Source organism: Acinetobacter sp. HZNU-JH01, from assembly GCF_037996845.1.
GTDB lineage: Bacteria > Pseudomonadota > Gammaproteobacteria > Pseudomonadales > Moraxellaceae > Acinetobacter > Acinetobacter haemolyticus.
In genome coordinates, this window is sequence record NZ_JBBMZX010000001.1 from 2652886 (window position 1) to 2710556 (window position 57671).

The 57671-nt window shown below is 39.3% G+C and carries 54 protein-coding genes, 1 tRNA gene and 1 pseudogene (2 of these 56 only partly in view); 28 read left to right on the top strand and 28 right to left on the bottom strand.

The window, feature by feature from the left end:
- Window positions 1-178 carry the end of a PIN domain-containing protein gene (locus AAC851_RS12615; protein ID WP_075314945.1) on the top strand. The gene continues 230 nt to the left of window position 1, outside the view, so only the last 178 of its 408 coding nucleotides appear in the window; its start codon lies off the left edge, out of view; its stop codon occupies window positions 176-178.
- A 158-nt stretch (window positions 179-336) separates the two neighbouring features.
- On the opposite strand, the gene AAC851_RS12620 is transcribed toward AAC851_RS12615, so the two are convergent.
- Both AAC851_RS12620 and AAC851_RS12625 read right to left on the bottom strand, forming a co-directional pair.
- A complete protein-coding gene (locus tag AAC851_RS12620) occupies window positions 337-1149 on the bottom strand; it encodes an NYN domain-containing protein (protein ID WP_005322607.1) in 813 nt (270 codons plus the stop codon).
- A gap of 70 nt (window positions 1150-1219) precedes the next feature.
- Window positions 1220-1690 carry a hypothetical protein gene (locus tag AAC851_RS12625; RefSeq protein ID WP_340600921.1) on the bottom strand — a complete coding sequence of 157 codons (471 nt, stop codon included), beginning with the start codon at window positions 1688-1690 and terminating at the stop codon, window positions 1220-1222.
- A 747-nt stretch (window positions 1691-2437) separates the two neighbouring features.
- Here AAC851_RS12625 and AAC851_RS12630 point away from each other — a divergent pair.
- On the top strand, window positions 2438-2956 hold the full coding sequence (locus AAC851_RS12630) for a hypothetical protein (protein ID WP_340600922.1): 519 nt from the start codon (window positions 2438-2440) through the stop codon (window positions 2954-2956).
- Between the two features lie 9 nt (window positions 2957-2965).
- Complete coding sequence (locus AAC851_RS12635; RefSeq protein WP_340600923.1) at window positions 2966-3334, top strand: hypothetical protein; 369 nt, start codon at window positions 2966-2968, stop codon at window positions 3332-3334.
- Window positions 3335-3379: 45 nt separating this feature from the next.
- On the opposite strand, the gene gatB is transcribed toward AAC851_RS12635, so the two are convergent.
- Genes gatB through gatC form a run of 3 tightly spaced genes read right to left on the bottom strand, consistent with a single transcriptional unit; the run spans window position 3380 to window position 6698 of the window.
- Window positions 3380-4849, bottom strand: a complete 1470-nt coding sequence (gatB, locus tag AAC851_RS12640; protein WP_099949067.1) for an Asp-tRNA(Asn)/Glu-tRNA(Gln) amidotransferase subunit GatB — start codon at window positions 4847-4849, stop codon at window positions 3380-3382.
- On the bottom strand, window positions 4849-6327 hold the full coding sequence (gene gatA / locus AAC851_RS12645) for an Asp-tRNA(Asn)/Glu-tRNA(Gln) amidotransferase subunit GatA (protein WP_075314951.1): 1479 nt from the start codon (window positions 6325-6327) through the stop codon (window positions 4849-4851). The genes gatB and gatA overlap by 1 nt, the downstream gene beginning before the upstream one ends.
- A 53-nt stretch (window positions 6328-6380) precedes the next feature.
- A complete protein-coding gene (gatC, locus tag AAC851_RS12650) occupies window positions 6381-6698 on the bottom strand; it encodes an Asp-tRNA(Asn)/Glu-tRNA(Gln) amidotransferase subunit GatC (RefSeq protein WP_005083137.1) in 318 nt (105 codons plus the stop codon).
- Window positions 6699-6831: 133 nt separating this feature from the next.
- Between gatC and AAC851_RS12655 the strand changes: the two genes are divergently transcribed.
- From AAC851_RS12655 to AAC851_RS12680, 6 genes are all read left to right on the top strand, one after another.
- Entirely contained in the window at window positions 6832-7872 is a 1041-nt protein-coding gene (locus AAC851_RS12655; RefSeq protein ID WP_004640560.1) for a rod shape-determining protein, read from the top strand.
- A gap of 17 nt (window positions 7873-7889) precedes the next feature.
- Window positions 7890-8747 (top strand): rod shape-determining protein MreC, encoded by an 858-nt coding sequence (gene mreC, locus AAC851_RS12660; RefSeq protein WP_005083136.1) that lies wholly within the window; start codon window positions 7890-7892, stop codon window positions 8745-8747.
- Window positions 8734-9228: a rod shape-determining protein MreD gene (gene mreD / locus AAC851_RS12665; protein WP_004640557.1), complete on the top strand. Its 495-nt coding sequence runs from the start codon at window positions 8734-8736 to the stop codon at window positions 9226-9228. Before mreC ends, mreD begins: the two co-directional genes overlap by 14 nt.
- Window positions 9216-9776 carry a Maf-like protein gene (locus tag AAC851_RS12670; protein WP_340600924.1) on the top strand — a complete coding sequence of 187 codons (561 nt, stop codon included), beginning with the start codon at window positions 9216-9218 and terminating at the stop codon, window positions 9774-9776. The genes mreD and AAC851_RS12670 overlap by 13 nt, the downstream gene beginning before the upstream one ends.
- A gap of 54 nt (window positions 9777-9830) precedes the next feature.
- On the top strand, window positions 9831-11285 hold the full coding sequence (gene rng, locus AAC851_RS12675) for a ribonuclease G (protein ID WP_004640553.1): 1455 nt from the start codon (window positions 9831-9833) through the stop codon (window positions 11283-11285).
- A 134-nt stretch (window positions 11286-11419) separates the two neighbouring features.
- Window positions 11420-11593 (top strand): PA1571 family protein, encoded by a 174-nt coding sequence (locus AAC851_RS12680; RefSeq protein WP_004640552.1) that lies wholly within the window; start codon window positions 11420-11422, stop codon window positions 11591-11593.
- A gap of 29 nt (window positions 11594-11622) precedes the next feature.
- Here AAC851_RS12680 and AAC851_RS12685 read toward each other — a convergent pair whose 3' ends face one another.
- Window positions 11623-13011: a WS/DGAT/MGAT family O-acyltransferase gene (locus tag AAC851_RS12685; RefSeq protein WP_005083130.1), complete on the bottom strand. Its 1389-nt coding sequence runs from the start codon at window positions 13009-13011 to the stop codon at window positions 11623-11625.
- Between the two features lie 496 nt (window positions 13012-13507).
- Window positions 13508-14239, bottom strand: coding sequence for a phosphoadenylyl-sulfate reductase (locus AAC851_RS12690; RefSeq protein WP_340600925.1), 732 nt, complete (start codon window positions 14237-14239; stop codon window positions 13508-13510).
- Window positions 14240-14411: 172 nt separating this feature from the next.
- Between AAC851_RS12690 and thrH the strand changes: the two genes are divergently transcribed.
- The gene (gene thrH, locus AAC851_RS12695; RefSeq protein ID WP_153568495.1) at window positions 14412-15029 is read left to right on the top strand and encodes a bifunctional phosphoserine phosphatase/homoserine phosphotransferase ThrH; all 618 of its coding nucleotides are present in this window, start codon (window positions 14412-14414) and stop codon (window positions 15027-15029) included.
- Window positions 15030-15104: 75 nt separating this feature from the next.
- On the opposite strand, the pseudogene AAC851_RS12700 reads toward thrH, so the two are convergent.
- The 3 genes and pseudogenes from AAC851_RS12700 to AAC851_RS12710 form a co-directional block, all read right to left on the bottom strand.
- A pseudogene (locus tag AAC851_RS12700) lies at window positions 15105-16324 on the bottom strand (OmpP1/FadL family transporter).
- A gap of 310 nt (window positions 16325-16634) precedes the next feature.
- Complete coding sequence (locus AAC851_RS12705; RefSeq protein WP_340600926.1) at window positions 16635-17939, bottom strand: OmpP1/FadL family transporter; 1305 nt, start codon at window positions 17937-17939, stop codon at window positions 16635-16637.
- Window positions 17940-18522: 583 nt separating this feature from the next.
- The gene (locus AAC851_RS12710; protein ID WP_340600927.1) at window positions 18523-19983 is read right to left on the bottom strand and encodes a coniferyl aldehyde dehydrogenase; all 1461 of its coding nucleotides are present in this window, start codon (window positions 19981-19983) and stop codon (window positions 18523-18525) included.
- Between the two features lie 147 nt (window positions 19984-20130).
- Between AAC851_RS12710 and AAC851_RS12715 the strand changes: the two genes are divergently transcribed.
- Both AAC851_RS12715 and AAC851_RS12720 read left to right on the top strand, forming a co-directional pair.
- Window positions 20131-20682 (top strand): phosphatase PAP2 family protein, encoded by a 552-nt coding sequence (locus AAC851_RS12715; RefSeq protein WP_005089334.1) that lies wholly within the window; start codon window positions 20131-20133, stop codon window positions 20680-20682.
- A gap of 180 nt (window positions 20683-20862) precedes the next feature.
- Complete coding sequence (locus AAC851_RS12720; protein ID WP_005089335.1) at window positions 20863-21549, top strand: GntR family transcriptional regulator; 687 nt, start codon at window positions 20863-20865, stop codon at window positions 21547-21549.
- 42 nt (window positions 21550-21591) lie between these two features.
- Here AAC851_RS12720 and AAC851_RS12725 read toward each other — a convergent pair whose 3' ends face one another.
- Both AAC851_RS12725 and AAC851_RS12730 read right to left on the bottom strand, forming a co-directional pair.
- The gene (locus AAC851_RS12725; protein ID WP_005089336.1) at window positions 21592-22536 is read right to left on the bottom strand and encodes a PDR/VanB family oxidoreductase; all 945 of its coding nucleotides are present in this window, start codon (window positions 22534-22536) and stop codon (window positions 21592-21594) included.
- A gap of 12 nt (window positions 22537-22548) precedes the next feature.
- Complete coding sequence (locus AAC851_RS12730; protein ID WP_008941630.1) at window positions 22549-23625, bottom strand: aromatic ring-hydroxylating dioxygenase subunit alpha; 1077 nt, start codon at window positions 23623-23625, stop codon at window positions 22549-22551.
- Window positions 23626-24001: 376 nt separating this feature from the next.
- Here AAC851_RS12730 and AAC851_RS12735 point away from each other — a divergent pair, with 376 nt between their 5' ends.
- On the top strand, window positions 24002-25351 hold the full coding sequence (locus tag AAC851_RS12735; RefSeq protein ID WP_340600928.1) for an MFS transporter: 1350 nt from the start codon (window positions 24002-24004) through the stop codon (window positions 25349-25351).
- Window positions 25352-25383: 32 nt separating this feature from the next.
- Window positions 25384-26664: an OprD family outer membrane porin gene (locus AAC851_RS12740; protein ID WP_208464365.1), complete on the top strand. Its 1281-nt coding sequence runs from the start codon at window positions 25384-25386 to the stop codon at window positions 26662-26664.
- A 1-nt stretch (window position 26665) separates the two neighbouring features.
- On the opposite strand, the gene AAC851_RS12745 is transcribed toward AAC851_RS12740, so the two are convergent.
- Window positions 26666-26741: transfer RNA gene (locus tag AAC851_RS12745), tRNA-Arg, on the bottom strand.
- Window positions 26742-26811: 70 nt separating this feature from the next.
- Window positions 26812-28170, bottom strand: coding sequence for an amino acid permease (locus AAC851_RS12750; protein WP_005083094.1), 1359 nt, complete (start codon window positions 28168-28170; stop codon window positions 26812-26814).
- A 368-nt stretch (window positions 28171-28538) separates the two neighbouring features.
- Here AAC851_RS12750 and prpF point away from each other — a divergent pair, with 368 nt between their 5' ends.
- Window positions 28539-29726, top strand: a complete 1188-nt coding sequence (gene prpF, locus AAC851_RS12755) for a 2-methylaconitate cis-trans isomerase PrpF (protein WP_100833941.1) — start codon at window positions 28539-28541, stop codon at window positions 29724-29726.
- A 113-nt stretch (window positions 29727-29839) separates the two neighbouring features.
- Window positions 29840-30751: a polyprenyl synthetase family protein gene (locus AAC851_RS12760; protein WP_008941625.1), complete on the top strand. Its 912-nt coding sequence runs from the start codon at window positions 29840-29842 to the stop codon at window positions 30749-30751.
- Between the two features lie 53 nt (window positions 30752-30804).
- Here AAC851_RS12760 and AAC851_RS12765 read toward each other — a convergent pair whose 3' ends face one another.
- From AAC851_RS12765 to AAC851_RS12780, 4 genes are all read right to left on the bottom strand, one after another.
- Window positions 30805-31656, bottom strand: a complete 852-nt coding sequence (locus AAC851_RS12765) for an SPFH domain-containing protein (protein WP_004640495.1) — start codon at window positions 31654-31656, stop codon at window positions 30805-30807.
- An 18-nt stretch (window positions 31657-31674) separates the two neighbouring features.
- Window positions 31675-32136, bottom strand: a complete 462-nt coding sequence (locus tag AAC851_RS12770) for an NfeD family protein (RefSeq protein WP_008941624.1) — start codon at window positions 32134-32136, stop codon at window positions 31675-31677.
- Between the two features lie 131 nt (window positions 32137-32267).
- On the bottom strand, window positions 32268-33185 hold the full coding sequence (locus AAC851_RS12775; protein ID WP_125502650.1) for a patatin-like phospholipase family protein: 918 nt from the start codon (window positions 33183-33185) through the stop codon (window positions 32268-32270).
- A gap of 62 nt (window positions 33186-33247) precedes the next feature.
- Entirely contained in the window at window positions 33248-33874 is a 627-nt protein-coding gene (locus AAC851_RS12780) for a lysophospholipid acyltransferase family protein (protein ID WP_004640488.1), read from the bottom strand.
- A 145-nt stretch (window positions 33875-34019) separates the two neighbouring features.
- Between AAC851_RS12780 and AAC851_RS12785 the strand changes: the two genes are divergently transcribed.
- The 5 genes from AAC851_RS12785 (at window position 34020) to AAC851_RS12805 (ending at window position 40701) form a co-directional block, all read left to right on the top strand.
- Window positions 34020-35279, top strand: coding sequence for an MFS transporter (locus AAC851_RS12785; protein ID WP_125502648.1), 1260 nt, complete (start codon window positions 34020-34022; stop codon window positions 35277-35279).
- Between the two features lie 313 nt (window positions 35280-35592).
- On the top strand, window positions 35593-36723 hold the full coding sequence (locus AAC851_RS12790) for a porin (RefSeq protein WP_004963704.1): 1131 nt from the start codon (window positions 35593-35595) through the stop codon (window positions 36721-36723).
- A gap of 304 nt (window positions 36724-37027) precedes the next feature.
- On the top strand, window positions 37028-38668 hold the full coding sequence (locus AAC851_RS12795) for a phosphoethanolamine transferase (protein WP_004963699.1): 1641 nt from the start codon (window positions 37028-37030) through the stop codon (window positions 38666-38668).
- A gap of 14 nt (window positions 38669-38682) precedes the next feature.
- Window positions 38683-39360 carry a DNA-binding response regulator PmrA gene (locus tag AAC851_RS12800; protein WP_004963696.1) on the top strand — a complete coding sequence of 226 codons (678 nt, stop codon included), beginning with the start codon at window positions 38683-38685 and terminating at the stop codon, window positions 39358-39360.
- A gap of 6 nt (window positions 39361-39366) precedes the next feature.
- The gene (locus AAC851_RS12805; protein WP_004908485.1) at window positions 39367-40701 is read left to right on the top strand and encodes a sensor histidine kinase; all 1335 of its coding nucleotides are present in this window, start codon (window positions 39367-39369) and stop codon (window positions 40699-40701) included.
- Window positions 40702-40712: 11 nt separating this feature from the next.
- Here the strand turns inward: AAC851_RS12805 and AAC851_RS12810 are convergent, their stop codons facing one another.
- The 3 genes from AAC851_RS12810 to AAC851_RS12820 all read right to left on the bottom strand — a co-directional run bounded on the left by AAC851_RS12810 (window position 40713) and on the right by AAC851_RS12820 (window position 43585).
- Window positions 40713-41519: a hypothetical protein gene (locus AAC851_RS12810; protein ID WP_004908482.1), complete on the bottom strand. Its 807-nt coding sequence runs from the start codon at window positions 41517-41519 to the stop codon at window positions 40713-40715.
- A 46-nt stretch (window positions 41520-41565) separates the two neighbouring features.
- On the bottom strand, window positions 41566-42282 hold the full coding sequence (locus tag AAC851_RS12815; RefSeq protein WP_004963692.1) for a phosphatase PAP2 family protein: 717 nt from the start codon (window positions 42280-42282) through the stop codon (window positions 41566-41568).
- A 115-nt stretch (window positions 42283-42397) separates the two neighbouring features.
- The gene (locus AAC851_RS12820; protein WP_004908475.1) at window positions 42398-43585 is read right to left on the bottom strand and encodes an ammonium transporter; all 1188 of its coding nucleotides are present in this window, start codon (window positions 43583-43585) and stop codon (window positions 42398-42400) included.
- A gap of 421 nt (window positions 43586-44006) precedes the next feature.
- Here AAC851_RS12820 and AAC851_RS12825 point away from each other — a divergent pair, with 421 nt between their 5' ends.
- From AAC851_RS12825 to AAC851_RS12835, 3 genes are all read left to right on the top strand, one after another.
- Window positions 44007-44708: a cache domain-containing protein gene (locus AAC851_RS12825; RefSeq protein ID WP_004963689.1), complete on the top strand. Its 702-nt coding sequence runs from the start codon at window positions 44007-44009 to the stop codon at window positions 44706-44708.
- A 72-nt stretch (window positions 44709-44780) separates the two neighbouring features.
- The gene (locus AAC851_RS12830) at window positions 44781-45686 is read left to right on the top strand and encodes a GGDEF domain-containing protein (RefSeq protein WP_004963686.1); all 906 of its coding nucleotides are present in this window, start codon (window positions 44781-44783) and stop codon (window positions 45684-45686) included.
- A 74-nt stretch (window positions 45687-45760) separates the two neighbouring features.
- Window positions 45761-46801, top strand: a complete 1041-nt coding sequence (locus AAC851_RS12835; RefSeq protein WP_004963683.1) for a hypothetical protein — start codon at window positions 45761-45763, stop codon at window positions 46799-46801.
- Between the two features lie 104 nt (window positions 46802-46905).
- Here AAC851_RS12835 and AAC851_RS12840 read toward each other — a convergent pair whose 3' ends face one another.
- Genes AAC851_RS12840 through AAC851_RS12850 form a run of 3 tightly spaced genes read right to left on the bottom strand, consistent with a single transcriptional unit; the run spans window position 46906 to window position 51847 of the window.
- On the bottom strand, window positions 46906-47562 hold the full coding sequence (locus AAC851_RS12840; RefSeq protein ID WP_004963679.1) for an HNH endonuclease: 657 nt from the start codon (window positions 47560-47562) through the stop codon (window positions 46906-46908).
- A gap of 1 nt (window position 47563) precedes the next feature.
- The gene (locus AAC851_RS12845) at window positions 47564-48889 is read right to left on the bottom strand and encodes an ATP-binding protein (RefSeq protein ID WP_004963677.1); all 1326 of its coding nucleotides are present in this window, start codon (window positions 48887-48889) and stop codon (window positions 47564-47566) included.
- A gap of 57 nt (window positions 48890-48946) precedes the next feature.
- Window positions 48947-51847, bottom strand: a complete 2901-nt coding sequence (locus tag AAC851_RS12850; protein WP_340600929.1) for a valine--tRNA ligase — start codon at window positions 51845-51847, stop codon at window positions 48947-48949.
- Window positions 51848-52051: 204 nt separating this feature from the next.
- On the opposite strand from AAC851_RS12850, the gene AAC851_RS12855 reads away from it, so the two are divergent.
- From AAC851_RS12855 to AAC851_RS12870, 4 genes are all read left to right on the top strand, one after another.
- On the top strand, window positions 52052-52732 hold the full coding sequence (locus tag AAC851_RS12855) for a hypothetical protein (protein WP_340600930.1): 681 nt from the start codon (window positions 52052-52054) through the stop codon (window positions 52730-52732).
- Window positions 52733-52847: 115 nt separating this feature from the next.
- On the top strand, window positions 52848-53510 hold the full coding sequence (locus AAC851_RS12860; protein WP_340600931.1) for a hypothetical protein: 663 nt from the start codon (window positions 52848-52850) through the stop codon (window positions 53508-53510).
- Window positions 53511-53522: 12 nt separating this feature from the next.
- Window positions 53523-54329, top strand: coding sequence for an SDR family NAD(P)-dependent oxidoreductase (locus AAC851_RS12865; RefSeq protein WP_340600932.1), 807 nt, complete (start codon window positions 53523-53525; stop codon window positions 54327-54329).
- Between the two features lie 19 nt (window positions 54330-54348).
- Window positions 54349-54684, top strand: a complete 336-nt coding sequence (locus AAC851_RS12870; RefSeq protein WP_017394989.1) for a hypothetical protein — start codon at window positions 54349-54351, stop codon at window positions 54682-54684.
- Between the two features lie 68 nt (window positions 54685-54752).
- Here AAC851_RS12870 and AAC851_RS12875 read toward each other — a convergent pair whose 3' ends face one another.
- The 4 genes from AAC851_RS12875 to adeJ form a co-directional block, all read right to left on the bottom strand.
- A complete protein-coding gene (locus AAC851_RS12875) occupies window positions 54753-55193 on the bottom strand; it encodes a YbjQ family protein (RefSeq protein ID WP_005089404.1) in 441 nt (146 codons plus the stop codon).
- A gap of 9 nt (window positions 55194-55202) precedes the next feature.
- Complete coding sequence (locus AAC851_RS12880; RefSeq protein WP_005083051.1) at window positions 55203-55553, bottom strand: YbjQ family protein; 351 nt, start codon at window positions 55551-55553, stop codon at window positions 55203-55205.
- Window positions 55554-55670: 117 nt separating this feature from the next.
- Window positions 55671-57128 (bottom strand): multidrug efflux RND transporter AdeIJK outer membrane channel subunit AdeK, encoded by a 1458-nt coding sequence (gene adeK, locus AAC851_RS12885; protein WP_004640437.1) that lies wholly within the window; start codon window positions 57126-57128, stop codon window positions 55671-55673.
- Window positions 57128-57671, bottom strand: partial view of a multidrug efflux RND transporter permease subunit AdeJ gene (adeJ, locus tag AAC851_RS12890; protein ID WP_075314993.1) — the final stretch only. It continues 2633 nt past the right edge of the window; the window shows 544 of its 3177 coding nt (coding positions 2634-3177); its start codon lies beyond the right edge, outside the window — the gene reads right to left on this strand; its stop codon occupies window positions 57128-57130. The genes adeK and adeJ overlap by 1 nt, the downstream gene beginning before the upstream one ends.

Consider the following 57671-nt stretch of genomic DNA (forward strand, 5'->3'; position numbering starts at 1 on the left):
TCCTGTGGATCATGTGGGTATTAGCAAAGCTTTAGATTCTAAATTTACAGATTTTGAAGATGCGATTCAGCATTTTGCCGCACTCAGTTTTGGCTGTACGATGATTGTTACTCGAAATATTCAAGACTATAAGTTTGCTGAGTTGAATGTGGTTTTGCCGAGTGGTTTTGTGGGTTGATTTAAATAAATTGGTCACGACTTTTTTGACACCTGATATTTGGAATAAGTTGGGTGTGTTAAGAGGGCAGTGATGTTTTAGGCCTTCCATTCTAAGAATAGAAGGCCATACAATAAATTAGTTATATTAGACTTAGCATTTTATTAATATTGGATAATTTAATCTTTTAATTTTATATATATTTGTCTGTGTCCATTTTCTAATAGACGCTCATCATACTTGAAAATATCGGTATGGCTTTTGATTAAGTCTACAACTTTTTTGAAACCATAATTTCTTGGGTCGAAGTCATTTTGTAATAACTTCCATTGAGACGTGAAAGACGAAGCGGGTATCCATTCAGCATCATGATTATCGAAAATTTGCTTAATTGTTGATAATGGTAGTTTATGACTAATATTGCTGATTATTGGAGTGCTTTCTGTTTTTTTTGTTTCTTTTTGAGGTGTTTTGATATTTGTTTGCTGTTTAGTTGGCAACGGTTGAATGATTTCAGTATCATTTTCATTGCTTAAATTTTCAACATATGTGAAATGTGAGCAAGCATTTTTAAATGCTTCAGGCGTTTGCATTTTACCAAAGCCATAAACGGTTGCTCCTTGTTCTTTAATACGAATAGCTAAAGCAGTGAAATCACTATCACTTGAAATTAGGGCAAAACCATCAAATCGATTCGTATAAAGCAGATCCATTGCATCAATAATCATAAAACCATCAGTAGCATTTTTCCCTGTGGTATAAGCAAATTGTTGCATTGGCTTGATGGCTAAATCATTAATAGCTTGTTTCCAGTTACCATTTTGACTAACAAAATTTCCATAAATTCGCTTTACTGTTGCTTCCCCATATTTTGTAAGTTCATCTAGAATATTTTTAATATCTTTTGCTGAGGCATTATCTGCATCGATTAAAACAGCCAGCTTGGATGTTCTTTCTTCTGTGATGTTAAAAACTGTTTTAGTTTGAGCCATGATTTTTATAGTCCCTAATATGTAAAATCACTATTTTGATTTTACATATAATTTTGATTTATTATAACCTTTAATCTAATTTACAAGCCTTGCCTTCGTATTCGTAGCGATTAACCTTGTAGGCTTGACCAGTCCAGCGTAAAACTTCAAAACAGAAACCAGGCCCACCATTCTCAATATCAGGCCAGCCATCTGTTCCTTTCGTTTTTAAAAATTCAGGCATACCTGCTTCTTTTAAAATGGTTTTCCATTGACCGTTTTTCTGTTGGGCCACAATATAATAACCAACCCCTGTATTGCCATAACACATGGTGCCGTAATCTGAAACAACAGCATCCTTTAAGCCGTCACCGTTTAAATCAGCATAAGCTGTAATTTCACCGACTGAACAATCACTTTTCCAGCCTTTTTTACTTTTTGTAAAACCTGCCGCTTTAAAGATTTGGCTAGCTTCTTTTGTTGGAACTTTGGGTTTGGTTTCCGCGAAGGCACTTGTACTTAGGAGTGTAAGCGTAACTAACGTAATAATAGATTTTTTCATTGTTATCCTAAAGTTTTAAGGTCGTTATGAATGAAGTAATAAAATTTTGTGGAGATTTTAGCGGATTTTGGAGAATTAGATAGGCGAGGGATGACGAAACATTACAATAAATTAGGATAAAATTTCTCAATTTTTTGATGGGTCGCATCACCACGAAATAAGTAGCCTTCCAGTTGAATATAACTATAAATTTCCCGTGCTAGTTGTTCATACCAGCCAATATTGAAAGCGTATAGTTTAGGGTGACTATAGTTCAAATGGTTGTGAATCCAGTAAGCAACTTGTTGTTAATTAGTCTGGTCTTTCTCATAAAGTTCTAAAAATGATGGAATGACGATGCACGCTGTTGTACCAAAACTTTTTGCATCAGAATAGTCGCATATGTGACTAGCAAAGTTTTTATTGTTACTTACTATAGTTTATTCTTTTCATTGCAAAGTTGGTTTACGCTGGGTGAGCGATAAGCAGAATGAATGGCAATGTCAGGATGACTATAATGTTGGGAGTACCATACTAATTCGCGATTTCATTATAAGGAAGTCACGAATAAAGAAAGACTTTAGACGGTTAGATGCGGCCTATATCTCTGAGTTTGGTGGTTATATTTTTCATGTTGAAAGTTTTTGAATAAATTAAAAATATTGAATGTTTGGCACTCATATACTAAATATCTGTTATTTTTGAAAATAATTGTTTTTTTTGTCTGCTGATGTATCATTAGTTTAAAACTATTAAGTTGGAAAAGGGATGGCTGTTACTGATTTAGAAACTATACTAGAGGTTTTAAATTATCCATTCTATAAGAAGTGGGATTTTTGGTTAAGTATAATAGTAGGTATGGGAGGCGTTGTTTTTTCTGTCCTTGCGTTTATAGAGGCAAAAGCTGCAAAGAAAGCTGCTTCTTCACTAGCTGAGATGGTTAAAATACAGACAGTGGTTATTGAGTTGACTGAAGTAACACAGAGGTTGGATAGATTGGATTATTCTTTGACTTTTTCGCAAGCACGAGATTTATTGAGTGAGGTCAGTAGACGTTGTTTTAGATTAATTGCTCCTTTTCAGGAGGAAACAGATATTAAGGATTATTGTACGGCTTTAAAAGATTCCTTAACATTAGCAAAGACTGAATTGAATCAATTAACACCATCAGGTGAAGATGAAACTCCAAATGCAATCTATTTCGGCATGCAAAGTTATTTAGGTGATATTACTAATAATATTGCGCAGATTTTGGGTTTATTGGAAAAAAGAAGCCTTAAACAGTAGAGTGCGAAAATGGAAACTAATTCACTAGTAAATTATTTAAACGAGATTGCTAATAGATCAGCTGAAGGTCAAATTCATTGGATTCAACCTAATCCATCAACTTATCAATGGAATTCGGAGGATACGGGTTTAGTAGTTACATTACAAAGAGCAGGTCTTAGTAAAAACTCAATCTCATTGCTTGGATTAGAAGATAATAAAGCTTCAATTAGTTATCTTTTTCAGGTATTAGAGAAAGATAAAAAGCAGATTGTGGTGTCAATTTCGTCAAAAGAAAGACCTGAGTTTTTTGATGTACTTAATCAAATATATTTCAATGTTAAGCGAGGGATGGATAAAAGATCTTCTGATGTTTTGGAAAAGTTATTAAGATTCTAAAAAAACCCGCTCTAAAGCGGGTTTCCTTTTATAGATTAGTTTAAATCAACCAATCAATTTCTTCATCAATTCATTGACTTGCGCAGGGTTGGCTTTACCTTTTGCAGCTTTCATGACTTGACCCACGAGACCGTTAAAGGCTTTTTCCTTACCAGACTTGTACTCTTCAACCATTTTCTCATTGGCTGCAAGCACTTCTTTGATAATCGCTTCAATCGCACCTGTATCGGTTTCTTGCTTTAAGCCTTTTTCAGCAATAATGTCATCCGCAGATTTTCCTTCTGCTTCCCACATAAAGCCAAACACTTGCTTCGCGATTTTGCCGTTAATGGTGTTATCGACAATACGTGCGATCATGCCACCCAATTGCTCAGCAGAAACTGGAGAGTCTGCTAAATCTAGGCCTGCTTTGTTTAAAGCACCTGAGAATTCACCCATCACCCAGTTTGCTGAAACTTTACCTTGCTTCGCACCGCCAGCAGCAGCTACAACAGCCTCGTAGAAGTCCGCCATTTCGCGTGACAGCGTCAATACATGTGCATCGTATTCAGTCACACCGAAGTCAGCAATAAAGCGCTCACGACGTGCAGCAGGCAATTCTGGCAGGGCCGCGCGTGCTGCTTCGATTTGCTCATTTGAAATGATCACTGGTAACAAGTCAGGATCAGGGAAGTAGCGATAGTCGTTCGCTTCTTCTTTTGAACGCATTGAGCGAGTTTCCATCTTATTTGGATCGAACAAACGAGTTTCTTGATCAATCTCGCCGCCGTATTCCAAGATTTCCATTTGACGCTCAATTTCAACATTGATCGCTTGTTCAATGAAACGGAATGAGTTGAGGTTTTTCAACTCGCAGCGTGTGCCGAAAGGTTGACCTGGACGACGTAAAGACACGTTACAGTCAGCACGGAAAGAGCCTTCAGCCATGTTCCCGTCAGAGATACCTAACCAACGCACTAGGGTGTGAATGGCTTTGATATAAGCAACTGCTTCTTCAACCGAACGCATGTCAGGTTCAGACACGATTTCAAGTAACGGTGTACCTGCACGGTTTAAGTCAATCCCTGACATCCCTTCGAATTGGTCATGAATTGATTTACCTGCATCTTCTTCAAGATGGGCACGCGTTACGCCAATACGCTTCACAGTGCCATCTTCGAGTTGGATGTCGATATGACCCAAGCCCACAATCGGATTGTCCATCTGGCTGATCTGATAGCCTTTTGGCGAATCTGGGTAGAAATAGTTCTTACGTGCAAATACAGATGCTTGATCGATATAGGCATCGATACCCAAACCAAAGCGAATGGCTAAGTCAACCACTTCAGCATTCAATACAGGTAATACACCTGGCATCGCCAAATCAACAAGGCTGGCTTGTGTATTTGGGTCTTGACCAAATTCAGTTGATGAACCCGAGAAGATTTTAGATTTGGTTGCAAGCTGAGTGTGGATCTCTATCCCGATAACGACTTCCCAACCGTCAATTAACTTTAACTTTTGAGCTTCAGCCATTATGCATTCTCCTCAGCAATTGCCGCACGTTTGGTATGCCAGTCTGTGTTTTGTTGATATTGATGCACAATCGAAAGCAATTGTGATTCTGACCAGTAGTTACCAATCAACTGTAAACCAACAGGTAGGCTGTCTTTATCAAAACCGACAGGTGCATTGATGGCTGGTAGACCCGCCAAGTTCACAGCAAGGGTATAGATATCGCCTAAATACATTTCAGTTGGGCTGAGGTTCGCACCAATTTTATATGCAGTTGTTGGAGCAGCAGGAGCAGCAATCACATCTACATTTTCAAATGCTTTTAAGAAGTCTTGTTGAATTAAACGACGTACTTTTTGTGCTTTCACATAGTAAGCATCGTAATAACCCGCAGAAAGCGCATAAGTACCAATGAGAATACGACGTTGAACTTCTGGACCAAAACCTTCTGAGCGAGAGCGTTTGTAAAGATCCATCAAATCAGCTGGGTTTTCACAGCGGTAGCCGTAACGAACGCCATCATAACGTGACAAGTTAGAAGATGCTTCAGCTGGTGCGATCAAATAGTAAGTTGGAACGTAAGCTTCAGTCATGTTGAGATCAATCTCAACCAAAGTCGCGCCCATTTCTTCAAGTTTTTTCAATGACTCTTCAACACGTGCTTTTACGTCTGCATCTAAACCAGCAACATTGAAGTATTGTTTTGGAATACCAATACGTAAACCTTTCACCGCTGTGCCGTTCAGGTTAGCCACGTAATCATCCACTTCTTTGTCTACTGAAGTTGAGTCTTTGGCATCATGACCTGCAATCACATTCATGAGGTAGGCACAGTCTTCTGCTGAACGTGCCATTGGACCGCCTTGATCCAATGATGAGGCATAGGCAATCATACCGAAGCGCGATACACGACCATAAGTCGGTTTTAAGCCCGTTAAGCCACAGAATGAAGCTGGTTGGCGAATTGAACCACCTGTGTCTGTACCTGTTGCAATTGGCGCAAGATCAGCCGCTACAGCTGCCGCAGAGCCACCTGATGAACCACCAGGGACATGATCTAAGGCCCACGGGTTGCCGGTTGCACCAAAGTAAGAGCTTTCAGAGGTTGAACCCATGGCGAATTCATCCATATTTACTTTACCTAAAGTCACAAGACCTGCGGCTTTAGCCTTGGCAACCACGGTTGCATCATAAGGTGAAATGAAATTGTCCAGCATTTTTGAACCAGCTGTGGTTTTAATGCCTTGGGTGCAAAAAATATCTTTATGCGCAAGTGGAATACCTGCCAACGCATGCGCATTGCCTGATTTGATTGCTGCATCAGCCGCATCCGCTTCTACTAAGGCTTGCTCTGCGGTCACCGTCACATAACTTTTTACTTTTGCGTCAATTTTGGCGATACGTTTTAAATAATGTTCAGTCAATTCACGTGATGAAAATTGGGCTTGTTTTAAACCTTCAGAAAGTTCACGAATTGATAAGCGATGTAAATCTGTCATATGAAAAATTTCTTTACATTCTAAATATAAAATAAAAGTTAATTGAATAAAAATTATTCAATTACACGAGGTACAAGGTATAAACCAGCTTCGGTTGCAGGTGCGATCGCTTGATATTCATCACGGTGATTGCTTTCCGTGACTGCATCTGTGCGTAATGGTTGTGGGTTATCAAATGGGCTTTTCAAAGGCTCAACATCATCGGTATTAATGCCTTTCAAGCTTTCCATCATGCCCAGAATTTTATTTAAACTTTGAGCATATTCAGCAGATTGCGTGTCGTTTAGCGATAAGCGTGCCAAATTTGCAATTTGCGATACAGTTTGCGCATTTAGATCCGCCGTCTGTGGAGCATCGGATGATGTAGACATAACTTTACCTAATTCAGTATCAAAAAATTTCAAAATATCGTGCGTTATAATAAGCGATTGACTTGTTCAAATCATCACATTTAGTTAAAGTTGCCACCTTGTATTCACACAAAGTTTAATTGAGAACGCCCCCGTGATTCTAAAACGACTAATTGGCTTGTTTTCGCCGGATTTAGCCATTGATTTAGGTACTGCTAATACGCTTATTTATGCACCAGGCCGTGGCATTATTTTAAATGAACCAACTGTTGTGGCAATTCGCCATAGTGGTTCACAAAAAATTGTTGCCAATGTTGGACTTGATGCTAAACAGATGTTAGGTCGTACCCCAGCGAATATTTCAGCGATTCGTCCGATGAAAGACGGTGTGATTGCTGATTTTGAAGTAACTGAAACCATGTTGCATCAGTTTATTGGCAAAGTACATGAAAAGCGTTTATTTCCACCTGCACCACGTGTTGTCGTTTGTGTACCGTGTAAATCTACTTTGGTAGAACGCCGTGCAATTCGTGAAGCTGTATTCAACGCAGGTGCTCGTGATGTCCGCTTGATTGAAGAGCCGATGGCGGCAGCAATCGGTGCGGGTATGCCTGTAGAGCAAGCATGTGGTTCGATGGTGGTGGATGTGGGTGGTGGTACCACTGAAATCGCAATCATTTCATTACAAGGTTGTGTTTACGCTGATTCATTACGTATCGGTGGTGATGTTTTTGATGAGCAAATCATCAACTATGTACGTAAAGCGCATGGTTGTGTGATTGGTGAAACCACGGCTGAAGTGATTAAAAAAGAAGTTGGAATGGCGGTTGCTGATGGTAAAACATTAGAAATCGAAGTTCGTGGTCGTAATTTAGCTGAGGGTGTTCCTCGTGCGATTACGGTAACTTCTGATGAAATCACGCAAGCGATTGCTGATCCATTACAAAGCATTGTCAGTGCGGTGAAATCTGCACTTGAACAAACTCCGCCAGAATTGTCTTCTGATATCGCTGAGCGTGGTATTGTGTTGACGGGTGGTGGGGCATTATTGCGTAACTTAGATAAGATGCTTGCGCAAGAGACTGGGTTACCAGTTGTGGTTGCTGAAGATCCGTTGACTTGTGTCACTCGTGGCGCTGGAAAAGTATTAGAGTTCTTTGACAATCCAAATCACGACATGCTTTTTGTTGGCTAAACCATAAGGACTAGGCGGTGCAACCGAATCTTTTTTCAAGACAACCGCCATCTTTTCGCTCATTTGTTATTGCAGTGATCACATGTTTGGTAGTGCTATTTTTTGATTGGCGCATGCCACATGTGATTAAACCAGCAAGGGATGTCTTGTACGCCGCGTATAACCCAATTTATGCATTGGCGAGTTATCCAGTACTGTCGCGAGAATGGCTGAATCAACAAACCAAATCTGAAGCTCAATTGCGTCGTGAAAATACTGCGATGCAAGCAGAGCTATTGCAAGCACGTGTTCGACTCCAAAAATTATCTGAACTTTCTGCTGAAAATAACCGTCTAAGAGGTTTATTAGATACGCCATTGATTATTGATGGACGTATGCAGATTGCTGAAGTGATTGGAACGGATGCGGATCCATTACGTCATATCATTATTATCAACCGTGGTTCTGCCGATCAGCTTAAAATTGGACAAACAGTTTTGGATGATCAGGGCATCATGGGACAGATCATCAATGTCTATCCACATAGTGCGCGTGTGATGTTGTTATCTGACAAAGAGCATTCTCTATCTGTACGCTTAGAGCGGACAGGTATGCGTGCGATTGTGTCGGGTACTGGTGATTTAGGTCAGTTAAAAATGGACTACGTGGCGACCAGTGCAAACATCAAAGTTGGGGATAAGGTGTTCAGTTCTGGTTTAGGTGAGCATTTCCCTGCAGGTTACTTAGTCGGGACAGTATCGAAAGTCAGTCGTCATAATTCTGGTGAATTTGCTGAAATTGATGTAGTGCCAGCGGCTCAACTGGCAAGTGGTCATCATGTCGTGGTTCTGTTCTCAGAGTCATTGGCAAAGGAGCAGCCTTATGCCAATCGCTAAGTTAAGTTATAGCAAATCCAATAAAGATCCTTTGTTGATGATCATCATCTCGATTGTGATTGCATCGGTGTTGATGGTCTATCCGTTGGCGTATGAGTTGTCAGGATGGCGACCTGCGGTGATGTTGATGGTGATGTTGTTCTGGATTCTTTATCAACCTGTTTGGTGTGGGATCTGGTTTGCCTTCGGTATGGGGATTTTTGCTGATTTACTTTTAGATGCGCCACTGGGGTTAAACGCATTAAGTTTTGTGCTAATTTGTTTTGCGACGCGCTATTTCATACGTGAACGACGAATTTTAACTTTTGGTAATTCGTGGGTGATTGCAAGTATTGCCATAGTGATGCATATCACTTTTTTATGGATGTGTCAGACCATAACAGGTATGCATTTTTCTCTAGCTCGACATTGGCAACCGTTGATTACGGGTGTTTTAGCTTGGCCGATCCTTTATTATTGTTTACATAAATGGCGCATATAATTCTCGCATCCAGCTCGCCGCGTAGGCAGGAGCTTTTATCGCAACTGGGTTTGGACTTTGAAGTTTTTAGTCCAGACATTGATGAGACCGTAAGGGATGCTGAAACGGTTGTGCATTATGTGGAACGGTTGGCAAGAGAAAAAGCGCGTGCTGTTTTAGCTCAATTTCCTGCTGCAATTGTAATCGCAGCAGATACCAGTTTAAGTTTTGCTGGAAAGATTTTGGGTAAGCCAGAATCCAAGCAACATGCTTTTGAAATGTGGTCACAGCTTTCTGGTCAGTGGCATGATGTATTTTCTGGCGTCTGTGTTGCCAGTCGTATTCAAATATGCAGTACAGTAGTGCAGATACAAGTCGAGTTGCAAACGCTTAGCCACGCTGAAATGGAAAAGTATTGGGCAACAGGTGAACCGATTGGCAAAGCAGGTGGATATGCCATTCAAGGAATTGCTGCACAATATATTCCACAAATAAGGGGCAGTTATAGTAATGTGGTGGGGCTGCCTTTGTATGAAACAGTACAGTTATTAGAAAGCGTTAAAGCATAAATTCTGCATTAACGCTGTCGGCATAAGAATTTTTATAAAAGTTTTGAGTTGGTTATGGCAGAAGAGTTGCTGATTAACGTGACACCGATGGAGTGTCGGGTTGCGTTGATTGAAAATGGTACGGTCAATGAACTATTTGTTGAGCGTACGGCAAAACGTGGTTTAGTGGGTAATATTTATAAAGGCAAGGTTGTCCGTGTACTACCAGGCATGCAAGCTGCTTTTGTTGATATTGGATTATCTCGAACAGCATTCTTGCATATCAATGATATGGTCTGGCCTCGTTCACAACCGACACCTAATGTTTTTGAGTTGTTGCATCCTGGGCAAATGCTGACCGTGCAAGTGATGAAAGACATGCTCGGAACGAAGGGGGCTCGACTCAGTACAGATCTTTCGATCCCATCGCGTTATCTTGTGCTGATGCCTTATGGGAATCATATAGGGGTATCTCAGCGCATTGAGGCGGAAGAAGAGCGTGATCGTTTACGTGGGATTATTGAGCATATTCAAGCTGAACATAACCTACCTGGAAGTGTGATTGTACGCACTGCTGCGGAAGGGGTGGATGAAGCGGCGATTGCACAAGACATGAATTACCTGAGTAAACTGTGGGAATTCATTCAACGCAAGCAAAAAGAAGTTTCAACACCTGAGCTAATTTTTGAAGAGCTTCCTTTACCTCAACGTATTGTGCGGGATTTAGCCAGCGATGAAACCGCTAAAATCTATGTGGATTCGCGCGAAATTCATGGCAAGTTGAATGACTTCGTCAAGGAGTTTGTGCCGACCATTCAAAATCGTTTGCTGCATTATCCAGGTGAAAAACCACTTTTTGATTTATACAATGTCGAAGAAGATATTCAGAAAGCTTTACAAACGCGTGTAGCACTTAAATCGGGTGGCTATCTGATGCTTGATCAGACAGAAGCGATGACCACCATTGATGTTAATACCGGTTCCTATGTCGGTGGGCGAAGCCTAGAAGACACAGTTTTTAAAACCAATATGGAAGCGACCCAAGTCATTAGCAGACAACTCCGTTTGCGAAACTTGGGCGGTATCATCATCATTGATTTTATTGATATGCAAGAAGCTGGGCATCGGGAAGAAGTGATGCGTCAGTTTGAAAAAATGCTTGAACGCGATCATGCCAAAACCAAAATTACTCAAGTTTCAGAACTGGGTTTGGTTGAAATGACTCGTAAGCGAACTCGTGAATCTTTGGAACATCTACTTTGTGAATCATGTCCAACTTGTCAAGGACGCGGCTATGTGAAGACAGCAGAGACAGTATGTTACGAGATATTTCGCGAGATCATGCGATATGCGCGTGCATTTGATTCCAAGGGTGGCTTTACTGTCGTTGCGCATCCAGCAGTGATTGATCGGCTTTTAACAGCAGAAGCCCCAGCCGTCGCGGATTTGGAGCATTTTGTGAACCGTGTCATAAAATTCCAAGTGGAAAATTTATATACGCAAGAGCAATACGATATCATTTTAAGCTAAAGTTGTAACAAGATTTCGCTTAATCCTTGTTACAACTGAAATTTTACTTTCGATCATGAATTTTAAATACTAGAACCATAAGATTAGCCATAGGCATTTTTCAATGTCTTAGCAAATATAATGAGGTATATAAAATGAATGTAAGTAAAAGATTAGTGAGTCACGGTTTTAAGCATGTTTTAGACAGCAATCCTGTGAACACTTGTTATATGGTCGATAGCCAAGGTAAAGAAGTTCCGATTACTACGGCAATGATTCGTTCAGCCTGTCATCAATTGCTACAACGTTGTCGCGCAATTAAAAAGTAAGGGGCCATTGAAAGCCCCTTAATTTTTCTCTACGAATTTACAATCTTCTCTTGCGGTAACTCTTGAATCTTTTGTTCAAAACGTTGAATTTCTTCTTCTAGATGTGTCAGTAAGTTTTGCATTTTGGGTAGTGCATTTCGACATGCGATCAAACCAACTTCTAATTTATCCAAATAACTGGTTAAGGTTATATTGAGTGCCTGACCATCCATCACGATTGATGCAGGATATAGTGCATCGAGTTTTGCCCCATTCCAATACAACGGTTCACGTGGACCAGGTACGTTAGAAATTACAAGGTTAAAGGCTTGACGCTTAGGTAACATTCCTGAAGCGATGTTTAATCCTGCTGGACCATAAACCACGGCACTATAGTTTAGAATCTCATTTGCGGTCATACGACTAAAGCGTTGTTTGGAGTTTTGCACACTGCGACGAATAATCTCCAAACGTTCGATTGGATCTTCGATATGAGTGGCAAGATTGGCCAAAATCATCGTAATACGGTTACTTACATCTGAGTCATCGGTACGTAGTGATGCTGGCACCATAGCGATTAAAGGCTTTTTCGGTAAGCTATTATGACTGATCAAATATTCGCGTAAAGCACCAGCACATACAGCCAAAACAACGTCGTTTAAGGTCACGCCAAGTGTTTTGGCAATGGTGCGGAAACGATCTAATTCAAATGACTGTGCTGCAAAACGACGGGCAGAGCTAACACGTTGGTTTAAGATCGACGGCGGTGCTTGGAAGGTCGAAACGTAGTCTGGGTTTTTCCCCATCTCTTTAAAAATAGTTTGAGAGAGTTCTTGCATCACTTTAGGAGCAACTTCGCACTGGGATTTAATCGTATCCCACACACCTTTGATTTTGCTAACACTTGGTGGTTTCGGAGCTTTTAAACGTTTAGCGCGCTTGCCTTCTACACACCAGAGCGGAACGACATGTTTTTCATTTGGATCTTTTGAAAGCGATTTTTCGATTAGGCGCATACCTGCAACGCCATCTACCATCGCATGATGGATTTTGAAATACATGGCAAAACGGTTGCCTTCAATTCCTTCGATAATGTCACAGGTCCATAATGGTTTAGCACGGTCAATAAGAGAACTATGTTGCTGTGAAATATACACTAGTAATTCACGAATACGTCCAGGATTGGGTAACGCAATATGACGGAAATGATGGTCTAAATCGAATTCATTGTCTTCACCCCAAAATAAACCATTTAACTGATTGTTGAAGGGGGGTACTGGAATGCTTTTTGATTGACGAATTTCTTCAACCAGATCATGAACAAAGGTTGGAGACGCATTTTCAGGTAGTTCAAATAAAAACAGCCCACCTACATGCATGGGTTGCTGTCTTTTTTCTAATGAAAGAAAAATGAAGTCGATCGGGTGTAAAGGGCGCATAGCAGATATAGCCTCTCATCGCATTTTTTATAAGATACTCTTGGAGCTCTTATTAGTATTATTGAACCGTAGAGATCAGTATATACGCTTTCGTCTGGTTAAAATATGACTTTGTACACAGCAGTCAGAAAAAATAAAACCACTGACAAATCAGTGGAATGAGGGTCTATGGGTATTTCAACGATACCTTGCGTTATTGGCTAAAACGACATAAACAAGGCATGAAGCGTAGGTAATGGTGGTCTCCCTTGCCAAGCTTTATAACGCAGTTTAGGGAAGTTTTAACCATAACCTGAGCAAGAGCAAAGCACTGCTTTGATCTCAGCGCAAGGCAAAGCTCGAGGACAGGAGTATTTTTTGCCGTTCCTTCGTTATGTCTTGTTTATTTAGAATGACTAAATTTCACAAGACATGCCTTGCAACGTCTAAAAAATATTCTCTGTCGCAAGCATCTATGAAAAACACATAGACCCTTCTATACCAAAATTGTTACAGCTTATTTTTTTAGATTTCCAGCATGCAAACCACACTCTTTGTGAGTTGCTTCTTCCCACCACCAACGACCTTCACGTTCATGCTGATTAGGTAAAACAGGGCGTGTGCAAGGTTCACAACCAATTGAGATAAAACCACGCTCATGCAATGGATTATATGGAATTTCCATCATACGGATATAACTCCATACATCGGCACTACTCCAATTGGCAAGTGGGTTGTACTTGATCAGTTGTTTACCTTCCCCTGAAAAGCCAACATCGGCCTGAACCACTGGAACATCACTGCGTGTTGGGCTTTGATCTTTTCGTTGACCCGTAATCCAACCATCTAAAGTCGCCAATTTTTTACGAAGAGGTTGAACTTTACGAATTCCACAGCATTCTTGATGACCATCTTCAAAAAAGCTAAATAACCCTTTTTCATTGACGAATTGTTGAACTGCAGCAGACTCAGGAAAACAGATTTCGATATTAATATTGTAATGCTTACGGACTGTTTCAATAAATTGATAGGTTTCAGCGTGTAGTCGCCCCGTATCTAAGCTAAAAACACGAAATGGCTTACCCAGACGAGAAGCAATATCAATTAAAACAACGTCTTCTGCGCCTGAAAATGAAATAGCAATTTCACCTTGTTGGCTTAAGGCAAGTTCTAGAATTTCTCGTGGCGATTTATCTGCATATTCAGCAGCGAGCGCATCTACAAGGTCAATAGTTGGAATAACAGTCATGGGTGTTCCTGGCGATAGGCTTGGGCACAATTGTAAATCATTCTAAGCAAAGCAGTTTACTTGCTCTCAACTTTAATCTTGTAGAATAAAGCTGATTTATTCAACAACAGCGCAAAAATTGAAAATGTTAGTGGTATGATACAGCAATTTTTAACCAACATTGGAAGCATTCATGGAAATCGTATGCCTAGATCTTGAAGGCGTTTTAGTTCCAGAAATCTGGATTAATTTTGCAAAAAAAACAGGGATTAAAGAACTCGAGGCAACGACTCGTGATATTCCAGACTATGATGTACTAATGACACAGCGTCTAAATATCTTAAAACAACATGGTTTGGGTTTAAATGATATTCAAGCGGTGATTGCGGATATGGGGCCTTTTGAAGGGGCGAAGGAATTTGTTGATTGGGTACGCACACACTTTCAATTGATTATTCTGTCAGATACATTCTATGAGTTTGCACATCCATTGATGAAGCAGTTAGGCTGGCCGACAATTTTCTGTCATAAGCTTGAGACAGATGAAAATGGCATGATTACGGCTTATAAATTACGTCAACCTGATCAAAAGCGTCAAGCGGTTAAAGCTTTGCATGGTTTGAACTTCCGTGTGATTGCGGCAGGTGATTCTTATAATGATACGACGATGTTGGGAGAAGCGGATCATGGATTCTTGTTTGATGCACCAGATAATGTAATCGCTGAGTTTCCTCAATTTCCACCTTTGCATGGCTATGAGGCTTTAAAACAAGCCATTCGTTCAGTATCGCAACGTAATATTCCAGAATAACTAATCCTCCCCAGCCCTCCTTTAGAAAAGGAGGGAGTTTTCCCTCTTTATTAAAGAGGGGTAAGGGGAGATTTCTTAGAATTTATAACCAATCTTTAAACCGTAAGCGATAGCATCATTATTTTTAAACTCTGCAATATAAGCAGGCGTTTCAAATTGTGATCCTGATTGTGCTTTGGCATCACCTAACCAAAAATATTTTACCCCACCAGCAATAAAGTAGTTGGGAGCAGGGCTATATTGGATACCTAAACCAACATTCCAATATCCTTCTGTTGGTCCTAATGTGGTCACAGGGTTACCTGCACCTGAGTCCCAACCAATCGATACATTACCTGCCCAATGATCATTCACTTTACGACCTACACCAGCAGTAATTGAGTATTGATCTTCTGTATAGGCTACTAGATCAAAACCATCTTTTTACCTGTTGCTGCAACAATTGGTGGTAATACAGTAGCGGCACCGAATTTGTAAGGACGAATCGCAAAATCTTTCCAATTCACCCAACGTAGGTTGGCGAATGCAACTGTATTTTCCATAATGCCTGTCTGGAAATCAAAGTTCACTGATTGAGGTGTGGTGATTTCAGTTGTGCCTTCAGAATTATTAATTTTATTTAAAATAGCATCAAAACCAGCATTGCCCGTCATTCCCGCAATACCATGGTTTTCATAAGCATTCATCTCATGCTTGATTTTAGCGCGGTAAGTGATCGAGGCTTTGAGAGCAATTTCGGGGATTTGATATGCTGCACCTGCTAACCAGCCTACCGCCTCATCCTTACCTGTTTTAAAATCATAGCCACTATAAGCGCTATAACTCGTTCCACGTAATAGGACTGTACTGTCTAGTGTTTGGTAAACTGCACCAGCATAAAGATTCCAGTTTTGGTTAGGTTGAAAACCAAATAATAAATTTAAATTTTCAGTATCAACAGTAACTGATGTACCACCTTTGAATGGTAGGGGGCGACTTTCAATGAAATTACTTTTTCCTTTATATTCTGCATCAGCACCATAGGGTTGATCATAAATTAGTCCGACTGAGAGTTGTTCAGTTGCTTGTACTTTAATTGCAGCAGAAGGGAAATAATAATCTTCTGCCATATCGTTAACTTTCAATTGATTAGATTGAACTTTGGGATCTAAAATTGAAATACCTGCTTCTGCATAATTACCCAGTTGTAAAAATGCAGCAATAGACTGACCAGAACGGTCTAAACCAGCAGCAAGCGCAGGTGTAAGTGGGAGAGTACTAAGTAAAATAGCCGAATAAATTCTATTGAGCTTCATGGTCGTTCCCTGATGCTTTATGTAACAAAAAGTGCAGGAAAAGTAACACATTTGAAAAAAGAGTAAATGCTCAACTTCGCAGAATAAATGAACTGAATAAGTTATAAATAGCAGTTGATTAGAGTAAAAGAACTATTTTTAGGTCTTAAGTAAATGAATTTTATTAAATAATTTTTTTAGGGTGATGTTTGGGTAAATATGAGTTTAATTGCTTTAAGTTTGAACATTTGGTTAACACTTGTATAAAAACGAGTGGGTTTTAAGTGCAAAAAAGCCACCCCGAAGAGTGGCTCCTTTGAAAACTAAGGGATTAGAAGCGGTAACCAATTTTTAAGCCGTATGCCCATGCATCGTTGTCTTCAAATTCTGCAACTTGAGCATTTTGAGCATTGCCAGGAACAGAATATGAACCAGAATGTGCTGTAGCATCACCCAACATAAAGTATTTCACGCCACCTGCAATAAAGTAGTTTGGAGCAGGGCTAAATTGTAAACCTAAGCCTACGTTCCAGTAGCCTTCAGTAGGGCCAAATGTTGATACAGGGTTACCTGCACCTGTGTCGTAACCTACAGATACATTACCAGCCCATTGTTCACTGAATTTACGACCTACACCTACTGTTGCAGAAATTTGATCATCAGAATAGTCGAGTAAGTTAAAGCCTTTCGTGTAAGCACCACCAGTTAATGCTGTTGATGCAGCTTCTGCGCCTTTACCGAACGCGTATGGACGGATTGAAAAATCTTTCCAATTAACCCAGCGTACATTTGCGAATGCTACGGTATTAGCCATGATACCTGTTTGTAAATCTAAATTAATAGATTGAGGTGTGGTAATCTCAGTTTCGCCAAGACCATTGTTCATATTGATTACTGTACCTGGATTTGTTCCCAATGCAGCAATAGAGCTTTCGTCAACAGTTAACTTATGTTTAATTTCTGAGCGATATGTTACAGATGCTTTTAAAGCAATTTCTGGAATTTGGTATGCAAAACCTGCTAACCAACCAACTGCTGAGTCTTCACCAATATTTGCGTTGTAACCACCAAAATTATTTGTTCCACTGTAAGCGTAACCACGTAATTGGACATTACCTTTTACTGTTTGATAGACTCCACCACCATAGAAGTTCCAATTTTCAGTAGGTTGAAAACCTAGAATAACGCTAATATTTTGTGTATTTACTTCTGCTGATGTTGATTCATTTCCGTCATGGAATAAACCTGCGCCACCTAAAGCTGCTGAACCTGTGTCGCCAGTTGAATAAGTAACATCAGCGCCAAATGGTTGGTCGTAAATTAAACCAAAAGAAAAATTATCGTTTAATTGTAATTTTAGTGCTGCAGACGGGAAGTAGTAGTCACCTGCCATATCATCAACGCTGGTATTTTGTAGGCCTACTGCTGCTGGTGGAACTGCTGCTGAAGGCGTATAACCATTTTTTACTTTGCCAGAAACATTCGGATCTAAAACAGAAATACCTGCTTCAAAGTAGTTACCCGGTTGTAAGAATGCAGCCATAGATTGACCAGAACGATCCATACCTGCAGCAAAAGCACCTGTCATTGGTACAGTTGCTAAAATCATTGCTGTGCTAAGGTGTTTTAATTTCATTTTAAATCTTTCCTTGAACTTTTAAGATTCTTAAGTTTAGAAGCTATGAAATGACGACAAAAAGTCATTTATATTTGATTGGCTATAACTTCATGTAACAAAAATACCATAATTAAAATAAGAGTAAATGTTCTAAATGAACTAGTTAGTACGATTGATTGGATGAAATTGAACAAAAAAAATGCTATAAATATTTATATACATATGTGTTTTTATTGGTAAAATAATGAAATATATAAAATATTTATGAAAAATGACTCTTGCAAATTCTATAAAAAAAATTTTTTTTAGGTCAAAGATTTTTTGTAAAAAATACGATCTTATTTGCAGTATTGGTTAAAAATGCATATTTTTACGATCAAATAAATATTCATATAAATTTTACAAAAAATTTACGCATTTTAGTTGTTCTGACATAGAGAGTTTACGCCTTCAATTTCCATACTACTGCTGACTTATTTTTAAATGGCATGTGCTATGTGGGAATTTATTTTGTTCTTCACTCTAAGTTATTTTTAGGAGTATTTTAAAAATAGTAGATAGCAAGAAAGAGAGCACTAGGCTCTCTTTGATGTTACTCAGTTTATTTGAGATTTGGATCACCTTTTTTCAAAAAGAAATGTAAAGCTAGCTTCTGTATCCATGTTCCATACGGTGGATAGAATAACTGGGTTGGGAAAAATCGATGTCGAATAAAGACTGTTTTTGCATGTGAAAGTTCTCGGAAACCCTCTATACCATGATATGTTCCCATACCTGAGTTTCCAATACCGCCAAAGGGTGCATCATGGTTCACGACATGCCATCCCCAATCATTGATTGTGACGCCACCTGAATGCGTTTGTTTTAAGATATGATCGCGTTCATTGGCATCATGGGTAAAGCAATAAAGTGCTAATGGGCGTTCACCTGTTTTGATATATGTAATCGCATCATCTATTGCATCATATGCAACTACTGGGAGAACTGGGCCAAATAACTCTTCTTTTAAAATCCGCATATCTGGTGTGCAATTTAGAACAATATGTACAGGCATACGACGTCCATCTTGGTCTGGAACATAGTTGCCGCATGTAATGATCTCAGCACCTTTTGCTTTAGCATCTTCAAGTATTTCGAGTAATCGTTTTAAATGCCGATCATTGACGATAGACGTGTAATTGGTATTTTTTGAAATATTATCGCCATACATCGATGAAAAATATGATTTACATTCTTCCACAAAGGCATTTATTTTTTCCTTCGGTACTAATGCATAATCAGGTGCAACACAAATTTGGCCACAATTGGTTGCTTTACCATGTAAGATTCGCATTGCTGCATCAGCCAAAGGATAGTGACGACTCACCAAAGCCGGTGATTTACCACCAAGTTCTAAGGTAACTGGAGTTAAGTTTTCTGCTGCCGCACGCATCACCACGCGGCCAATCGCTGGTGATCCAGTGAAAACAATATGATTGAACGGAAGGGTTGTAAATAATGAAGGGTCTGTGATTTCTTCACCAAAAATAGCAACTTCGTCTTCAGAGAAAACCTCAGCAATCATGCGTTTCATGACCGCATTTGTTGCAGGAGTAATTTCTGGCAGTTTAATCATGACGCGATTGCCTGCTGCAATCGCTGCGATTAATGGCCCTAACGCCAAATAAACGGGGAAATTCCAAGGCACAACAACGCCAACAACTCCTTTGGGTTGGTATTGCACACGTAAATGGTTAGATAAAAATAGTAATTCTGTACTGCGTTTGCTTGGGCGCATCCATTTACGTAAATGCCGAATTGCATGTTCCGCTTCGAGTACTGAACCGAGTAAATCTAATAGTTTTGATTCATCGATAGAGCGAGAGCTAAAGTCAGCATTGATTGCAGCAGCAATTACATCTTGATAGCGAATAATTTGCTTTTTGAGGTTGAATAACTTACTGCGCCGTGTGTCTAAATCTGGGTAGGGTTGAGCAGCAAAAGCAGCAGATTGTTGAGCGAAAATAGCTTGCATTTGCTCGTGAGCAGGTGACTCAGATTGTTGTGAATGCGCTTGATTCATATTTTACCTTCTATGTTTTTATCTTTGATTTCAAGGAGTCTTAGTAATCTATATCTATCAAAGTATGTCAGTCAGTGCTGGATTCATAATTCTTTCATCAATTTTATATACATTGCGATCAAATAAGTGATCAAAGATTGATGAGAGATGATTTTGAACGATATAAATATTCATTTATTTCATAGTATCAATGCTTTTGCTTTAAAATATCCAGTCTTAGATCAAATTGTGATCTTTTTGGCAAATGATTTAAACACAGTCTTTATTAGTTTTCTTGTGTTTTTGTTATTACTGCAATGGAAGGCACACCATTTAATATTTGCAAAAACTCTGTTTATCGTACTTATATCATTATTATGTGATTTAGTTGATTATTTTTATCATTCACCGCGGCCATTTCAACTCGGTTTAGGACATAAACTGATTGGTCATGGTTCAACTTCTTCTTTTCCTAGCCAACATACATTAACGATTGTGATTATTGGGTGCTCGTACTTATTGGCAGGTTTTAAATTGATTGGTGGTATAGGGTTAGTGTTTAGTCTGATCGTGGGATTATCACGTATTTTTGTGGGTGTTCATTTTCCTTTCGATATCATTGGAGCCTTTCTAATCGGTTTAATGTTGGTATTATTTGTGAATTACAGCCTAAGAATATTAACGTTGAGATTACGCAAGGCGATACCTTTGCTAAATTGAAGCTAAAAAAGACGGAGCAAATGCTCCGTTTTTTATGGTTTATTTTGCAGATTAGTTGTCAAATTTATATATTCAAGTTCTCGAACGTTAGAAATTCCAGAGGAAAATAATATTTTCATTTTATAGATGAAGTTGTTAGCATCAAAGATCGGTTTAGATTTAGATAGTGTGTGATTAAGCATGTCTTCAGGGCAACAGGTTTTAATTAAACTCAGAAAAATGATCATTGCAGGGGAAATTGAAGGGGGAAGTCGAATTGCTGAGATTCCAACTGCGGAGTTGCTAGGTGTCTCTAGGCAGCCGATTCGAATGGCATTTCGTTTACTTGAGCAGGAAGGTCTGTTAATAAAAAATCCAACTCGCGGGTATACGGTACGAGAGATTTCGGGAAAACTGATTCATGATGCTCTTGAGGTCCGTGGTGTGCTTGAAGGATTAGCGGCAAAAACAATAGCAGAGCAAGGATTAACTGATCAACAAAAACTCACCTTGCAAGAATGCATTCAAGAAATAGAACAGCTCTTTAATGAGCATACTGAATTTGGTGATGCCGAATTAGAGCGCTATCACCATTTTAACGTAATTTTTCACGATACGATTATTCAAGGAGCGCAGAATATAGCGCTATTACAGGCTTTGGCAAAAAATAATCAACTGCCAATGGCATCAGCGCAAGCGATTACTTTCGATCAAACAAAGGCGTTATCTGAATATCGTCGATTGCATTATGCACATCTCCAACATTGTTCAATTTATGACGCGTTATTACATCGCCAAGCCGGACGAGCTGAAACTCTTATGCGCGAACATAGTAGTGTGGTGATATTAGGCGAAACCTTAACTGGTATTCTTAGTGATGAAACTTAATGAGTTCCTTTTGACGCAGAGTTGAAAAGGAACTCGAAAATGCTACAGTTCAATGACGAGTTTTTTCGACTTTGCACGAGAACAACACGGCGTAAACTGGTTATTAAGCGCATGTTCTTCATCGGTCATAAATACATCACGATGGTCTGGTGTTCCTTCGATTACACGAGTAATACAAGTCCCACAAATGCCTTGCTCACAGGAAATTGGCACATCAAAACCATGTTCAATCAAAGCTTGGGTGGCAGTCTGGTGGGCTAACACCTTGATTTGACGGTCTGTACCTTTAACTTCAATGGTAAAGGCTTCATTATTTGAAGTATCTGCGAGTTGTGCAACAAAATGCTCTTGGTGTAACTGTTCAGTTTGCCATCCAGCCTGTACTGCAGAATTGGTCACAAACTCCATAAACCCTGTAGGGCCACAGACATATAGATGTTTGTCGGGAGCATTCCGCTGGAGTACCTGTGACATATCGCAACCAGTGCTAGGCTGATCTTGAATATGAAAATGAATGTTTGAACCAAAATGTTCAGTTAAATTACCGTAGAAGGCAATCATGTCATGGCTACGGACGAAGTAATGTAACTCGAATGGAATTCGTGCGGATTTAAGCCGATATGCCATGGATAAAATAGGCGTAATTCCAATGCCGCCTGCAAATAAAATGGCTTGTTTCGTTTCAGGGTGAATTTTAAATAAATTGCGAGGTTCGCCAATTTGTAGAAGATCACCTTCATGGTATTCGGTATGGATACAGCGCGACCCGCCTCGCGAATTGGCGTCATGTAGTACACCTATGACATAACGATGTCGTTCACTGCTGTTATTTGAAATTGAGTATTGGCGAGTTAGACCATTTTTAAGATGCACGTCAATATGTGCACCTGCTTCAAAAGTAGGGAGCGTTGTACCATTCGCTGACACCAGTTCAAATGCACGAATTGAGGGCGTGAGTTGATGGATTTTCTGAATGATTACGTCCATGTTCATCTTCCTTTAAATCACATGAATATTTGGAAACTTCTGTTTAGATATTTCTGGAGGCGTTGTATTTTCTTCAGTAAGTAGACGCTCAATGACTCGACGTGACTGAACTCCACCTGCATCGATGTTAAGCATCAATAACTTTCGGTGAGGATTGCTTAAAATATTTTGTTGTTGCTGTTCCAACATTTCTAAATCTTCAGTGAAAATTTTGCCTTGACCTTCACGAATTTGATCGGTGAGTTCAACATTCTCTGGCTGGAAATTACGGGCCATTCCCCAGAAATACCAATGCGAGGTTTCTGTTTCTGGTGTAATGAAATCTACGACGATAGAGGACACTTTTTTATCTTTTGGTGCGTCATAGCCACCGTATCCCGCATGAGCGACACCGACTTCAATGTGTACGTTGCTTGGAGCATAGAAATGACAGCGCTGCCAACGATCTACAGGTATGTCATCGGCCAAATTGTTGCCACGAAGTGCCATTTGCCAGAAAGGTGGCGCAATAACATTTTCCATATAACGCTCAGTAATGACCTGATCGCCATCCACCTTAGTTACAGGTAGGGCTTCATCAATTTCTTTTTGACCAATACTGCTTGAGTGGACATAGGTTTCATGGGTTAAATCCATAAGGTTGTCGATCATCAGGCGATAATCACATTGGATATGAAATAAGCCGCCACCATAGCTCCACTCGGGATGTTCAGCCCATTCTAGTGTTGGAAGTTTTGATTCATCTGCTAACGCTTTTTCACCTGGCCAGACCCAAATGAATCCATATTTTTCGATGACTGCGTAGGCTTTGTTGCATGGAAAACCATGGGTACGTTGTGCTGGCATAGATACCGTTTTTCCGTCACATCCCATCACTAAACCATGGTAACCACATACGAGGTTTCCATCTTCAACATAACCTAATGACAGGGGGGCGCCACGATGTGGGCAGAAATCTTCCACGGCAGCGACCTGATTTTCTTTGCCACGATAAAAAACGATCTTTTCACCACAAATTGTGCGACCAAGAGGCTTATCTTGAATTTCTTCTGGACGGCATGCGACATACCAAGCATTTTTAATAAACATGTGTGACGTCTCCTTATCACCTATTGGATCCAATTTATGATTTTGATAAATTCATGTCAAGCATTTGGCATGTTTGTTTTCTGAAAGAGCCATTTTTCTCTTTCTATTAAATGTGTATATTATTGAAAATAAATCTAATTTTAAATTTTAAAAAATATTAATTCGAATGAGATTTATTTTTTAATAAAACCATTGATTTTTTGGATCCATTTATTCAGTATAAAAAAAGCAGGATGCTTAGCAAAACGTATCGACAGCATACGGTTTGTGAAATCAAACAATGTTAATAAATTTTTGGATAGGGATATGCATGATCAGCCATCGCACGCTTTTGCGTTGATGTATGTGTATTTTATCCAGTGTTGGAGATATACACATGAACCGAGATGTTCTAAGTGAAATAAACCAAAATAAGATGAGCCGTTATCAATGGTTCGTGATTTCAATTTGTATTTGTCTAAATATTATCGATGGTTTTGATGTCATGGTCATGGCATTTACGGCGCCCTCAGTGTCTATGGAGTGGTCTTTGTCGGGGGCACAAATCGGAATGCTATTAAGTGCAGGCCTGTTTGGAATGGCTGCTGGTTCAATATTTTTAGCGCCTTTTGCAGACAAAGTGGGGCGTCGTTTATTGATCTTATCTTGCTTAGTTATTTCTGGTCTAAGTATGTTGGCTTGCGCATTTGTAGACAATCACAATACCTTAGCATTACTTCGTTTTATCACGGGTATTGGTGTCGGTGGAATTTTGGCAAGTAGTAATGTTTTAGCAAGTGAGTATGCGAATGGGCGATGGAGAAGTCTTGCAGTGAGTTTAATGTCTACTGGTTATGGAATCGGTGCGACATTGGGAGGCGTATTATCGCTGGCATTGATTGAGCAATTGGGATGGCGTTCAATTTTCTTGGCAGGGGGGATTGCGACGATCATGATGCTATTTGTGAGCATCTGGTTGCTGCCAGAATCACTGGATTATTTGTTGGCAAAAAGACCGAAACAAGCATTAAAGCAAATTAATATAACGATGCAGAGAATAGGGGGAAGTACTCTGTCTGCTTTACCACACCAAGTAAAAACCAGTACCGCGGGAAATAAAGGGGAGTTGGTCAAGCTATTTGATGGACATCTTCGCTTCCAAACACTTTGCCTTTGGTTTGCTTTTTTCTTAGTCATGTTTGGTTTTTATTTTGTGATGAGCTGGACACCTAAAATTTTACTTTCAATGGGAATGTCAGCTGATCAGGGTGTGACGACCGGAATTTTAATTAGTATTGGCGGGATTTTTGGTGCGGCAATCATCGGATTACTTGCTTCACGTATCAAAATTTTCTACGCATTAAGCCTGTTCTTAGGGTTAACGGCAGTTTGTGTATTCTTATTTGTTGCAGTATCAACGCATGTCAGTATAGCGCTGGTGGTTGGTTTGCTATTAGGAACGCTTATCAATGGTTGTGTAGCAGGCTTATATTCAATCTCACCGACAATTTATGATGCTGAAATCCGTAGTCGTGGTGTAGGTTATGCCATTGGATTTGGTCGTATTGGTGCAATTTTATCACCAACAGTTGCAGGCATTTTTCTGGATAAAGGTATCGCTCCAGCCACGCTTTATGCTTATTACGGTGTGGTCTTTATTTTAGCTATTTTCTTGATTTTAAGCTTGGGTAATGCTTTTTACAGGAACAAAAAAGAGCAAAATTACGCCCTTAAAACAGCACCTTAAATCCTAAAAAAATTAAATAGTTGAGATAAAAAATGAAAAAGACATCTGTATGGATGGGGATATGCTTGTGCCCGTTATTTAGTCAGATCGCACATGCCGAGTTTATTGAAGACAGTAAAGCTGAGCTGACACTTCGAAATTTTTACTTCGACCGAGACTATAAGCAAGATCCATATCCCTATACAGCCGCCAGAGATTGGGCACAGGGTTTAATCTTTAAAGGACAGTCTGGTTATACCGAGGGTAACGTAGGATTCGGTCTTGATGTGTTGGCAATGGCAGGCTTTAACTTGATGGGCAATCGTGCAGATGACTATGCTCGTAGTGGTTTATTGCAGGTCAATGCGGATAACTCTCGTGATGATTATTATGGGAAAATTGGAATTACGGGAAAGGCAAAATTCAGAAAAAATGAGCTGTTTGTGGGGGATCTCGTTCCACAATTGCCGACTATATTTTCATCGCCAGCACGTTTATTTCCCCAGACTTATCGCGGGGTGCGCTTTGTTTCAAATGAAATTCCAAATCTTCAAGTAGAGGGGTTTTATGTAGATGAAGTGCGACAACGCGACTCGATTCGCTATACAGAGGTGGGTATAGATAATATTAACCAACGTTTTGATAAATCAGCAAAGACCGACCATTTTTATAGCTTCGGGGGAAATTATCAATTAAAAGATTACCGTTTACGCGCTTATCATGCAGAACTTAAAGATATTTACCAGCAACAATTTTTAGGTTTTAACGGGAAACAAGCCTTAAACGAACAACTTAATTTTTTAAGTGATGTGCGTTTTTTTAATAGTGCTGAAATGGGAAGCAAACAAATCGGAGAGGTGGATAACCGTCATTTGAGTGGTTTATTTGGTTTGAATTATCAAAATCATACGATTTCTTTGGGATATATGCAGTCGTTTGGTTCGACGGGATTACCATTTTTATCGGGAACAGAAAGTCCTGTTGTGCTGGATTTTATGAGTTCGGATTATTCGAACAAGGATGAAAAAGTCTATTCAGTTCGTTATGAGTATGATTTCAAAAATGCTCAATTAGGTGATATTTCCTTAAATGGTCTTCGTTTTATGACACGATATGCAAAAGGAGAAGATATTGATTTACTCCAATATGGAGATCAACGTTTTAAAGAGGAATCAATCGAGTTTGATCTGGGGTATAAAATCCCTCAAGGTAAATTACAAGGTCTAGGAATGCGTGCACGTTTTTCCCATTATCGTAATGATATGCCAACGAATATGGTTTTCCATTCAGCGAATGAAATGCGTTTTAACATTGATTATAGTTTTAGGTTTTAATTGGTGCGCTCAGCGGGACTCGAACCCACGTCGGTCGCTTAGGAGGCAACTGCTCTATCCAGTTAAGCTATGAGCGCATAGTGCAATGATTATAAACAAAAAAGTGATTGCAGAAGCAATCACTTTTTGATTAAAGCGACCAACTGTTTAATCTTTGGATTTTGGGTTGAGAACTTTATATAGCGCAAGCATGAGCACAATCCAAATAGGGATCATAAGCACAGACTCTTTAAAGCCTTGTTGCCACATGATAAAGAGAACCACAGCAATAAATGCTAATACTAAATAATTGCTAAATGGTGCCCAAAGTGCAGGGAAACTTGTTTTCAGACCAGTTTTCTTGATCATTTTCATAAACTGAAGATGCGTTAAGCTGATCATCGCCCAGTTTAAAACCAATGCCCCAACAACCACATACATCAAATGACCAAGTGCTTCTTCTGGTACAAAATAGTTTAAAAGTACGCAGCCAAAAATCAACAAAGCAGAAAGCAAAACAGCAGGAATTGGCACGCCTTGTTTATTGGTTTTTGTGAACACTTTTGGCGCATTGCCTTGCTGAGCTAGACCATACAGCATACGGCTATTTGCATACATACCACTGTTATAAACAGATAATGCGGCGGTTAGAATGATGAAGTTTAGTAAGTGTGCTGCCCAACCGATGCCCATTTGACTAAAAATCATCACAAATGGACTTTTATCCAAACCACCTAAGTCAAGTTGATTCCAAGGAACCAATGATAGGAGGATCGTCAATGAACCGATATAGAAAATCAGGATACGAAATACCACTTGGTTAATGGCTTTCGGAATAGTTTTCTTTGGATCTTTTGCTTCTGCCGCAGCCATCCCGATAAGTTCAATACCACCAAAAGCGAACATCAAGAAAGCCAACATGAAGAACAAACCTTCAAAACCATTTGGAAAAAAGCCACCATGTGTCCAAAGATTGCTAAATGACGCAGTTGAGTTTGCATCAGCGGTAGCTATCAAGAACAAACCAAATAGAATCATGGCTATCACGGCTGTTACTTTGATGATCGCTAACCAAAACTCGGATTCACCATAGAATTTTACATTGGTAAGGTTAATCGCGGTGATCACAAGAAAGAAAAACAATACAGATGACCATGCAGGAATATGAGGCCACCAGTAATTGATATATTTTGCGACAGCAGTAAGTTCTGCCATAGCCACTAAGATATAGAGAACCCAATAGTTCCAACCCGATAGGAAACCTGGAAATTTACCCCAATATTTATACGCAAAATGGCTAAATGAACCTGCAACTGGTTCTTCGACGATCATTTCGCCGAGTTGACGCATGATTAAAAATGCGATCAAACCGCCAATTGCATAACCCAAAATGATAGATGGTCCAGCAGACTGGATCACTTGTGCAGAACCTAAAAATAAGCCCGTACCAATTGCCCCACCCATGGCGATGAGCTGAATATGACGGTTTTTTAGTCCACGCTGAAGTTGAGAAGTATCGTTGTTCAAAGGACTGAGCTCGACGAGGAATAAGTGGATTATTCTAATAGATTGAAAGATTTTCGCCTAGTAAAACAACAGTTAGGCTATGACTGGAAAGTAGTGTTAAAAAATCCTTGAAAATCCTATATTTGAATTGATGGTAAAATAAGCGAAGATGAATGTTTAAACAACTAGAAATAGCTCTTGCTGTTTAATTCACAATTTTTTATTTTGTTGCCATTGTCAAACACAGCCGATCCACTGAATATACAGGGCATAATTTAAGCATGATATTTGGCTTAGAAAAATAGGTTATAAAGTATTTTGGCTTGTTGTACAGTAATTTTAAATGAAATCGCTATTGTACGAAAAACACGATAAAAGGATGAAATGAAATGAGCTCAGTCCCACAAATTAAAGTCCCTGCTACCTATATGCGTGGGGGGACAAGTAAGGGCGTTTTTTTCAAATTAGATGATTTGCCGGCATCAGCACAAGTGGCTGGCCAAGCGCGTGATCAACTCCTTCTCCGTGTGATCGGAAGTCCTGACCCATATGCTAAGCAAATTGATGGGATGGGTGGGGCAACTTCTAGTACAAGTAAGACCGTGATTTTGGCAAAAAGCTCTGAGCCAGAACATGATGTAGATTATTTGTTTGGGCAAGTCTCAATTGACCAGCCTTTTGTAGACTGGAGTGGTAACTGCGGTAATTTAACTGCGGCAGTTGGATCCTTTGCAATTTCAAATGGTTTGGTCGATGCTGAGCGTATTCCTGAAAATGGTATATGTACGGTACGTATCTGGCAGAAAAATATTCAGAAGACCATCATTGCTCATGTACCGATCACTAATGGAGAAGTTCAAGAAACAGGTGATTTTGAGTTAGATGGTGTGACTTTCCCAGCAGCAGAAGTTCAGATTGAGTTTTTAGATCCTGCTGATGACGGTGAAGATGGCGGTGATATGTTCCCTACAGGAAATGTGGTGGATCAACTCAATGTACCTGATATTGGATCATTCCAAGCGACCTTTATTAATGCGGGTATTCCAACCATTTTCTTAAATGCTGAAGATATTGGCTACCAAGGGACTGAGTTACAAGATCATATCAATGGTGATGCGACAGCGCTGGCTCGTTTTGAAAAGATTCGTGCTTATGGTGCTGTGCAAATGGGGTTATTTAAAGATATTTTTGAAGCAGCATCTCGTCAGCACACGCCAAAGATCGCTTTTGTGTCTAAGCCAAAAACATATATCTCTTCAAGCGGAAAATCTGTTGAGGCAACTGAGGTGGATCTGCTGGTGCGTGCACTTTCTATGGGCAAATTACACCATGCAATGATGGGTACAGCCGCTGTTGCGATCGGTACTGCTGCTGCAGTTCCAGGTACCTTAGTTAATTTAGCCGCAGGTGGTGGTGAACGAGAAGCGGTACGTTTTGGTCACCCATCAGGAACATTGCGTGTTGGTGCGCAGGCAGAATTGATTGATGGTAAATGGTCAGTAAAAAAAGCCATTATGAGTCGAAGTGCGCGCGTATTAATGGAAGGCTGGGTGCGCGTTCCAGGAGATAGTTTCTAAGGTCTGTATAAATCCCCCTGTTATAAGGGGGACTTCCTCGAAATTGATGATATCATGTCGACATTCCGACAAATCTTGTCATATCATTTTTTATTCAATATTTCGAGGCAATTGTGTCATCTATTTCTCCAGTTAATGCGGATGTTTTAAAACAAGCTCAACAACGTATTCAACAAGATTTATTGACTGCATTAGCTGCATTTTCTATTCCAGAACCGTTAAAAGCAGCCGTCCATCATGCAGTCATGCTTGGGGGCAAGCGTGTTCGTCCAGCATTGTGCTATGCCACAGCTTCGTTAAAACCAAATCATAATTTTGCTGCAGTTCGCCGTGCTGCCGTTGCCGTTGAGTTAATTCATTGTTATTCCTTGGCACATGATGATTTACCATGTATGGATAATGATTTATTACGTCGTGGTCAACCAACTTGTCATGTGGTATTTGGTGAAGACACGGCATTGCTGGCAGGAGATATTTTGCAATCGATGGCATTTGAGATCCTTGGCAGTCGTTTATTTGATGAACAAGGACAGGGTATAGATAGTCAGATCGTACTCAAGCAAATGCAGATTTTGGCAACTGCGAGTTCAAAAATGGTTGCTGGACAGGTATTAGACCTACAAGCCGAAGGAAAACAAGTTGATCAAACTGAATTAGAAAATATTCATCGTAATAAAACAGGGGCATTGATTCAGGCTGCGATCATGATGGGGGCAGTTACTGTTTTTGCAGGGACGGATCCAGCAATTCCGAAATTACGTCAATTCGGGCAAACCATTGGTTTAGCTTTCCAAGTGCAAGATGATATTTTAGATATTACAGCCAGTACTGAAACTTTAGGAAAGACTGCGGGCAAGGATGAACAAGTACAGAAATCAACTTATCCTGCACTGATGGGTTTGGAACAGGCTAAAACCTATGCTCAGACTTTACATGATCAGGCTTTTGATGCATTGGCGTATTTTGGTGACCAAGCGCAGGAGTTAACTGCTATTTCACACTTTTTGCTTGCTCGAAAAAGCTAATCTAAGAAATAAAAAAAGCGGCAAATTTGCCGCTTTTTTTAGAGAATCATGGTTTAGTGTTTGCCCATTAATCCACGAATTGTATTGAGTACATCGGCTGGTAACACCACTGTTTTCGCATTATTTGATTTTGATAACTCTTGCATGGCTTTAACATATTGCTCACCAAGCAAGTAAGCAACAGGCGTTTCTTTATCGCCAACTGCACTTGTTACCATTTCAATTGCACGTTTAGATGCTTCTGCAAGAACAACTTGTGCTTCTGCATCACGACGAGAAGCTTCTAAACGGCCATCCGCTTCAAGAATAGCAGCTTGTTTCTCACCATCTGCTTTGGTGACAGTTGCACGACGTTGACGTTCAGCAGCAGCTTGGGCTTCCATTGCTGATTGCATAGTGTGTGATGGTTGAATGTCTTGGATCTCAACCGTTTTAAGGGTAATTCCCCAATCTGCAATATCGTCAGAAATCGCAGCTTTAAGCTTCGCTTTGATCTGATCTCGAGAAGATAAAGCATCATCTAAAGCCATTTCACCAGCGATTGAACGCAGTGAAGTTTGAACCATGTTCTGAATCGCCCAGTTATAGTTCTCAATACCATAGACTGCTTTTTCAGGTGTTGTAATATTGATATATGCCACAGCATTCATCACTAATACAGCATTATCACTGGTAATCACTTCTTGCGAAGGAATATCCAAAACAATATCTTTGGTGGTGATTTTATAAGCGACTTCGTCAATATACGGAATCACGAAATTCAAACCTGGCTGTAGAGTGGTATGGTATTTACCTAATCGTTGAACAATCCATTTGTAGCCTTGAGGAACGAGACGTACCCCTTTGAAAATGGTTGTCGCAACAAATGCTAAAAACGCAATGACAACTATAGTACCGACAGACATTTGAAACCCTCTTTTTGTTTATGAATTGCAATGTGGTTGGACGACTAAATCATTGCCCAAAATATCAATTACTCGAACGCGATCACCCACTTTGACTGGCGTTGTACAGCGACAATGCCATTCATCAGAACCCAATACAGGCAATGAGAAACGAACCAGAATTTGTTCATGCTCAAGGCCAGTTTGAATCACCATACCCACTTGACCAATGGTGGCTTCACGAGAAAGACCAGCCTTGGTTTTGTCGATAGATAACGGTTTGATAAATTTGAACCAAAGAAGTGTGCATAAGATAGATAAAATACCCCAAGTAATGACTTGAGTTGGAAATCCCATCATTGGGAAGAGCCATAATAAAATGCAGACCATGATGGCAGCTATGCCGAACCATAGCGCGGCAAACGCAGGCATAATTAACTCTGAAAGAATGAGTAAAATCCCTAATACAAACCAGTGCCAAGGCTCAACTACAAATTCCATAGATTTGCTCGCATTATAAAAATACAGGAGATGAAAATTTATTCATCTCCTGTACTCTAGCAGATCATTAACTCTATGAATATACAGGAGCTGTCGATATTTGAAATATCGATAGCTGCTATGTCCTTTTTTTAGAATTTAGGTGTCGGGACAGGTTTTAATGCAGCTGGTGATTTCTTAAATGTAGTAATCGCATTTTGAATCGCAACAATCTTCGCTTGAGCTGCTTTTTCACCTTCAAGAATGGCTTGATGACTGGATTTTAAATCAAGTACACCCAGATGTCCGACTTTAGGCTGGATTACAATCGAGGCTTGATTGAGTTCCTCATTGATACTTTGCTGTCCCATAATATTTAGCGTTTGATCAAGTAATCCCCACATGCTGACAGGTCGATCGGCTGTTGGTCGGGCAGAGATATCTACTGCAATCACGATATCAGCACCCATATCTTTTGCTGTTTTCACTGGAATCGGGCTGACTAGTCCACCATCGACATATTTGGTATTTCCAATAACGGTAGGTACAAATACGTTTGGAATACTACACGACGCTCGAACTGCTTGCCCTGCATTTCCTTTAATGAACTCCGCCTTTTTACCATTATCTAAACGTGTCGCTACAGCTGCGAAACGAATTGGAAATTTTTCAATTGGCTTATTTCCAATTTGAGTGTTGACGTAGTTTTGTAGCTTTTGACCTAGAATAAATCCTTGACTATTTATGGTCAAATCACGGATATCTGATTCTTGGAGTTTCAAAGCAAGATTTTGCATTTGATAAGGCGTTTGTCCGCTGGCATAAATACTGCCGACAAAGCTGCCTGCACTTGTACCTGTGACGATTTTAGGCTTAATCCCATGTGATTCTAATACTTTGATCACACCAATATGAGCAAAGCCTTTTGCGCCACCCCCGCCTAAGGCAATTGCAATCACAGGTTCACGTGCTTGCATCGTCGGAGTGGGAACAGTTTTCTTTGCAGTGGGATCACAGCCAAATAAAGTGAAGCTGACCAGCGCCAAACAAGAAAGTCGAGCAATATTCATATCGAATGTAGATTAATTAACCAATTGGAAGGGCACATCAGATCAGATTTACCCTTATTTTTCTAGTCTTTTTTCACTAGTTTTTGTAATGGCTCTGCAAGCCATTCGGGGTTTTTAGGTGAGAAATGGCCAACATAGTGTTGCATGATCTGCTCTAGATCTTGCTGATAATGTCCTGTTGGTGTGAAAGCACCTAAGCTGTAGATCGTCTTATGATCATAATCAAAGGCAAACATGACGATTGGAATACCTGCTGCATGCGCAATATGGTAAAAACCGCTTTTCATTTTCTCGGCTTTTTTTCGCGTTCCTTCAGGTGCCATACCGACCCAAATCCGTTCGTGTTGGTGTATGGTTGCAACAACTTGTTCTGTCAGCCCGTATGAGCTATCGCGACGTACAGGGATCAAGCCAGCCCAGTTGAGAAAGGCTTTGAAGGGTGGTTTAAACAACGTATCTTTCCCAAGCACTGTTATTTTTAGTCCCAAGCCACCAATTGCCAGAAAACCATACCAACCATCAATATTTGAAGTGTGTGGTGAAATAATGGCTACCGCTTTAGGAAGATTGGGAATTTCGCCGACGACCGTCCAACCTTGGCTTAAAAAGAGTTTTTTACACAATTCTCGGCTATAAAAGTTTCCACGTTGTGGCACTAATGGCGGTAAATCAGGAAAATGTTGTGGCATAAATAAAGATTTAAAATAACAACCTCTTATTATGTTAAGCGGTCATACGATACACTGCATTGGCAAAAAATAAGATTTTATGATCTTGAAAATGGAATGAATAGATACTTCTATATGTGGATTGCAGATTACAGGAATCGTTTGTATGCCTAATATTCGACAGGTTTATCTCCTGCTATTTTCGTTATATTGGGCGCAAGGTCTACCCGTTGGCTTTATGACGCATGCTTTACCTGTGATCTTAAGAGCACAAGGTGTGTCTTTGGCGCATATCGGTGGTTTTGGATTATTGATGTTGCCTTGGGCGATTAAAATCTTTTGGGCCCCATTTGTCGATCGAGTTGCATTGTCACGGTTGGGACAATACCGCAGTTGGATTATTCCTACTCAATTCGCTAGTGTTGTTATTTTGGTGATATTGTCCTTTTTTCCGATTCATGCACTTGATCAACCTCTGTATTTATTAATCTTCTTTACTTTGCTGTTATGTATAAATCTTACAGGTGCGACACAAGATATTGCGACGGATGCTTTAGCTGTTAATTTACTTAAAAATGATCAATTACACTGGGGTAATACCTTTCAAGTGATTGGTTCTCGGTTAGGGTTTATCGTCGGTGGAGGTGTCGTACTTTGGTGCTTGGATTGGTTATATTGGCAAAAAACATTTTTATTGTTGGCGGTTTTAGTATTCCTGAATACCATTCCTATTTTATTTCATAAAGAACCTGAACGAATTAAATCGATAAATTCTAATAACAGTTCAAATCATTCAAAAATTGATGCGATTAAACAATATCTTCATTATTTTAGCTCGTCTCCACAGTTAAAAGCATGGTTGCTAGTATTAATCACTTTTAAGATTGTTGATGGATTGACAGGGCCTATATTAAAACCACTTGCTGTTGATTTAGGTTTAACTTTTTCTCAAATTGGACTTTATATTACAATTTTAGGTGCAGTAGCTGCATTGTTAGGCGCAGCAATTGCAGGGGGGGTGTTGAAATATCTGTCTAAGGCATATGCCTTGATTATATTTTCTATGTTAAAAATTCTAAGTCTATTTTTCTATGTTTATTTGGGTTATGTATTTGAACATAATAAAAAAATTGATTCTTCTGTAATATATGCAATCAACGCCTTTGAAGATGCATGTTCCGCGATGTTGTTGGTGGTCATGCTCAGCTTAATTATGAGTTACAGCCGTAAACACTTTGCGGGAACTGACTTTACTTTGCAGGTTTCAATTATGGCGACAGTCAGTGGTTTATTATATTTACTAAGTGGATTACTTGGTGATTTGCTTGGATATTACAATTATTTGTCTGTAATTTTTCTAATATCATTCATTTGTTTGCTACCAATTTTTAATTGGAAGAAATATGTAAATATTAATCAAGGTTGATTACAAATTTATAAAGCTTGGATATTAAACTGTAATATTTTGAGGTGACAATATAAGGATTTTCGATAAATGTATTTCTTCATTCAATTGTTTTTTAGCTCTATTTCTTGAGTCTAAAATATGATGAATAATATTGTAAATTACTGACTAATAAATATTTTTTGGTGTGGATATAATAAGAAAAGATAAGGTGTTAGTCTCGGCTAAAAATTAAACTTTAGTCGAAAATAGAATAAATAAATAATATTTTAATCGTTTTGTCATATAAAGTTAATGTGTAGGATTTGTTACAAATTTAGCTAGGACGTAAACAATGAAAATCAAAATTGTAACAGCAGCAGTGCTTGGTTTACTCGCAACATCAACATTTGCAGCACCAACAATCTATGGTGAGATTGATGCCAGTGTTGATTATTTACCAGAAAAAAATGCAACGATTGGAAATAAGGATGTTTGGGAAATTAGCTCAAATATTTCGTTCATTGGGATTAAAGGCGATGAAAAACTCACTGATCGTTTAAGCGCTGTATATGCTGCAGAATGGGGTTTAAGTGCTGATGGCGATACCACTGATTGGAGCCAACGTAACCGCTTTGTTGGTTTGAAAGACGCTCAGTTAGGTACAGTTAAAATTGGTAAACATGACACACCAGTCAAGCAACTCTCAAGTGTTGTAGATACCTTCAACAACTATGTTGCTAACAAAGCAGATGTAACAGGGATTTTTACTGGCGAAAACCGTATTGATAATGTAGTGATCTATGAGTCACCTGCAGTCAAAGTTCTTGATGGTGCATTTAAATTTAATGCTTTACTGGCAACAGGTGAGGCGACTGGGATTAAGCAAAGCAGTGGTGGTGCTAAAGTTGAAGGTCAGGGCTTAGGTGATGCTTGGTCAGCTTCGGTAACTTATGAAAATCCACTTTTTGTTGCGGGTCTTGGTTATGACAAAGCGATCCCAAGTACGTTCTTAGGTAAAGGTATTTTAAATGCATCTGATCCTGAAATTGCTGGCGGATCAGTGTTTGCTGCTGCAAATACAGTTCGTGCGATTGGCCGATTAAATCCAATTGAAGGTTTAGCGCTTAAAGCACTTTATCAAAGTTCAGAAGTTGAAGAAACTTCTTATGCTGATGCAGGTGATGCAACTAAATGGGCTGCAAAAGCTAAAAATATTGATGATGCACAAGGTTGGTTAGTTGGTGCTGAATATAACATTCCACAGTCTAAAAACTGGACAGTGAAAGCTCAATACAGCCAAAACGATACCAGTTTCAAAGACAACAGTGCAGACTTCAAAGCCAAACAAGTGATTGCTGGTGCTGACTATGCATTTAGCAAACAAGTTAAAACATACGGTTATGCAGGTTATCTAACGCTTGAACAAGCGGACAAAAAAGATAAGCAACCTGTAGCAGGATTAGGTTTAGAATTTAAATTCTAATATCTTGTATCTAAAAACACCCCCTAAGTTTGACTTAGGGGGTGTTTTTTTATTTCTATTTTATTATGTTGTAATATAATCATTTAACTGAATAAAATGATTTTCGATAATAAAACTAAGATAAATTTTAGATGGAAAGTAAATGGAATTCATTGTTTTAAAATGAATTATTTTGAAATATACTTTGATGTCTAGATATAGATCCATTGTTTTGTTAACTCTCAATTATTTAGTTTAAGTCATTTTTAAGTTTTTATTCTTATCTTAAGCAAGTTAAGAAATCTATTTTCAGACTGTGAAGATCATGTTCCTACAGAAACTCAAGACCAAATCGATATCCTTGTTTGCATTTAATCTATTGCTTGCAATATGGTTAGGTATTTTTCTTAACTTTGCTTTTTATGAAAAAATCCAATCGCTTACGCCCTATACTGGGATAAAAGCGGGAATGTTTGTCGCAGCATCCGTTATAGTCGTTGTTGCAGCTTATCATTTTATTTTTCAGCTTTTTAACTGGAAATGGACAGCAAAACCAATAGCGATTGTTTTAGTTTTTATTGGTGGCTTTGCTTCATATGCTGTGAATACGCTTGGTGTTTTAATTACATCAGAGCAAGTGCAAAATTTAATGCAAACTGATGTTGCTGAAGCACGTGATACATGGTCTTGGCATTTAGTTGTATGGACATTAGGAATGACAGTACTTCCCATCATTGCAATTTTGATGGTGAAGTTAAAGCCTGAACCAATGCTGCGTCAAATTGTAAAAAAAGTGATTGCTTCAATTGTTTCATTGGCTTTGGTTGGTGGATTATTGTTTGTTTTTTACGTTGATTTTGCAGCGATATTCCGTGAACACCGTGATTTGAAGGGAATGATCTCACCGCAAAATATGATTGCTTCATTTGCTTCATATTATAAGAAGAAAGCACCTAAAGAAAATTTACCGTTAGTGACTTATGGTGAAGATGCTTCAATGCAGAAAGCGAATATTGCTGCTTTACCTAAATTGATGGTTTTAGTGGTGGGTGAGACGGCACGTGCAGAAAACTTTTCTTTGAATGGTTACGCTAAGAATACCAATCCGAAGCTTGCGAAACAGGATTTAATTAATTTTGCTCAAGTGAGTTCTTGTGGTACAGCGACAGCTGTTTCCGTACCATGCATGTTCTCAGGTATGCCACGTAAAGAATATGATGAACGACTTGCAAGCCATCGTGAAGGTCTACTGGATATTGCAAAACGTGCAGGTTATCAAGTGACATGGATTGATAATAATTCTGGTTGTAAGGGAACTTGTGATCGAGTTGAACAATTTAAGATTCCAGAGCCAATTCAAAAGAAATGGTGTAAAGATGAAGAGTGTTTTGATGATATTTTAATTGATAGCCTGAAAGCTTATCTTGCAACAATTCCTAAAGATGATACGCGTCCACGCTTAGTGGTACTACATCAAATGGGTAGTCATGGTCCAGCCTATTACAAACGTATTCCAGCAGAATTTAAAGTTTTTAAACCAACCTGTGATACCAATGCGATTCAAGGTTGTTCGCGTGATTCACTTGTGAATAGTTATGATAATACCTTGCTTTATACGGATTATGTTTTGGACTCATTGATTAAAACGTTAAAAGGTCAAACACAGCACGAAGCAGGCTTGTGGTATTTATCGGATCACGGTGAATCAACAGGTGAAAGTGGCATGTATTTACATGGAGCGCCATATGCAATTGCCCCGACTCAACAAACCCATGTTCCAATGTTTATGTGGTTCTCTGATCTTTGGAAAAAACAAGCTCCAGAACAAATGAAATGTTTAGCGAAGCAAAATAAGAGTGAATTGAGTCAAGATAATTTGTTTCCAACGATGTTAAGTTTACTTGATGTCAAAACTAAGGTGATTGACCCTAAAAATGACATGTTAGCGACATGTTCTAACCCATAAGGTGAGATAAAGTCATGACCAAAATCTTGATGATAGAAGATGATTTTATGATTGCAGAGTCAACATTGACTCTGTTGCGCTACCATCAATTCGAGGTAGAGTGGGTCAATAATGGCGTAGATGGGCTATCCTTATTAGCAAAGCATAATTTTGATTTGGTTTTGCTTGATTTGGGATTGCCTATGATGGATGGTATGCAGGTATTGAGACAAATCCGTCAGCGTAGTGCACTTCCAGTATTAATCATTTCAGCCAGAGATCAACTGCAAAACCGTGTCGATGGATTGAATCAAGGTGCGGATGATTACCTAATTAAACCTTATGAGTTCGATGAGTTATTGGCACGAATTAATGCACTATTACGTCGAGGTCATGCAGAAACAGCACAACTTAAAAGTCAATCGCAGTTATTGAAAAATGGTGATTTGGTTCTTGATGTCGAGCAGCATTTGGCGACCTTCAAAGGACAACAGATTGAGTTATCAAACCGTGAATGGGCAATTTTAATTCCGCTTGTAAGCCATCCAAATAAAATCTTCTCCAAAGCAAATCTTGAAGATAAGCTTTATGATTTTGATAGTGAGGTGACCAGTAATACCATAGAGGTTTATGTACATCACTTACGTGCAAAACTAGGGAAAGATTTTATTCGAACTATCCGTGGTTTGGGTTACCGACTAGGACAATCATAAATATTTATGAAAATATCTAAGCAATACTCACTGAAAAAAAGACTGATTTGGGGAACCTCGGTCTTTAGTTTACTGCTTGGATGTTTATTAATTTTTACAGCTTATAAAACAGCTTTACATGAAGTTGATGAGATTCTTGATACACAAATGCAATATATGGCTGAGCGTTCGACTGCTCAGCCATTAACAACTGTTGTGAGTAAAGTTGAATTGCATCGCACATATCACGAAGAAGATTTGCTGGTTGATATTTGGGCTTATAAAGATCAAAGTCATTTATGGCATCAAACGCATCTATTGATTCCACCAGTGAAGCAAGCAGGTTTTTACACGCAAGAAACCCCACAAGGAAAATGGCGTGTTTATGTCATTCCGTTAAAAGATTATCAAATTCAAGTGAGCCAACAAGAGCAGGTACGCAAGAACTTCGCTTGGGAGTTGGCAGGCAGTATGTTTGTGCCATATGTGCTGTTACTGCCTTTTGCAATTATTATCTTAGCATTCATTATTAGTCTCAGTTTAAAACCTTTAGAAGACTTCAAGGCTGAATTGCGCAGTCGAGATTCGGATGGCTTAGCACCGATTGATAGCCAAGATTATCCGCAAGAGTTAATTCCAACTATTGAAGAAATGAATCATTTGTTTGGACGAATCCAACAGGCACAGGCTGAACAAAAGCAATTTATTGCAGATGCAGCACATGAACTCAGAACACCTGTAACGGCATTAAATCTACAAACCAAGATTTTAATGAGTCAATTCCCTGAGCACGAAGCTTTAATTAATCTAAGTAAAGGATTGGCGAGGATTCAGCATCTGGTGACACAATTACTGGCATTGGCTAAACAAGATGTAGGTTTAAATTTGATTGAGCCAAATACGGAGTTTCGTTTGAATGATGTTGCACTCAATTGCGTCGAGCAATTGGTCAACTTAGCCATGCAAAAAGAAATAGATTTGGGTTTTGAGCGTAATGATGTGATTGAAATGAATAGTTTGGAGTCAACGATTCATTCGATTATTTTTAACCTGATCGACAATGCGATTAAGTATACGCCTAATCAAGGCATCATTAATATTTCAGTCTATAGTGACCAAGACAATTTTGCATGCGTGCAAATTGAAGACAGTGGTGTTGGCATCGACCCTGAAAATTACGATAAAGTATTAAAACGTTTCTATCGTGTGCATCATCATCTAGAAGTGGGTAGCGGCTTAGGACTTTCCATCGTTGATAAAGCTATTCAACGTTTAGGCGGTACGCTGCAACTGTCTCGTAGTATTGATTTGGGTGGCTTATCCGTTTTAGTACGCTTACCAAAAATCTTAAATCATCACTGAGTCACTTTGATTTAAGTATTGCTTTCCGCATGCTCTCGAAGATAACGCAGAAACAACACACATTTTTGGATGCGTTTACCATCATTGCCGACGCGGTTTACATTGAGTCTGAGCACCCAGTTTAAGCGTTTTCCAACTTTACAAATGTCTTTATACACTTGTGGTTCAGCGAGTAGAGCTTGGTAAAGGATATAGCTTGCATCATTAAGCTGTTCAAATTCGAAATGATAGGCCGTCGAGAAAATATATAAAATCCAATCACGGACAAAACAATCGTGCAAGCTGAGCACGGATGCAGGATCAGTTTCGAAATCAATAAAACTAAAATGTCTTTCTTGATCGACTAAAATATTACGTGCAAAAGCTTCGCTTAAATAACCACCTTGCAAATGAACATATTGAACTGCTTGAATCGCTTGGGTAAATAAAGTGGTTTTAGCTGCTAAATCATCTTTGCAGTATGCAAGTGCTTGATCTAATTGTTTAACTTTACTTTGATGTTGAGCGCCAATATCTTCCAGTAAAATCCCTTTGTCAGAATGAGCAAGCACATTAGGTGTTGATACACCGAGTTGTTTGAGCTGTTGAATACGCTGATATTCACATCGAATCGCCGCCGCGCCACCTTGATTCGGGACAGGCATAATGGCACCAAGATTGAAAATCTTGGCAAGCCATTTCAATGGCGTATATAACCATAGACCATGACGTTCAGATGCTTTTTTTAACCATACTTTACCAGTATCGAGCTTATAAGCCTGAATAGATGCTTGTTGGGTTTTTAAGGTATTGTCTAAAAAAGTCTGAAAGTCATCCATTCGCAGCAAACTATAATTAGGTGATTGTATAAGGGTGTTTGATTGCTCACTTTACCACATCAGGCAAAACTTTCGGAGTATCAATTATGTTCGAGCGTATGAGATGGCGTTGGTAGGTTAAAGCATACACAACAAGATTGATTGCAAAGCAGATCCACGCTGTCCATAAATTATGGCTGAGAAAATGAGCACCACGCATCATCTGCGCCCATCCCATCGCAAAACCAAGTAGGATACCTGCAAATAAATAAAACCATGCTCGTTTTTGTTCATCGAGTCGATAGACAAAATAACCTGTTACCAGTGCAAAGCCTGTACTAGCATGTCCACCAGGAAAACAATGTCCTGCTGTAGCAGAAAAATCCCATGTGAAGCCTGTGGTTGTTGCAGTCGTCATTGCCCAAGGACAAGCATGAGCAGCATTTGCTTTGATTAGCCCGATCACACAAGTACATAACATGCTGACCCAAAACATATAGCCATATTTCCAGCGGTTTGCTTTGAGTTTTTCAACTTTGAAAGATGCTATCCATAATAAGAAAAAACTAATGTAGACCAGCGTTAAAACTTTTTTGACATAGGTGTGATTGAGCTTTGCTAGATACCAATCACCTTTTAGCGCAAAATCACCAAATGTACCTACCCAAGGTTGGATTAAGTACATATCTATGCTGCCCCCTACAGGAAAGACCCACCACAAAATAAAAAAACTGATTAAAAGTAAGAAACTGGTGAGCAGAAAAAATGGCGTTTTAATAATCATAGGATTAAACGTCGAAAAGTAAACAATCTATGATTTATTAAACTGTTTTAATCTTAAACAGCTCTTAAAATTGACATAAAAAAAGCGGCGTTTCCGCCGCATAAAACATTAAAACTTAAAACATTGATTCTTCAGAATTCGCTGAAATCTTATGAATCGAAAGGTCAGCACCACGATACTCATCTTCTTGAGATAAACGGATGCCCATAGTGACTTTTAAAATGCCATATACGACAAAACCACCTACCAATGCGATAGCAACACCTAAGCCAGTCCCGATGATTTGAGAAATAATCGATACTCCACCCAAACCGCCAAGCGCTTGCTGACCAAAGATACCTGCCGCAATACCCCCAAAAGCACCACAGACACCATGTAATGGCCAAACCCCCAAGACATCGTCGACTTTGAGTTTGTTTTGCGTGTAAGTAAATAGATAAACGAACATGCCACCAGCAGCTCCACCGATAACCAATGCACCGATAGGATGCACGATGTCAGAGCCAGCACAGATCGCTACTAAACCAGCCAAAGGACCATTGTGCAAGAAGCCTGGGTCATTTTTACCCATAAAGTTTGCTGCCAAAGTACCACCAACCATCGCCATTAATGAGTTGATCGCAACTAAGCCAGAGATAGCATCAACACGTTGAGCACTCATTACGTTGAAGCCAAACCAACCTACGATCAAAATCCATGAACCCAAAGCTAGGAATGGAATAGATGAAGGAGGGTGAGCACTAACACGACCGTCATTTTTATAACGACCATTACGCGCACCTAACAAGATCACCGCAGCTAAGGCAATCCATCCACCCATCGCGTGTACAACTACAGAACCAGCGAAATCATGGAAAGTTGCACCAAAAGAGCTTTCAAGCCATTTTTGGAAACCATAGTTTCCATTCCAAATCATCCCTTCAAAGAACGGGTAGATCAGGGCAACTAAAAGTAAAGTTGCGATCGCTTGTGAACGCATTTTGGCACGTTCAGCAATACCCCCAGAGACAATCGCTGGAATGGCAGCAGCAAAGGTTAATAAGAAGAAGCAACGCATCAGGTTATAACCATGATCAGCAGCTAAAACTTCACCTGCATGAAAAAAGTTTTGTCCATAGGCAATCCAATAACCAACAAAGAAGTAGGCAATTGCGGAAATTGCAAAGTCAGTCAGAATTTTACTGAGTGCATTGACTTGGTTTTTGTGACGAACGGTGCCTAGCTCTAAAAATGCAAAGCCTGCATGCATTGCCAAAACCAGTACTGCACCGAGCAGTAAGAAAAATAGATCTACGTTTTGCATAGTGGTGCTCAAAAAAAGTGCTAAATTTTATTTTGGTGCGAGTATTTGATTCATTTTTTGCACCAAAATAGATTTAGTAAATCTAAAAACTCAAGCTGTAGCGTCACAACTCAATTTGATGGATTTTGTGATGCAAAAAACGCACCAATTTAGAAAATAAATTGTAAATATGATGAAAATTGGTGCGTGTTGTCTGAAAAGCATAGGGCCTTAAAGATTGATACAAAGGAAGGCGAATCATTTGCATCAATAAAACACTTGAGAGCATGAGTTTGCACTTTGTTGGATTTAGTGTAGAAGTCTGAATCAGTTGCGATCAAATTTATTTGATTTTAATGAGTAGTTCATCGAATCCGAACATAATTCATAAAAAATACCTGATATATTTGAGAGATCAAAAAATCATTTGCGATAGGGTGCAATGAAAAAGAATATGTTCCAAATCGACACCTTTCGTAATCGTTTACTGATTGTATTTGCAGGCATGGCCCTTATTCTAGGGTTGTGTATTACCTTGTATATTGGATATAAAGCCTCAGCGCAAATGACTCAATCCAGTGGTCAAACGCTGTACGCGACGGCAAAAAATATTAGCAATACTTTGGCAAATTCTCTGACAGAACGCGAGCGGGAGATGGTGCTTTTAAGTGAGTCTCCATTTTTTATAGATACCGACTTTAAAAATCCTAAACTGCAATTGAAACTCGATCAAGTACAACAGTCGTATAAGTATTATCCATGGTTAGGAATTGCAAACCCTAGTGGGAAAGTAGAAGTTGCGGCCAATAAACTACTAGAAGGGGCAGATGTTTCAGCAAGACCATGGTTTATTGAAGGCTTGAAACATGTTTATTTGGGCGATGTACATGAAGCAGTTCTGCTTGCGAAAAAATTAAAAGCCATTAATCCCAATGAACCCATGCGTTTTATTGATTTTGCAACGCCAATCTACGACCCAAATACCAAAGTATTGAAAGGTGTTTTGGCCGCACATGCAGATTGGAGTTGGGCTCAGCAAGTTTTAAAAACAGCTTTGCCAGAAGATGCAGCTGAAAAAGGCATCGAGGTATTTATTGTCAATAAGCAAGGGGAGATTCTTTATCCCTATAAAAGTATTGGATAAGTTCAATTATCTGCGATCTCGCAGCAGCACAATCATTATTTTGTTGATACTTGGAATGAGGGACAGAAGTATTTGACCACAGATGTTGCTGTGATCTCAGATACAGAAATGAGCTTAGGATGGCATGTCATAATCCGTCAACCCGTGTCTACAGCACTTGCGGAGGTTCGTGCTTTACAGCAACAAATTGTGCTGATTGGTTTAATCGTCACCTTATTCATGCTTACTCTCACTTATCGCTTAGCCAATCGTTTTAGCCGTCCAATTGAAAATTTAGCGAAAAGTGCACATGCGGTCGAAGAGGGACAAGAAGATGTTCATTTTGAGGTAAATAGTAGTATTCGAGAAATTACAGGTTTATCACAGTCTTTAAATAGCATGACTAAAACGCTGTTAACCCAAAAACATCAGCTCATGGATGCCAATATCACGCTTGAACAAAAGGTACAAGAACGCACGCAGGAACTCGAACAAGCCAATATTGAATTAGAAAAATTGGCTCGGTACGACGCATTAACGGAATTATATAACCGACACGCACTCACGGATTATTTAGATTATTTGTACGCACAGTTTGCACGAAGTCATTTGGCTTATGCGGTGTTGTTAATGGATGTCGATTTCTTCAAAAAAGTGAATGATCAATATGGGCACGAAGTAGGCGACTTTGTTCTGAAAAGCGTAGCGCAACAGTTGTCCTCGACGGTGCGTGAGTCTGACTTTGTTGCCCGTTATGGTGGTGAAGAGTTTGTAGTGTTGTTACCTGCTACATCGCTTGAAGGGGCAGTAGCTTTGGCGGAAAATCTGCGACAGGCGGTAGAAAATGCGCCTATTTTGGATCATCACCCAATTTCCATCAGCATCGGAGTGAGTGTGGTACAGGCTGGGGATAGTGATGCACAGGCTGCGATGCGTCGTGCCGACCAATATTTGTATCAAGCTAAAGCACAAGGTCGTAACCGAGTGATTGGAGCTTAATTGCCTGCTTAGTGATGTAGCAGATCGGGGTGATCTGTTACACTACGACCTTCTGTTTTATCTTCTTCTGTTGCATGTCTTTCGATATAAAAATAAGCCGATCATCTAAAGATGAACCTTCACCACAGCAGAAAAAGCTGAATCGCCTGATTGATCAAATAGAACAGCAAAAAATCAGCCTTGCTGCATGGCAGAATGCACAAGCTGAGATTCAACAGCACACACGGCAAAAGCTGATGCCTGTGTATAGCGAGCTGCATGAAATCCTGTTTCAGCAGTTAGATCAGCTTTGGATGCTGTTACAACAGCATGAGTTTTCCAAAGCGGATATGCAGCAACTCGATGAGAAAATCGCACAACTTGCCCGTATGTTGAAACGTTCACAAATGTTGAATGAAGTACAGCTCTCACTTGTGAAGCAGATCGATACTTTTTATCAACAACATACTCAACAATCTGTTAAAAAGTCTAAAAAAGCACAGTCAGAAAAGTTTGAGTATCAAGCATCCTCTGAGCAGAGTATCGAACAACATGCAAAACAAGCGAGTGAACTAGAAGAAGACTTTGAGCAATATGCTGCGGAACAACAACAAGCAAGAGAGAAAGCTAAGCAGTTACGCCAGCAACAGAAACGTGAACAAGCTGAGCAACTGGCAGCACAATCACTTAAAACGGTGTATTTAAAAATAGCTGCCATGATTCATCCTGACCGTGAGCAAGATGAAACTAAGAAAGCAGAAAAAACCGAATTGTTTCAGCAAGCGAGTCAGGCGTATGAACAGCAGGATTTGTTTTATTTGCTCAAACTCCAGTTACAGCTTGAACAGAATAGAGGTGTAGGAACTAAAGAGCTATCAGCGGAGCAAGTGAAGTTTTATAAACTGGCTTTGGATGCACAAAGTCAGCAGCTTGAAAGTCAAATTGAAGAGATTTTAGATTCTTTTCAGTTGGCGAAAAAAGTAAAAGCCGAGCATCTGCATATCAGCGATGTGTATAAAGCGATAGATGCGGACTGTGCTGAGTTAAAGCAGCAGGTGAAATGGGAAAAGGAACGATTAAAGCATATGAAAAAAGTGAGTGGAGTAGAGATGTTGTTGGGGCATGGGGTGCTTTGATTTTTTAAGTATTTTTTCCTAAGAAAGAGAATAACTCATAGACTATTGAGCAGAAATTTAAATTTTATATGTCACGTAACATTTCTATATAAGATGCCAAAAAGTTACATGGATGCCATAATTCTCTGAACTAACTCTATTTTTTGTTCTTTTGTAAGATCATTCAAATCTTTTTCTATAAAATTATCTAAGCTCGAAACTTGTTTACCTTTCATATCTTTGTAACCCGCAAATTCTTGATAAAAACGGTTTAAATCACACATTTTGGCAGTTGCTTTTCCTTTCGGTGTATGGGCTTTGAGAAAATAATGATCAGGATATTCACAATGATTCGCAGGTACACGTTCAATATGTTCTTCATACTTATCAAATAAAGGATGAATAATCTTAAATCTACTACTTGTACTTGGGTAATTTGGACGATTACAAGCCCTCACTCCTTCAGTATGGGGATTTTGGTCTCCTTTCTCATGATTACAATCAGGGCAAATAATAATTAAATTTCTAGGTTCAAAAAGAAATTGGGGAAATATGGATTTAGGTAAAATATGTTCGACTTGCCAATGTAAACCATTTGTAGAAAAAATATATTGTTTACAGTAAAAACAAGTAAATTTCTGATCAGAAACATAGTGATTCCTAATTAATCTACGAAAATTATTAACATCTTTATTCTTCTCGTCATTCCATAGTTGATAACTTTTCTTATCATATCTATTAATAAAATCTTGTAGCTCAGTAGGAATTTGAAAAATTTCCATTTTAATCCCTATAGCTATTTACGAGATTGAAAAGAATTCTAACTTTATCCTCTTGGTCTATTTTTTCTTCTTTTAATAATTTATTTATATGTTTAAGAAAATTATTTGATTCGGTGTTTAGTATAAAGTCCTCTTCATTGTTTAGTTTATTCAATAGAAGAATAAGTTTTCTAATTAAATATTCATTATTTTTTCCAGGGAAATTAAAAACCTCTGATAGTTGAAAATCAGATGATCTATTTTTAAAACTTTCAATCGTTTTTAATGAATTATTAGTTAAATCAAGAATAAAGCTATTTTTTTCTGATATTCCGGATATGAGTTGTGGAGAGTGAGTTGCAATAAAAAAATGACATCCATAATAGTTTTCAGATACTAACTCAATAAGTTCAATAATTTTTTCTTGCCACTGTGGGTGTAAATTTATTTCTGGCTCATCTATGCATACTAATGAATTATCAGTGATTGTAGCTGTCAATCCTAAAACTAAACTTAAAACAGCAAGTTCTCCAGAGCTTAAATCTGTATAATTAAATATTTTTTTATCTTTAGAAAAGGATACTTTATAAATTCTAACGAGTCCTGATTCTATTAAGAATGATATACTTTCAAGCTCGTATAAAGATAAGTGAAGTAAGTCAAAGCTTCTTAAATTTTTTAAATCATATAAGCTATCTTTTAAACGTCTAAATATTTCATACTCTTCACTTGTAATGTTTTTAGAATTATTAAAGTAATTATTAATTTTAATATTTAAATCTTCTGTTTTAAAGCTATTGGTTGGTAGAATTGTACATTTCACATAGTGATCTAGTTTTAAGAAGTCTAAAATTGTCAATAGATTATAATATGGTTTTTCTTTAAAAGAGAATTGAGTTAAAAATGATTCAAAGGATTGAGCGAAGTTAAGGTTCGTATTTAGGTTCTTATGAAATTTAATATTATTTTCGTCAAAAAAATTAAAAAGATAATGATAGTTTTTTTTTGAAAAATTATTTATTTTTTTTCTGTAATCATAGCCACCAGAGTAAATAGGTGTTCTAGCTTCAAAAGCTAGTCTGGTATATTTGTTGTTTGATATCTGCTCTTTATTTGGAAGATCACGGTAGGAAGGGAATTTATGATATTGAGTGTTAGAAAGAGCTAAAACTTTATCAAATTTATCTTCTTCTAATGCATGAATTATAAGACTTCTTAAAAGTCGACTTTTACCAACAGAGTTTTTACCCACTAAAAAAGTAAATATATTGGTATTTTGTAATTCAAAATCATTGTCTATAAATTTAAGAATATTTTTATTTTGTTCTAATTGATATATGATTGGCATAAAATCCCCCTCAAATTTGAAAGGGATTCTAACTTAAATGCTAATTAAATTAAAGTGTTACAGCGCAGCAATTTGCTCCATACTTGCTTTAATTTTGCTTAACTGATCAGCAAACTCAGCTAATTTCACTTTTTCACCTTCAACTACGGCTGCTGGTGCTTTAGCAACAAAACCTTCGTTAGAAAGTTTAGTTGCGATTTGGTCATGTTGCTTTTGAACCTTATCCAAGTCCTTCTGCAAACGACCCAATTCAGCTTTCGGATCAATCAAGCCTTTCATTGGTACAAATACCGATGCATGACCGACAACACTTGAAGAAGAAAGCGGTGGTTCTTCGCCTTGTGCCAGGAAGGTAATGCTTTCAACTTTCGCCAATGCCTTAAATAACGCTTCGATGCGCGTGATTTGCTCACGTTCAGCATCAGAAATGTTTTGCAGCAATACCGGCAATAAACGCGCATTACCCAAGCCCATTTCACCACGGATATTACGTACCGCACCAATCAGGCCTTGTAACCACTGCATATCTGCTTCAGCTTGATCATTCACTTTTGCTTGATCAGGAACAGGGTATTGCGCAGTCATAATCGTTGCACCGCCTTTGCCTAACATTGGCGCAAGCGTTTGCCAGATTTCTTCAGTCAAATACGGCATCAACGGATGAGCTAAACGTAAAGACGCTTCCATCACCGCAAGTAATACACGGCGAACTTCGGCTTTACGCTCTTCTGATACATTGGCATCGTTCAGAACCGGTTTGGTTAACTCAACGTACCAGTCACAGTATTCATTCCAGATAAAGTCATAGATCGCTTGCGCAGCAAGGTCTAAACGATAAGTGGCGAATGCTTGGTGTACCGCAGCTTCTGCTTTTTGCAGACGGCTCATGATCCATTGTTCAGGCAGTTCCCAAAGATCAGGACGAGCTTCTTGACCAACAGTTTGACCTTCCACATTCATCAATACGAAACGGGTCGCGTTCCAGATCTTGTTACAGAAGTTACGGTAGCCTTCAACGCGTTTCATGTCGAACTTAATGTCACGACCTGTGTTGGCAAGCGCACAGAAAGTGAAACGAACCGCATCTGTACCGTAAGCTTGAATACCCTCTGGGAATTCTTTACGCGTTGATTTTTCAATCTTCGCTGCTTGTTTCGGATTCATCAGACCTGTAGTACGTTTTTGTACCAAGGTTTCAAGGTCTACTCCGTCAATGAGGTCTAATGGGTCAAGTACGTTGCCTTTAGATTTAGACATCTTCTGACCTTCGCCATCACGAACTAAACCATGTACATACACAGTTTTGAACGGAACTTGTGGCGTGCCATCTTCATTCTTCATGAAGTGCATGGTCATCATGATCATGCGCGCCACCCAGAAGAAGATAATGTCAAAACCTGTCACCAACACATCAGTCGGGTGGAAGGTATTGAGGAAATAGTTTTCTGCATCTTTCTTGGCATCACCAGTCCAACCCAAAGTTGAGAACGTCCAAAGTGCAGATGAGAACCATGTATCCAATACGTCTTCATCTTGGTTCAATGTAACATCAGCAGGGATATTATTTTTGGCACGGACTTCTGCTTCGTCACGACCCACGAAGACATTACCTTCAGCATCGTACCAAGCTGGAATACGGTGACCCCACCAAAGCTGACGTGAAATACACCAGTCTTGAATGTTGTTCATCCATGCCATGTACATGTTGCTGTACTGCTCAGGTACAAATTTGATGTCACCATCTTTTACCGCTTTAATAGCTGGCTCAGCAAGTGGTGCAATTTTCACATACCATTGATCTGTCAATAATGGCTCAACAATCACACCTGAACGGTCTCCGCGTGGTGGCTTCAAGGTATACGGTTGAATTTGGTCTAACCAGCCTTCCGCTTCTGCTTGTTCAACCAATTTTTTACGTGCAGCAAAACGCTCTAAACCAACGTAGTCTGCTGGTGCAGCGATGGTTTTAGAAATTTGCTCGCCCGCTTTGGCAATGTATTCAAACTCAGCCAAGACTTCCGCATTTTTGTTGAAGATATTGATGATTGGCAATTCGCAGCGTTTGCCCACTTCATAGTCATTGAAGTCGTGTGCAGGGGTGATTTTTACACAGCCTGTACCGAATTCTTTGTCGACATATTCATCTTTAACGATTGGAACGGCACGACCTGTAATTGGCAGAATGATGTTCTGACCAACAAGGTGCGTATAACGCTCATCATCAAGTGCAACAGCTACAGCTGTATCACCGAGTAATGTTTCTGGACGAGTCGTCGCAACCACGATGTGATCTTTACCATCATGCGTACGGAGTGATTTGTCTTCAAAGAAATATTTGAAGTGCCACAGCGAACCTGCTTCTTCTTTATCTGACTCAACTTCAAGGTCAGAAAGCGCCGTTTGCAGTTTCGGGTCCCAGTTTACGAGGCGTTTACCACGGTAAATCAAACCATCTTCGTGTAGCTTAACGAAAACTTCTTTTACCGCATTAGATAAACCTTCATCCATGGTGAAACGTTCACGAGACCAGTCTACAGAAGAACCTAAGCGACGGATTTGACGCGTAATCGTACCGCCAGATTGTTCTTTCCATTCCCAGATTTTTTCAATGAACTTTTCACGACCCATGTCATGACGGCTAATGTTTTGTGCACCAAGCTGACGTTCTACAACCATCTGCGTTGCAATACCTGCGTGGTCTGTACCCGGTTGCCATAAGGTATTTTTGCCAGACATACGGTTATAGCGGGTGAGAGCATCCATGATGGCATTGTTAAAACCATGCCCCATGTGCAAGCTACCCGTGACGTTTGGCGGTGGAATCATAATACAAAATGAATCACCTTGACCTGATGGCTTAAAGTAGCCTTTGTCTTCCCAGATTTGATACCACTTTTTTTCGATCTCAGTTGGATCGTAGGTTGTTGCAATATTTTGAGCAGATTGAGCGTCGGTCATAATACAGAAGATTAAAAATGAATAAAAAATTGGTTCTATTGTAGCAAAAATTCTATCAAGTTTTTCATCTAAAAAAGCCGACGAAATGCGTTGGTTTTTTATTTGAAAAAAGCTAAATTTATGAGTATTGGATCACATAATTAATAAATGTAGATGCATAAAACAACAGAATAAAAATGCGAAAACTAAAAAAGGATGCTTCTCATGAGTTATTCAATTCTATTGAAAATTAATGAAGTGACACATGGACAGTTTGAGACGATTCGCCAACAGTTGAATTCAGGAACTCAAGAAAGCCAGTCACGTATTTTAGGTGAAGTACTATCAGAAATTGCCTGTGATATCGTTGAGCAAGTATTTTCAGTGCTGCTCATTCAAAATCGTCAACCAACCTACCTCACACAAAAGAGTGCGACAGAATCTGAAAAAGTGATTCAGCAGATTATTGCAGCAGTTCGAAAATATATGCCGTGGTCGATTGCTTTGTTTGGCAATGAACGTTTATGTCCTTTTGTGAATTATTTCTCAGATATGATCAAATATCACGATGAACAAGTGTATGTGTCATATCCGATTGACCGAAACTTAGTTCAACAAGCTCATGCATTGGTCAATAAGTTAAAAAATAATGAGATTCAAGATATGGTGGATGTGTTCCAAACGTTGATTGAAATTGTTGATCTTGGGGTGACAAGTCTTATCCGTGAGCCTAAAAAATGTTTGAATTTCAATAAAGTGGTCGATAAGACCTTAAATGGTGTGATTAATATGACTGCGCATTTGAGCTATAAGCGTTTAGAGAAAATGGGCAATCAGGTGGACTCAAATGCAGCGACCGATTGTGTAAATCATTTTTTGGCATTTATGCATGTTGATACTGAATAGAATATGTTAAATTCGGGGTGCAGAAAGCCAAAAATGATACAAAAACAGATTGATGGATAAAAAGAGGCTGATAAAAAGCCTCTTTTTTATGGATCTAAAAATTAGGGTTGAGAAAATGAACACCGCCGTTTTTTTGAATATTCATGCGGATACATACGCAAGATTTGCTCATATTCGAACGCAATTATTGCAAGGAAGTAAGGATAGTCAGGCCAATGCTTTGGGGAGTGTATTGTCTGAAATGGCTTGTGAGGTCATCGAACAAGTTTTTATCGTGCTATTACAAGAGAATCAGCACTATTCACAAACGGGTGAATCTGAAAAAGTGATTCAACAAATCTTAGAAGCGGTGCGTAAATATATGCCGTGGTCAGTCTCATTTTTCAGCAATGATCGTTTAGTGCCATTGGTGGAATATCTGTCTAAGACATTGCAAATTGAAGATGAAACCATTTACATGACTTATCCAATTGATCAGAAACTGGCTCAAAAGGTAGCAATATCAAGCCAAAAACTGGCTGCTGGAGATCAACAAGAAATCTCAAATGCATTACGACTGTTAACAGAAGTGATTGATGTAGGTGTGACACACTTAATTCGTGAACCTAAAAAATGTTTAAAGTTCAATTTTGTGGTCGATAAAACGTTAAATGGCGTGATTACGATGACGACACATTTAGGATATAAGCGTTTAGAGAAATTAGGCACTCAACTCGATCATCAGGTTGCATCAACTTATATTGATTATTTCCTTAAGTTTATGCGTCATCAAGCATAGAGGGAACAGGTTATGGCAAAGCTAAAAAGTCTTGAAAATAAAGTGGTATGGATAACAGGAGCATCTTCGGGTTTGGGTAAAGCCTTGGCGCGTGAATGTGCCTTGCAAGGGGCACAAGTGGTGCTCACTTCACGCCGTTATGATGAATTAGAAGCGGTACGGGTTGGATTACTCAAGCCAGAACAGCATCTTTCGATTGCTGCCGACATTACCGATGAAGCTCAAGTCCGCCATGCACATGAGCAAGTATTGGCATGTAAGGGACGCATCGACTGGTTGATCAACAATGCAGGCTTAAGTCAGCGTGCTTTGATCCAAGATACAACGATGCAAACAGAACGTGCCATCATGGAGGTGGATTACTTTTCACAAGTATTTCTGACCAAAACGGTGCTCCCGACTTTCCTGAAACAGAAATCAGGTCGAGTGGTATTTGTTTCGAGTGTTGCTGGACTATTAGGGACACAATATCGAGCCAGTTATTCTGCGGCAAAAGCTGCGATTCATATGTGGGCGAATAGTCTGCGTGCCGAAGTTGCAAAACAGGGGGTACAGGTTTCTGTGGTGTTCCCTGGTTTTGTCAAAACCAATGTGTCCTTTAATGCTTTAAATGGAGAAGGAAAGCCACAAGGGTATCAAGATGAAGCGATTGAGAATGGATTAGACGCTGATATTTTTGCAGAGCGCGTGGTTACATCATTGATGGCGGGAGAGGAATACATTGTTGTTGGTGGTAAAAAAGAGCAACTCGGTGTGCTCGTCTCTCGTTTATCTCCAAGTTTGTTATATAAAATGATCCGTAAGAGTAAAGTGAAGTAGTGGAGAGAATAGGTTGAAAATGAAAGGTGATGCCAATGAGACACATTCACTCATAAAAAAGCGTGTATCACTTCTCTCAATTATTCTTTATCTGTTATTTGCTGTCCCGGTGAGTATTTTTATTGCTGGGTTGGTTGCGCTGTTATTGGTGACGATAAACAATGTCTCTAATTTTGAAGGGGCGAGGGGATATGCGTGGATTGGATGGCTCATGGTCATCGCACCTTTGATTTATATACTGTGCTTAATTACATTGCCGATCTTGATAAAGAAATATCCAAAAGCATTGTCCGTAATGAATTGGATATTTGCCGCCTTGTCTCTATGTTTGATTTTTTCTTTAACCCTCATGTAATAACTCAGACAAGTCTAAAATAAAATCCCAAGCATAAAGTGCAAGGCGGTTTTTGACGGCAAGGCGTATTATTTTGGCTCTACAATCACCGTTCCATAAGCAAATACTTCAACCATGCCACCTTGCATGCCCATTTCAGTAGTACTTAAACGTACCCCTAAAATTTGTTGGCCACCTATGGCTTTCGCTTGTTGCTTCAAACGTACAATCGCTTCTCGGCGTGCGCGTTCAACGATACTTTCATAACTGATTAAGCGACCACCTAAAATATTTTTAATCGATGCAAGGATGAATTTAAAATAATCATGTGAGATCACGACATTACTGCTAATTAAGTGCCCTGGATGTTCACTACTTGCAAAGCGGCGACTATCGATGTGGATATCTGCCAATAGACGTTCATTTTCGTCCAGTTCTCTCAAGTGTTTTTGTTCGTTATAACGACCAAATCCCCAGCCTACAGAGAATAAAATCAGAAAAATAACAATCTGAAAAATTAAGCCATCCATTTGTTATTCCTATGAGCTAAATGGATCGGGGAGTTTAGGTGCGATCGGTTGTACCACGACGGCGGTACCGTAGACAAATAACTCAGATGCGCCTTGTGTAATACTCGATGTTGAGAAACGAATACCAACGACTGCATTTGCACCTAGACTTTGTGCTTTATCGATCATGCGTTGCATGGCTTCTTGGCGAGATTCTTCTAACAGTTCGGTATACGCAGTTAATTCGCCACCAACAATGTTTTTTAAGCCCGCGAGAAAATCGCGTCCGACATGTTTACTGCGTACCGTACTGCCATAAACGACGTCGAGTTGGCGTAAGATCGTATGACCGGGTACAGATTCTAAATTGCTCAATAACATTATTTTTTGACCATTAAAAATTCTTTTTGAAGATAAGAAATATTGACTCAACTTGCAATAAAAAAAGCTCACTGATTTGCAGTGAGCTTTTTTATAAAATAACCGAAAGGCTATTTGCTACTTGTTGTAGTGCTTTTCAGAACTTGAAGGTTGAAGTGTGACTGTTTCATTGGTTGAGGCTTTTAAACCACCGCCCAGTGTTTTGTACAGTTCAATTTGATTGTTCTGTTCAGCTTGTTGCAATAACAATAAACCTTGTTCTGCTGCGTATGCTGATCGTTGCGCATCCAGTACAGTCAAATAACTATCAATCCCAGCACGGAATCGTGCATTTGAAAGTTTATAAGTTGTATTGGTGGCTTCAACCAAACGTTGTTGTGCTGCAAGACGTTCACCAATGTTAGCGCGTGTTGCAAGGGCATCGTTCACTTCACGGAAAGCAGATTGCACAGACTTTTCATAGTTAGACAATGCAATTTTCTGATCAGTTTCAGAGATTTTGACATTGGCACGACGTGTACCCCAGTCAAAAATTGGCATATCAAGGCTTGGCCCGATTGACCACATGCTATTTGCAGACTTAAATAAATCACTTAAATCAGTTGAGGCGTAGCCAGCAGTACCTGTCAAGCTAATGCTTGGGAACAACTGTGCTTTTGCCGCACCAATATTGGCGCCGGCAGCACTTAATTGATATTCGGCTGCTTTGACATCTGGACGGTTGTTCAGTAAGTCACTTGGCAAACCAGTAGCAAATACATTCTGCTGAGTAACACGTTTAACAGGTTGCACAGGCAACAAGTTTTGCGGTACAGGTTGACCTACTAGAAGATTCAGTAAGTTTGCTGCTTGTGCAATTTGCGTCTTGTAATTTGCAACGTCATTGCGTGCTGTTTCAACTGAGATCTGAGCCTGACGTAACGGAACTTCACTGTCGATACCAACATCAAAGCGTCGTTTGTTCAGATTATAAGACTCTTGTTGCGCTTTAAAGGTTTGCTCAGCAAGTTTTAAGTTCGCTGTTGCAAATGAATAATTTAACCAAGCTTGAGTGACTTGACTAATCAAACTGATTTGCGTCGAATCACGTGCACTTTGAGTGGCTAGATAATTATCTAAAGCGGCATCTTTTAGGCTGCGCACGCGACCCCAAAAATCAAGCTCATAAGCAGTGACACCCAAACCTACTTGATAAGTTGAATATGGGTTGTTTGGATCACGTGTAGGTGTAACCTGACGAATCGCACTGCCACTCGCACCAATCGTTGGAAGCTGATTGTTTTCAGTAATTCGATACTGTTGTTGAGCACGTTCAATATTGAGCGCTGCAGTACGCAGATCACGGTTATTGGTCAGTGCTAAATCAATCACTTCGATTAAACGAGGATCGGAAAAGAACTGTTTATAACCTTGTTCTGCGATAGAAGGACCAGAAGCGCTGTTATATGCATAGCTTTCTGGAATATCGGTTTTCACGACCGGTTCTGGGCCGCGCATGCTTTGACATGCAGTCAAAGCAAGCGCAAGTGCAGATACCGCAATGCTACGACCTGAAATAGACCATACTGTTTGCATCACGATTTATGCTCCTGAATGTTTATAGTTTTTGGTTTGTACTTAAAGATACTACGAATCCACACGAAGAATACAGGGATGAAGAAAATACCTAGAAGTGTTGAAGAGATTACACCACCCAAGACACCGTAACCAACGGAATGCTGACTACCTGCGCCTGCACCAGAAGAGAGTGCAAGTGGCAGTACACCAAAGCCGAAAGCAAGTGTTGTCATAATAATTGGACGTAGACGCATTTTTGCTGCGTGCAATGTTGCTTCTAGCAACTCTTCACCTTGTTCTTGCAAGTCTTTTGCAAACTCTACAATCAAGATCGCATTCTTAGCCGATAGACCAATTACAGCAATGATTGCCACTTGGAAGTAGATGTTATTTGAAAGATTTGGATCATCCTTCAGTACCATACCAAAGTAAGTTAAGAGAATCGCACCGATAATACCAAGTGGAACCACAAGTAAGACAGAGAACGGGATAGACCAGCTTTCATATAATGCTGCTAAGCATAAGAATACGATCAACAAAGAAAGCGCATAAAGGAATGGC

Excerpts from the sequence above, each read along its gene's own strand:
- AAC851_RS12620 (WP_005322607.1), bottom strand. The coding sequence starts at position 1,149 with ATGGCTCAAACTAAAACAGTTTTTAACATCACAGAAGAAAGAACATCC.
- AAC851_RS12625 (WP_340600921.1), bottom strand. The coding sequence starts at position 1,690 with ATGAAAAAATCTATTATTACGTTAGTTACGCTTACACTCCTAAGTACA.
- AAC851_RS12630 (WP_340600922.1), top strand. The coding sequence starts at position 2,438 with ATGGCTGTTACTGATTTAGAAACTATACTAGAGGTTTTAAATTATCCA.
- AAC851_RS12635 (WP_340600923.1), top strand. The coding sequence starts at position 2,966 with ATGGAAACTAATTCACTAGTAAATTATTTAAACGAGATTGCTAATAGA.
- gatB (WP_099949067.1), bottom strand. The coding sequence starts at position 4,849 with ATGGCTGAAGCTCAAAAGTTAAAGTTAATTGACGGTTGGGAAGTCGTT.
- gatA (WP_075314951.1), bottom strand. The coding sequence starts at position 6,327 with ATGACAGATTTACATCGCTTATCAATTCGTGAACTTTCTGAAGGTTTA.
- gatC (WP_005083137.1), bottom strand. The coding sequence starts at position 6,698 with ATGTCTACATCATCCGATGCTCCACAGACGGCGGATCTAAATGCGCAA.
- mreD (WP_004640557.1), top strand. The coding sequence starts at position 8,734 with ATGCCAATCGCTAAGTTAAGTTATAGCAAATCCAATAAAGATCCTTTG.
- AAC851_RS12670 (WP_340600924.1), top strand. The coding sequence starts at position 9,216 with ATGGCGCATATAATTCTCGCATCCAGCTCGCCGCGTAGGCAGGAGCTT.
- rng (WP_004640553.1), top strand. The coding sequence starts at position 9,831 with ATGGCAGAAGAGTTGCTGATTAACGTGACACCGATGGAGTGTCGGGTT.
- AAC851_RS12680 (WP_004640552.1), top strand. The coding sequence starts at position 11,420 with ATGAATGTAAGTAAAAGATTAGTGAGTCACGGTTTTAAGCATGTTTTA.
- AAC851_RS12685 (WP_005083130.1), bottom strand. The coding sequence starts at position 13,011 with ATGCGCCCTTTACACCCGATCGACTTCATTTTTCTTTCATTAGAAAAA.
- AAC851_RS12690 (WP_340600925.1), bottom strand. The coding sequence starts at position 14,239 with ATGACTGTTATTCCAACTATTGACCTTGTAGATGCGCTCGCTGCTGAA.
- thrH (WP_153568495.1), top strand. The coding sequence starts at position 14,412 with ATGGAAATCGTATGCCTAGATCTTGAAGGCGTTTTAGTTCCAGAAATC.
- AAC851_RS12705 (WP_340600926.1), bottom strand. The coding sequence starts at position 17,939 with ATGAAATTAAAACACCTTAGCACAGCAATGATTTTAGCAACTGTACCA.
- AAC851_RS12710 (WP_340600927.1), bottom strand. The coding sequence starts at position 19,983 with ATGAATCAAGCGCATTCACAACAATCTGAGTCACCTGCTCACGAGCAA.
- AAC851_RS12715 (WP_005089334.1), top strand. The coding sequence starts at position 20,131 with ATGATTTTGAACGATATAAATATTCATTTATTTCATAGTATCAATGCT.
- AAC851_RS12720 (WP_005089335.1), top strand. The coding sequence starts at position 20,863 with ATGTCTTCAGGGCAACAGGTTTTAATTAAACTCAGAAAAATGATCATT.
- AAC851_RS12725 (WP_005089336.1), bottom strand. The coding sequence starts at position 22,536 with ATGGACGTAATCATTCAGAAAATCCATCAACTCACGCCCTCAATTCGT.
- AAC851_RS12730 (WP_008941630.1), bottom strand. The coding sequence starts at position 23,625 with ATGTTTATTAAAAATGCTTGGTATGTCGCATGCCGTCCAGAAGAAATT.
- AAC851_RS12735 (WP_340600928.1), top strand. The coding sequence starts at position 24,002 with ATGAACCGAGATGTTCTAAGTGAAATAAACCAAAATAAGATGAGCCGT.
- AAC851_RS12740 (WP_208464365.1), top strand. The coding sequence starts at position 25,384 with ATGAAAAAGACATCTGTATGGATGGGGATATGCTTGTGCCCGTTATTT.
- prpF (WP_100833941.1), top strand. The coding sequence starts at position 28,539 with ATGAGCTCAGTCCCACAAATTAAAGTCCCTGCTACCTATATGCGTGGG.
- AAC851_RS12765 (WP_004640495.1), bottom strand. The coding sequence starts at position 31,656 with ATGTCTGTCGGTACTATAGTTGTCATTGCGTTTTTAGCATTTGTTGCG.
- AAC851_RS12770 (WP_008941624.1), bottom strand. The coding sequence starts at position 32,136 with ATGGAATTTGTAGTTGAGCCTTGGCACTGGTTTGTATTAGGGATTTTA.
- AAC851_RS12775 (WP_125502650.1), bottom strand. The coding sequence starts at position 33,185 with ATGAATATTGCTCGACTTTCTTGTTTGGCGCTGGTCAGCTTCACTTTA.
- AAC851_RS12780 (WP_004640488.1), bottom strand. The coding sequence starts at position 33,874 with ATGCCACAACATTTTCCTGATTTACCGCCATTAGTGCCACAACGTGGA.
- AAC851_RS12785 (WP_125502648.1), top strand. The coding sequence starts at position 34,020 with ATGCCTAATATTCGACAGGTTTATCTCCTGCTATTTTCGTTATATTGG.
- AAC851_RS12790 (WP_004963704.1), top strand. The coding sequence starts at position 35,593 with ATGAAAATCAAAATTGTAACAGCAGCAGTGCTTGGTTTACTCGCAACA.
- AAC851_RS12795 (WP_004963699.1), top strand. The coding sequence starts at position 37,028 with ATGTTCCTACAGAAACTCAAGACCAAATCGATATCCTTGTTTGCATTT.
- AAC851_RS12800 (WP_004963696.1), top strand. The coding sequence starts at position 38,683 with ATGACCAAAATCTTGATGATAGAAGATGATTTTATGATTGCAGAGTCA.
- AAC851_RS12805 (WP_004908485.1), top strand. The coding sequence starts at position 39,367 with ATGAAAATATCTAAGCAATACTCACTGAAAAAAAGACTGATTTGGGGA.
- AAC851_RS12810 (WP_004908482.1), bottom strand. The coding sequence starts at position 41,519 with ATGGATGACTTTCAGACTTTTTTAGACAATACCTTAAAAACCCAACAA.
- AAC851_RS12815 (WP_004963692.1), bottom strand. The coding sequence starts at position 42,282 with ATGATTATTAAAACGCCATTTTTTCTGCTCACCAGTTTCTTACTTTTA.
- AAC851_RS12820 (WP_004908475.1), bottom strand. The coding sequence starts at position 43,585 with ATGCAAAACGTAGATCTATTTTTCTTACTGCTCGGTGCAGTACTGGTT.
- AAC851_RS12825 (WP_004963689.1), top strand. The coding sequence starts at position 44,007 with ATGAAAAAGAATATGTTCCAAATCGACACCTTTCGTAATCGTTTACTG.
- AAC851_RS12835 (WP_004963683.1), top strand. The coding sequence starts at position 45,761 with ATGTCTTTCGATATAAAAATAAGCCGATCATCTAAAGATGAACCTTCA.
- AAC851_RS12840 (WP_004963679.1), bottom strand. The coding sequence starts at position 47,562 with ATGGAAATTTTTCAAATTCCTACTGAGCTACAAGATTTTATTAATAGA.
- AAC851_RS12845 (WP_004963677.1), bottom strand. The coding sequence starts at position 48,889 with ATGCCAATCATATATCAATTAGAACAAAATAAAAATATTCTTAAATTT.
- AAC851_RS12850 (WP_340600929.1), bottom strand. The coding sequence starts at position 51,847 with ATGACCGACGCTCAATCTGCTCAAAATATTGCAACAACCTACGATCCA.
- AAC851_RS12855 (WP_340600930.1), top strand. The coding sequence starts at position 52,052 with ATGAGTTATTCAATTCTATTGAAAATTAATGAAGTGACACATGGACAG.
- AAC851_RS12860 (WP_340600931.1), top strand. The coding sequence starts at position 52,848 with ATGAACACCGCCGTTTTTTTGAATATTCATGCGGATACATACGCAAGA.
- AAC851_RS12865 (WP_340600932.1), top strand. The coding sequence starts at position 53,523 with ATGGCAAAGCTAAAAAGTCTTGAAAATAAAGTGGTATGGATAACAGGA.
- AAC851_RS12870 (WP_017394989.1), top strand. The coding sequence starts at position 54,349 with ATGAAAGGTGATGCCAATGAGACACATTCACTCATAAAAAAGCGTGTA.
- AAC851_RS12875 (WP_005089404.1), bottom strand. The coding sequence starts at position 55,193 with ATGGATGGCTTAATTTTTCAGATTGTTATTTTTCTGATTTTATTCTCT.
- AAC851_RS12880 (WP_005083051.1), bottom strand. The coding sequence starts at position 55,553 with ATGTTATTGAGCAATTTAGAATCTGTACCCGGTCATACGATCTTACGC.
- adeK (WP_004640437.1), bottom strand. The coding sequence starts at position 57,128 with ATGCAAACAGTATGGTCTATTTCAGGTCGTAGCATTGCGGTATCTGCA.